40 protein-coding genes, 1 tRNA gene and 10 pseudogenes (1 of these 51 only partly in view) are annotated in these 53,728 nt (G+C 67.3%); 29 read left to right on the top strand and 22 right to left on the bottom strand.

The annotated features are described in order from the left end of the window. From opcA to KVT44_RS58770, 8 genes and pseudogenes are all read left to right on the top strand, one after another. A partial coding sequence (gene opcA, locus KVT44_RS39100; RefSeq protein ID WP_217572385.1) for a glucose-6-phosphate dehydrogenase assembly protein OpcA occupies window positions 1-798 on the top strand: 798 nt, incomplete at its 5' end. Then, window positions 791-2,449, top strand: a complete 1,659-nt coding sequence (pgi, locus tag KVT44_RS39095; RefSeq protein WP_217572423.1) for a glucose-6-phosphate isomerase — start codon at window positions 791-793, stop codon at window positions 2,447-2,449. The genes opcA and pgi, both read left to right, overlap by 8 nt. A gap of 2 nt (window positions 2,450-2,451) precedes the next feature. After that, on the top strand, window positions 2,452-3,339 hold the full coding sequence (gene gnd, locus KVT44_RS39090; protein ID WP_217572421.1) for a phosphogluconate dehydrogenase (NAD(+)-dependent, decarboxylating): 888 nt from the start codon (window positions 2,452-2,454) through the stop codon (window positions 3,337-3,339). Continuing rightward, entirely contained in the window at window positions 3,336-4,295 is a 960-nt protein-coding gene (locus tag KVT44_RS39085) for an ROK family glucokinase (RefSeq protein WP_308314227.1), read from the top strand. The genes gnd and KVT44_RS39085 overlap by 4 nt, the downstream gene beginning before the upstream one ends. Window positions 4,296-4,328: 33 nt before the next feature. Continuing rightward, on the top strand, window positions 4,329-4,979 hold the full coding sequence (locus KVT44_RS39080; RefSeq protein WP_217572383.1) for a histidine phosphatase family protein: 651 nt from the start codon (window positions 4,329-4,331) through the stop codon (window positions 4,977-4,979). Further along, on the top strand, window positions 4,976-6,409 hold the full coding sequence (locus KVT44_RS39075; RefSeq protein WP_217572381.1) for a sugar porter family MFS transporter: 1,434 nt from the start codon (window positions 4,976-4,978) through the stop codon (window positions 6,407-6,409). Before KVT44_RS39080 ends, KVT44_RS39075 begins: the two co-directional genes overlap by 4 nt. A gap of 105 nt (window positions 6,410-6,514) precedes the next feature. Then, window positions 6,515-6,787 (top strand): annotated as a pseudogene (locus tag KVT44_RS39070) (transposase); the annotation flags it as partial. Between the two features lie 535 nt (window positions 6,788-7,322). After that, window positions 7,323-7,975: pseudogene (locus KVT44_RS58770) on the top strand (transcriptional regulator); the annotation flags it as partial. On the opposite strand, the pseudogene KVT44_RS58765 reads toward KVT44_RS58770, so the two are convergent. The 4 genes and pseudogenes from KVT44_RS58765 to KVT44_RS39055 form a co-directional block, all read right to left on the bottom strand. Then, a pseudogene (locus KVT44_RS58765) lies at window positions 7,972-8,142 on the bottom strand (IS5/IS1182 family transposase); the annotation flags it as partial. The pseudogenes KVT44_RS58770 and KVT44_RS58765 overlap by 4 nt on opposite strands. A 40-nt stretch (window positions 8,143-8,182) precedes the next feature. Then, a complete protein-coding gene (locus KVT44_RS39065; RefSeq protein ID WP_217572377.1) occupies window positions 8,183-9,667 on the bottom strand; it encodes a hypothetical protein in 1,485 nt (494 codons plus the stop codon). Continuing rightward, on the bottom strand, window positions 9,667-10,209 hold the full coding sequence (locus KVT44_RS39060; protein WP_217572375.1) for a hypothetical protein: 543 nt from the start codon (window positions 10,207-10,209) through the stop codon (window positions 9,667-9,669). Before KVT44_RS39060 ends, KVT44_RS39065 begins: the two co-directional genes overlap by 1 nt. A 7-nt stretch (window positions 10,210-10,216) precedes the next feature. Continuing rightward, window positions 10,217-14,662 carry a CHAT domain-containing protein gene (locus KVT44_RS39055; RefSeq protein WP_217572373.1) on the bottom strand — a complete coding sequence of 1,482 codons (4,446 nt, stop codon included), beginning with the start codon at window positions 14,660-14,662 and terminating at the stop codon, window positions 10,217-10,219. A gap of 123 nt (window positions 14,663-14,785) precedes the next feature. Here KVT44_RS39055 and KVT44_RS58760 point away from each other — a divergent pair. The 3 genes and pseudogenes from KVT44_RS58760 to KVT44_RS39045 all read left to right on the top strand — a co-directional run. Next, window positions 14,786-14,875: pseudogene (locus KVT44_RS58760) on the top strand (IS5/IS1182 family transposase); the annotation flags it as partial. A 332-nt stretch (window positions 14,876-15,207) separates the two neighbouring features. Next, the gene (locus KVT44_RS39050; RefSeq protein ID WP_217572371.1) at window positions 15,208-15,957 is read left to right on the top strand and encodes a hypothetical protein; all 750 of its coding nucleotides are present in this window, start codon (window positions 15,208-15,210) and stop codon (window positions 15,955-15,957) included. Between the two features lie 28 nt (window positions 15,958-15,985). Continuing rightward, window positions 15,986-20,332 (top strand): helix-turn-helix domain-containing protein, encoded by a 4,347-nt coding sequence (locus tag KVT44_RS39045; protein WP_217572369.1) that lies wholly within the window; start codon window positions 15,986-15,988, stop codon window positions 20,330-20,332. A gap of 20 nt (window positions 20,333-20,352) precedes the next feature. Here KVT44_RS39045 and KVT44_RS39040 read toward each other — a convergent pair whose 3' ends face one another. Next, window positions 20,353-20,538: a terminal protein Tpg-like protein gene (locus tag KVT44_RS39040; RefSeq protein WP_308314226.1), complete on the bottom strand. Its 186-nt coding sequence runs from the start codon at window positions 20,536-20,538 to the stop codon at window positions 20,353-20,355. A 205-nt stretch (window positions 20,539-20,743) separates the two neighbouring features. Then, on the bottom strand, window positions 20,744-21,610 hold the full coding sequence (locus KVT44_RS58755) for a hypothetical protein (protein WP_254650510.1): 867 nt from the start codon (window positions 21,608-21,610) through the stop codon (window positions 20,744-20,746). 278 nt (window positions 21,611-21,888) lie between these two features. Between KVT44_RS58755 and KVT44_RS61165 the strand changes: the two are divergent. Beyond that, a pseudogene (locus KVT44_RS61165) lies at window positions 21,889-22,110 on the top strand (hypothetical protein); the annotation flags it as partial. Between the two features lie 265 nt (window positions 22,111-22,375). Then, entirely contained in the window at window positions 22,376-22,756 is a 381-nt protein-coding gene (locus tag KVT44_RS39030; RefSeq protein WP_217572367.1) for a VOC family protein, read from the top strand. 690 nt (window positions 22,757-23,446) lie between these two features. Here the strand turns inward: KVT44_RS39030 and KVT44_RS61160 are convergent. Then, a complete protein-coding gene (locus KVT44_RS61160) occupies window positions 23,447-23,569 on the bottom strand; it encodes a DUF2283 domain-containing protein (RefSeq protein ID WP_368857600.1) in 123 nt (40 codons plus the stop codon). An 82-nt stretch (window positions 23,570-23,651) separates the two neighbouring features. Between KVT44_RS61160 and KVT44_RS58740 the strand changes: the two genes are divergently transcribed. Together KVT44_RS58740 and KVT44_RS39015 are read left to right on the top strand one after the other, a co-directional pair. Then, a complete protein-coding gene (locus KVT44_RS58740) occupies window positions 23,652-23,981 on the top strand; it encodes a helix-turn-helix domain-containing protein (protein ID WP_308314225.1) in 330 nt (109 codons plus the stop codon). 234 nt (window positions 23,982-24,215) lie between these two features. Beyond that, window positions 24,216-24,661, top strand: a pseudogene (locus KVT44_RS39015) (transposase). A 202-nt stretch (window positions 24,662-24,863) separates the two neighbouring features. Here KVT44_RS39015 and KVT44_RS39005 read toward each other — a convergent pair. Next, window positions 24,864-25,224: pseudogene (locus tag KVT44_RS39005) on the bottom strand (carboxyl transferase domain-containing protein); the annotation flags it as partial. Between the two features lie 797 nt (window positions 25,225-26,021). Between KVT44_RS39005 and KVT44_RS39000 the strand changes: the two are divergent. The 6 genes and pseudogenes from KVT44_RS39000 to KVT44_RS38975 all read left to right on the top strand — a co-directional run bounded on the left by KVT44_RS39000 (window position 26,022) and on the right by KVT44_RS38975 (window position 31,598). Continuing rightward, entirely contained in the window at window positions 26,022-26,351 is a 330-nt protein-coding gene (locus KVT44_RS39000; protein ID WP_217572363.1) for a DUF485 domain-containing protein, read from the top strand. 73 nt (window positions 26,352-26,424) lie between these two features. Next, window positions 26,425-27,996, top strand: a complete 1,572-nt coding sequence (locus tag KVT44_RS38995; protein WP_254650530.1) for a transporter — start codon at window positions 26,425-26,427, stop codon at window positions 27,994-27,996. 181 nt (window positions 27,997-28,177) lie between these two features. Next, window positions 28,178-28,570, top strand: a complete 393-nt coding sequence (locus KVT44_RS38990; RefSeq protein WP_308314223.1) for a hypothetical protein — start codon at window positions 28,178-28,180, stop codon at window positions 28,568-28,570. After that, window positions 28,540-28,782, top strand: a pseudogene (locus KVT44_RS38985) (histidine kinase); the annotation flags it as partial. The gene KVT44_RS38990 and the pseudogene KVT44_RS38985, both read left to right, overlap by 31 nt. Window positions 28,783-28,847: 65 nt before the next feature. Continuing rightward, window positions 28,848-29,633 (top strand): SDR family NAD(P)-dependent oxidoreductase, encoded by a 786-nt coding sequence (locus KVT44_RS38980; protein ID WP_217572359.1) that lies wholly within the window; start codon window positions 28,848-28,850, stop codon window positions 29,631-29,633. A gap of 1,257 nt (window positions 29,634-30,890) precedes the next feature. Then, window positions 30,891-31,598 (top strand): GntR family transcriptional regulator, encoded by a 708-nt coding sequence (locus KVT44_RS38975; RefSeq protein WP_217572357.1) that lies wholly within the window; start codon window positions 30,891-30,893, stop codon window positions 31,596-31,598. Between the two features lie 975 nt (window positions 31,599-32,573). Here KVT44_RS38975 and KVT44_RS38970 read toward each other — a convergent pair. Continuing rightward, a complete protein-coding gene (locus tag KVT44_RS38970) occupies window positions 32,574-32,993 on the bottom strand; it encodes a hypothetical protein (protein WP_217572355.1) in 420 nt (139 codons plus the stop codon). Window positions 32,994-33,171: 178 nt separating this feature from the next. Here KVT44_RS38970 and KVT44_RS38965 point away from each other — a divergent pair, with 178 nt between their 5' ends. After that, window positions 33,172-34,104: an SDR family NAD(P)-dependent oxidoreductase gene (locus KVT44_RS38965; protein ID WP_308314221.1), complete on the top strand. Its 933-nt coding sequence runs from the start codon at window positions 33,172-33,174 to the stop codon at window positions 34,102-34,104. Window positions 34,105-34,218: 114 nt separating this feature from the next. Further along, window positions 34,219-34,972, top strand: a pseudogene (gene tal, locus KVT44_RS38960) (transaldolase); the annotation flags it as partial. Between the two features lie 231 nt (window positions 34,973-35,203). On the opposite strand, the gene KVT44_RS38955 reads toward tal, so the two are convergent. Both KVT44_RS38955 and KVT44_RS38950 read right to left on the bottom strand, forming a co-directional pair. After that, entirely contained in the window at window positions 35,204-35,371 is a 168-nt protein-coding gene (locus tag KVT44_RS38955; protein WP_217572353.1) for a hypothetical protein, read from the bottom strand. Window positions 35,372-35,487: 116 nt separating this feature from the next. Beyond that, window positions 35,488-36,333: a YceI family protein gene (locus KVT44_RS38950; RefSeq protein WP_217572351.1), complete on the bottom strand. Its 846-nt coding sequence runs from the start codon at window positions 36,331-36,333 to the stop codon at window positions 35,488-35,490. A gap of 396 nt (window positions 36,334-36,729) precedes the next feature. Here KVT44_RS38950 and KVT44_RS60205 point away from each other — a divergent pair, with 396 nt between their 5' ends. Further along, entirely contained in the window at window positions 36,730-36,864 is a 135-nt protein-coding gene (locus tag KVT44_RS60205; protein ID WP_302832159.1) for a hypothetical protein, read from the top strand. A 1,979-nt stretch (window positions 36,865-38,843) separates the two neighbouring features. Here the strand turns inward: KVT44_RS60205 and KVT44_RS60200 are convergent. Beyond that, a complete protein-coding gene (locus tag KVT44_RS60200) occupies window positions 38,844-38,978 on the bottom strand; it encodes a hypothetical protein (RefSeq protein WP_302832158.1) in 135 nt (44 codons plus the stop codon). Between the two features lie 191 nt (window positions 38,979-39,169). Beyond that, window positions 39,170-39,592 carry a helix-turn-helix domain-containing protein gene (locus tag KVT44_RS38945; RefSeq protein ID WP_217572349.1) on the bottom strand — a complete coding sequence of 141 codons (423 nt, stop codon included), beginning with the start codon at window positions 39,590-39,592 and terminating at the stop codon, window positions 39,170-39,172. A gap of 87 nt (window positions 39,593-39,679) precedes the next feature. Here KVT44_RS38945 and KVT44_RS38940 point away from each other — a divergent pair, with 87 nt between their 5' ends. Both KVT44_RS38940 and KVT44_RS38935 read left to right on the top strand, forming a co-directional pair. Further along, window positions 39,680-40,534, top strand: a complete 855-nt coding sequence (locus KVT44_RS38940) for an NAD(P)H-binding protein (RefSeq protein WP_217572347.1) — start codon at window positions 39,680-39,682, stop codon at window positions 40,532-40,534. Between the two features lie 8 nt (window positions 40,535-40,542). Beyond that, complete coding sequence (locus tag KVT44_RS38935) at window positions 40,543-41,940, top strand: MFS transporter (RefSeq protein ID WP_217572345.1); 1,398 nt, start codon at window positions 40,543-40,545, stop codon at window positions 41,938-41,940. A gap of 201 nt (window positions 41,941-42,141) precedes the next feature. On the opposite strand, the gene KVT44_RS38930 is transcribed toward KVT44_RS38935, so the two are convergent. Continuing rightward, window positions 42,142-42,215, bottom strand: a tRNA-Met gene (locus KVT44_RS38930). Window positions 42,216-42,494: 279 nt separating this feature from the next. On the opposite strand from KVT44_RS38930, the gene KVT44_RS38925 reads away from it, so the two are divergent. Then, window positions 42,495-43,151: a DUF6417 family protein gene (locus KVT44_RS38925; RefSeq protein ID WP_254650507.1), complete on the top strand. Its 657-nt coding sequence runs from the start codon at window positions 42,495-42,497 to the stop codon at window positions 43,149-43,151. Here KVT44_RS38925 and KVT44_RS38920 read toward each other — a convergent pair. Further along, entirely contained in the window at window positions 43,135-43,305 is a 171-nt protein-coding gene (locus KVT44_RS38920; RefSeq protein ID WP_217572343.1) for a hypothetical protein, read from the bottom strand. The genes KVT44_RS38925 and KVT44_RS38920 overlap by 17 nt on opposite strands. A 1-nt stretch (window position 43,306) precedes the next feature. Between KVT44_RS38920 and KVT44_RS38915 the strand changes: the two are divergent. Continuing rightward, window positions 43,307-43,704, top strand: a pseudogene (locus KVT44_RS38915) (transposase); the annotation flags it as partial. Between the two features lie 86 nt (window positions 43,705-43,790). Here the strand turns inward: KVT44_RS38915 and KVT44_RS38910 are convergent. From KVT44_RS38910 to KVT44_RS38885, 6 genes are all read right to left on the bottom strand, one after another. Then, window positions 43,791-44,195, bottom strand: coding sequence for a hypothetical protein (locus KVT44_RS38910; protein WP_217572341.1), 405 nt, complete (start codon window positions 44,193-44,195; stop codon window positions 43,791-43,793). Window positions 44,196-46,963: 2,768 nt separating this feature from the next. Continuing rightward, a complete protein-coding gene (locus KVT44_RS38905; RefSeq protein WP_308314220.1) occupies window positions 46,964-47,683 on the bottom strand; it encodes a type I-E CRISPR-associated protein Cas6/Cse3/CasE in 720 nt (239 codons plus the stop codon). Continuing rightward, a complete protein-coding gene (gene cas5e, locus KVT44_RS38900; protein ID WP_217572337.1) occupies window positions 47,680-48,528 on the bottom strand; it encodes a type I-E CRISPR-associated protein Cas5/CasD in 849 nt (282 codons plus the stop codon). The genes KVT44_RS38905 and cas5e overlap by 4 nt, the downstream gene beginning before the upstream one ends. After that, window positions 48,525-49,871 carry a type I-E CRISPR-associated protein Cas7/Cse4/CasC gene (locus tag KVT44_RS38895; protein ID WP_217572335.1) on the bottom strand — a complete coding sequence of 449 codons (1,347 nt, stop codon included), beginning with the start codon at window positions 49,869-49,871 and terminating at the stop codon, window positions 48,525-48,527. Before KVT44_RS38895 ends, cas5e begins: the two co-directional genes overlap by 4 nt. After that, window positions 49,868-50,473, bottom strand: coding sequence for a type I-E CRISPR-associated protein Cse2/CasB (casB, locus tag KVT44_RS38890; RefSeq protein ID WP_217572333.1), 606 nt, complete (start codon window positions 50,471-50,473; stop codon window positions 49,868-49,870). The genes KVT44_RS38895 and casB overlap by 4 nt, the downstream gene beginning before the upstream one ends. Next, window positions 50,470-52,056: a type I-E CRISPR-associated protein Cse1/CasA gene (locus KVT44_RS38885; RefSeq protein WP_217572332.1), complete on the bottom strand. Its 1,587-nt coding sequence runs from the start codon at window positions 52,054-52,056 to the stop codon at window positions 50,470-50,472. Before KVT44_RS38885 ends, casB begins: the two co-directional genes overlap by 4 nt. Before the next feature lie 25 nt (window positions 52,057-52,081). Between KVT44_RS38885 and KVT44_RS38880 the strand changes: the two genes are divergently transcribed. Continuing rightward, window positions 52,082-52,981, top strand: a complete 900-nt coding sequence (locus KVT44_RS38880) for an HD domain-containing protein (protein ID WP_254650505.1) — start codon at window positions 52,082-52,084, stop codon at window positions 52,979-52,981. Between the two features lie 149 nt (window positions 52,982-53,130). On the opposite strand, the gene KVT44_RS38875 is transcribed toward KVT44_RS38880, so the two are convergent. Next, window positions 53,131-53,728 carry the end of an AAA family ATPase gene (locus KVT44_RS38875; protein WP_217572331.1) on the bottom strand. The gene runs 3,779 nt beyond the window's last position, so the window shows 598 of its 4,377 coding nt (coding positions 3,780-4,377); the start codon falls outside the window, past its right edge — the gene reads right to left on this strand; its stop codon occupies window positions 53,131-53,133.

Raw genomic sequence — 53,728 nt, 5'->3', positions numbered from 1 at the left:
GCCCTGAAGGCCGCCAACGAGGCGTCCCGCGAGCACCCCTCGCGCACCCTCGTGGTCATCAAGCGCGTCTCCCGCTCACCGAGAGCTCATCAGGACACACGTCTCGACGCAGAGGTCCGCGTAGGAGTCGATGCCGGCACCGGTGACACAGTCGTACTGCGAACCTACGGCGAGGTCGCCGACCACGCCGACTCGGTCGTCCTGCCGCTGCTGCTGCCGGACGCGCCGGTCGTCGTGTGGTGGCCGGTGAGCGCGCCGCTCGACCCGGCCAACGACCCGCTGGGCGCGCTGGCCCAGCGCCGCGTCACCGACACCTACGCCGCCGAACAACCGATCCGCGAGCTAGCGGGGCGAGCTGCCGGCTACACCGCGGGTGACACCGACCTCGCCTGGACCCGCATCACGCCCTGGCGCTCGACGCTCGCCGCGGCGCTCGACCAGGCCCGGGCGGAGGTGACCTCGGCGGTGGTGGAGAGCGAGGCCGAGAACCCGAGCGCCGAGCTGTTGGCCCGCTGGCTGGGAGTCCGTCTGGGCGTTCCGGTCGAACGGGTCGTCACCGCAGGCCCCGTCGTGACGGCCGTGCGCCTGGGCACCGCGACGGGTGAGATCGCCGTCGAACGGACCGAGGGCCCGCTGGCCACACTGACCCTGCCGGGTCAGCCGCCTCGCAGGCTTGCCCTCAAGGCCCGTCCCACCTCCGAACTCATAGCTGAGGAGCTGCGACGCCTCGACGCCGACGAGATGTACGCCATCGCCCTGCGTGGTGAGGCCGGCAAGGAGAACACACATGATGTCTGACACTCCCCGGCTCACCAGCCGCGCGGAGTGGAGAGCCCTGGAGGTCCAAAGCGCGGTGGCGAAGTCTTACCCGACCTTGCGGGAACTGTTCGACCGAGAACCGGAGCGGGCCTCGCGCTGCACCGTAAAGGTGGGCGACCTGTTCATCGACTATTCCAAGAACCTGCTGACGGACGAGACCCTGGTCCTGCTGCAGGACCTGGCCGCCGTCATCGGTGTGTTGGAGCTGCGCGACGCGATGTTCCGTGGCGAGAAGATCAACGTCACCGAGGACAGGGCGGTGCTGCACACCGCGCTGCGGGCCCCGCGTGACGCGGTGATCGAGGTCGACGGGGAGAACGTCGTCCCGGCCGTGCACGCCGTGCTCGACAAGATGGCCGACTTCGCCGAGCGGGTCCGCTCCGGCGAGTGGACCGGCCACACCGGCCAGCGGATCAAGAACGTCGTGAACATCGGTATCGGCGGCTCCGATCTCGGTCCGGCGATGGCATACGAGGCTCTGCGCGCCTACGCGGCACGGGAGTTGACGTTCCGGTTCGTGTCGAACGTGGACGGCGCCGACCTGCACGAGGCCATCCGCGACCTGGACCCGGCGGAGACGCTGTTCATCATCGCCTCGAAGACGTTCACCACGATCGAGACCATCACCAACTCCACCTCGGCCCGCTCCTGGCTGCTGGGGGGCCTGGACGGCGAAGTGAAGGCCGTGGCACAGCACTTCGTGGCCCTATCCACGAACGCTGAGGAGGTCACCGGGTTTGGCATCGACCCGGACAACATGTTCGGGTTCTGGGACTGGGTCGGCGGACGCTACTCCTTCGACTCGGCCATCGGCCTGTCGTTGATGATCGCGATCGGCCCGGACCGGTTCCGGGAGCTGCTCGACGGGTTCAGGATCGTTGACGAGCACTTCCGCACCGCGCCCGCCGAGGTCAACGCCCCGCTGATCCTCGGCTTGATCGGTGTCTGGTACGACTCATTCCTCGATGCCCAGTCGCATGCGGTGCTGCCGTACTCGCACTACCTGTCGAAGTTCACCGCCTACCTGCAGCAGTTGGACATGGAGTCCAACGGCAAGTCGGTGGACCGCGACGGCAGGCAGGTCGACTGGCAGACCGGTCCGGTCGTGTGGGGCACACCCGGCACCAACGGGCAGCACGCGTACTACCAGTTGATCAACCAGGGAACCAAGCTGATCCCGGCCGACTTCATCGGCTTCGCCCGGCCGATCGCCGAGCTGAGCGATGGACTCAAGGGACAGCACGATCTGTTGATGGCCAACTTCTTCGCCCAGACCCAGGCCCTCGCCTTCGGTAACACGGCCGAGGAGGTCCGTGCGGAGGGCGTGCCCGAGGAGCAGGTACCGCACCGTACCTTCCGCGGTAACCATCCCACCACCACGATCCTCGCCGCCGAGCTGACCCCGTCCGTGCTCGGCCAGCTGGTCGCGCTCTACGAGCACAAGGTGTTCGTGCAGGGCGCGGTCTGGAATATCGACTCCTTCGACCAGTGGGGGGTGGAGCTCGGCAAGGTCCTCGCCAAGCGCATCGTGCCCGCCCTCACCACGGGCGCCGATGTGCCCGGTCTCGACCCGTCCACCACGGCCCTCGTCGCTGCCTACCGCACCCTCAAGAACGCTCAGGAGAAATGACCATGCAGCTCGGTCTCATCGGTCTCGGCAAGATGGGCGGCAACATGCGCGAGCGGATCCGCCGCGCGGGCCACACCGTCGTCGGATACGACCGCAACCCCGAAGTCTCCGACGCCAAGAGCCTCGCCGAACTGGTTGAGAAGCTGGACGCGCCGCGCACGGTCTGGGTGATGGTCCCGGCCGGCACCGCCACCCAGACGGTCATCGACGAGCTCAAGGACCTGCTGTCCCCGGGTGACATGCTGATCGACGGTGGCAACTCCCCCTGGACGGACGACGAGAAGCACGCGGAGGAGCTGGCCGCCAAGGGCATCGGGTTCGTCGACGCGGGCGTCTCCGGCGGCGTCTGGGGCCTGAAGAACGGCTACGCGCTGATGGTCGGCGGCGACGCCGAGAACATCGCCAAGGTGCAGCCGATCTTCGACGCCCTCAAGCCCGAGGGTGACGCCGGCTTCGTGCACGCCGGCAAGGTCGGCGCGGGCCACTTCTCCAAGATGGTCCACAACGGCATCGAGTACGCCATGATGCAGGCCTACGCCGAGGGCTGGGAGCTCCTGGAGAAGGTCCACTCCGTCACCGACGTGCGCGAGGTCTTCCGCTCCTGGCAGGAAGGCACCGTCATCCGCTCCTGGCTGCTCGACCTCGCCGTCAACGCGCTGGACGACGACGAGCACCTGGAGAAGCTGCGCGGCTACGCGGACGACTCCGGCGAGGGCCGCTGGACCGTCGAGGCGGCCATCGACAACGCCGTCCCGCTGCCCGCCATCACCGCCTCCCTCTTCGCCCGGTTCGCCTCCCGCCAGGACGACTCCCCGCAGATGAAGATGATCGCGGCACTGCGCAACCAGTTCGGCGGCCACGCCGTCGCGACCTCGGACGGCAGCGCGTGAGTCTCCATGTCAGGGATCTGACGATCGGGGTCGACCTCGGCGGCACCAAGATAGCCGCCGGGATCGTGGACCCCGACGGCAAGGTGCTGTCCCATATGCGTATCCCCACCCCACATCAGCCGGAGGCCGTCGGTGAAGCCGTGGCGTGGGCGGTCGACCTGGTCCGCGAGGACTGGGACGGCGTCTGTGCCGTGGGGATCGGCGCCGCCGGCTATGTGGACGAAGAGCGCTCGAACGTTCCTTTCGCCCCCAACCTCGGCTGGCACGACAAGCCGTTGCGGGACCTCGTGCAGAAGCAGTCCGGTCTGCCGACCGCGGTGGAGAACGACGCGAACGCAGTGGCCTGGGGCGAGTTCCTCTACGGAGCGGCGGCGGACCACGACGACATGGTCATGGTCACCGTCGGTACCGGGCTCGGAGGCGGCGTCGTCATCGCAGGCGAGCTCTTTCGCGGCCGGTTCGGAATGGGCGGCGAGATCGGCCACTACAGGGCCGTCCCTGACGGGCGGCCGTGCGGATGTGGACAGCGCGGTTGTATCGAGCAGTACGCCAGCGGCACCGCCCACACCCGCCGCGCCCGCGAGGCGGCCAAGGCAGACCCGAGGCGTGCGGCCAGGATCCTCGCGCTCGGCGACGGAACGCCGGACGGCATCGAGGGACGGCACGTCACCCAGGCCGCCGAAGACGGGGACCCTCTCGCCTTGGAGCTGTTCGAGCAGACCGGCCATTGGGTCGGTCAGGCACTCGCCGATCTAGCCTCGATCCTCGACCCGGCCGTGTTCGTGCTCGGCGGCGGTGTCGGAGACACCGGTGAGCTGCTCCGTCGACCGGCGGAAGCTGCGTACCACGCCCGCCTCGGCGGGGGAGAGAACCGCATCCACTCCGAGGTGGTCACCGCCACTGTCGGACCGGACGCCGGTCTCATCGGAGCCGCGGCGCTCGCCCGTCTCCTTTAGCGCGTCATCACTCTCACGCAAGGAAGACCCACCATGGGTGAGCTGCTTCTCCTCCGCCACGGCGAGACCGAGTGGAGCCTGTCAGGCCGCCACACCAGCTACACCGACCTACCGCTCACCGGCCACGGGGAGCGTCAGGCCGCTGCCCTCGCCCCCGTGTTGGCCAACCGCGACATCGCCCTCGTCCTGACCAGCCCGCTGCACCGCGCTGTACGTACCGCCCGACTGGCGGGCCTTGCCGATACCCACCCCGACTACGACCTGCACGAATGGGACTACGGCGGCTACGAGGGGATCACCACGGCGGAGATCCACCGAGACCGGCCCGACTGGAACCTGTGGATCGACGGAGTGGCCCCAGGGTCTGTTGAGCACCCGGGAGAGAGCCCTGACCAGGTCGGGGCCCGCGCGGACCGCGTGCTCGCCCACATCGACCCCTTCCTGACCGCCGAGGCCACTGGAGACGTGATCCTTGTGGCCCACGCGCACTTCCTTCGCGTCCTCACCGCCCGCCGCCTCGGCCTGCCGCCCGCGGCGGGCTCGCTGTTCGCCCTGGACACCGGCGCGCTCAGCCGGCTGGGCACCGAACACGGTCGCCCGGTGATCCGTGCCTGGAACGCCTCGGCCGCCCCGCTGCCCTCTCTCATTCCCACCCCCCACCTTGATCGGAACAACGCGCCATGACCACCAGCAGAGTTCCCGGCCGAGCGACCGCACAGGCCCCTTCCACTACCGACGGCAAGTTGGGACGCAGCGTCTTCGTCGCAGCGGTCGCCGCGCTCGGCGGCTTCCTGTTCGGCTACGACAGTGCCGTCATCAACGGTGCCGTGATCGGAATCCAGCGGCACTTTCACGTCTCCTCCGGCGAGACGGGTACGGTCGTCGCTGCGGCACTGCTCGGCTCTGCTGTGGGCGCCGCGGCGGCCGGGCGGCTCGCCGACACCTTCGGCCGCCTGCGCGTGATGCACCTGGCGGCGGCTCTCTTCGCGGTCAGCGCCATCGGCTCCGGGTTCTCAGGGGCGGTATGGGAATTGGCGGTATGGCGAATTCTGGGCGGCATCGCGATCGGGCTGTCCTCCCTCATCGGGCCCACGTACATCGCCGAGATCGCCCCGGCCGCGTACCGGGGCCGCCTCGCGTCGTTCCAGCAAGCGGCGATCGTCCTCGGCATCACGGCCTCTCAGTTGGTGAACTGGGCGATCGCGCAGGGTGCGGGAGGAAGGAGCGAGAACACATTGGGTTCGCTGGAGGCCTGGCAGTGGATGTTGTTGGCGGCCGTCGTGCCAGCGGTGCTCTACTTCGTCCTCACCTCGCGGATTCCGGAGTCGCCGCACTATCTGGTGGCTGTCGGCCGGATCGAGGACGCCAAGCGGGCAGTTATTGAGGTCGAAGGCCCGGACGCCGAGGCGGACACCCGCGTAACCGAGATCGAGAACGCTGTGCGAACCGCCCACAAGCCCCGGATGCGGGACCTGTTCGGCGGCACTTTCGGTCTTCTCCCGATCGTTTGGGCCGGTATCGGACTCGCCGTCTTCCAGCAACTCGTCGGCATCAACGTGATCTTCTACTACTCGTCTATCCTCTGGCAGTCGGTCGGCATCGACCAGTCCGGCTCGCTGCTGATCAGCCTTTCCACGTCGGTCGTCAACATCATCGGCACCATCGTGGCGATGATGTTCATCGACCGCATCGGCCGCAAGCCGCTCGCCCTGATCGGCTCTGTCGGCATGGCCGTCTCGCTGGCCCTGGCCGCCTGGGCCTTCTCGTACAAGACCGGCACGGGCACGGACATCTCCATCCCACACAGCCAGGGCCTGGTGGCATTGATCGCCGCTCACGCCTTCGTCCTGTTCTTCGCCGTCTCCTGGGGGGTGATCCTCTGGGTGGTGGTTGGCGAGATGTTCCCCTTCCGGATACGTGCCGCTGCGATGTCCGTGGCAACCGCCTTCAACTGGATTGCCAACTGGGTGGTGACGGAGAGCTTCCCGAGCATGGCGAAGTGGAACCTGTCGGCGACCTACGCCATCTACGCTGGCTGCGCAGTGCTCTCCGGGGTGTTCGTCGCCACACTCGTAAGGGAGACAAAGGGCAGGCGCCTGGAATCCGCGAATTGAGCGAGACGCCACGGCCAGCCTGCATGCTGCGGGCTGACCACCGCCGAGCTGATACGGCGCCTGGCCGCCAGCCGACTCGGCTCCGATCTGACCACCCCGGCCGCAGCCGCCAAACTCGCGCTCAAGCGCTTGTCCAAGCGATACCAGCACCTGAGCGAGGAGATCGCGGAAGCGGACGCCGAACTGCGCGCCCTGATCACCCACACCGCGCCCGGACCGCTCGCGCTACCGGGCGTCGGGACCCAAACCGCCGGGCAGTTGCTGGTCACCGCCGGGGGCAACCCCGACAGGCTCGTCTCGGAGGCGTCCTTCGCTCACCTGTGTGCGGCTGTACCCGCGCCAGCTTCCTCGGGCCGCACTGATCGCCATCGGCTCAACCTTCGACCTTATTCAACTGCGCCTTGCTGTAGTGCACGACGGCGGATAGCGCTGTGAGACTCAAATCGGCGCCCAAGCGCCGCTTCCTCAGCTCTTCGCCGAACTCGCTGGACGGCTGCAGCACGGAAACCTCCAGGACCGTCCATCCAGGTGCAAGAGGGTTGCTGCACGAAAGAGTGTGGCCCCCCTGACTGGACGGACAAGGCAAATGGCACTGTTTCCCGTTTCCTCTCCGCAGACGGGAGGCGCTACTCACGACGAGAGGGACCCGACAGGTCGGCTGCCGCCCGACCTGGCGCGAAGCGGATAACCGTGAGCTGATGGCGCAGCTCAACCGCGGACGCGACGCACCCATCCATCCAGATTGGAATGGCAGGTCGTAGCTCTCACGAAGCGCAACCCTACGCCGCGCTCCCCGGCGCACGCAGCACAGAGCTTGCGGCTCCTGTCTGTCGTGGCCAAGTACCAAGCGCTGTCGGGCCTGGTCGGTGGGAGAGTGCAGACCGGAGCTGTTGGCGGACCGGATGTAGGCAACTGGGAGACCGGCCGCAGTGAACCACGGCCACCGAAGCGGGCCGCCTACGCCCGGCTCCTGGACGGGCTGGCGGCGCGCTTCCCCTTTATCTCCAACGCGGCGGCGCCCGTGCAGGACACGGCGGTGCGCGAGACGTTCACCGGCGTCCCCGCCCCGGCGGAGACGCGGACTGTGTCCACAGGTCCGGCGTCCGAGGCTGCGGCCACGACGACGGAAGACAACACCCAGCCCAGCCCAGCCCCGCCAAGGCCGCGACTCCGGCTGCCGCGTCCCCTCCGGTGCGCGCCGTCAGGCCGTCAGCGACATCGCGGCGCCTGGGCGCGAAGAAGGCGGCCCCGGCGAACACCCCGGCAGGCGCCGACCCGCGCTTCGAGAACGGACCGTTGGCCGTCGTCGACGTCGAAGACGGCAACGTCCTCGCGTACTGCGTCGACGGTCTGGTCCTGGACGTGCCCGCCAAGTCGATCCCGGCGCTGGTCGACTGGACGCTGCAGGAGGCGAAGTTGGGGCAGCCGAAGCTGTCCGGGCCGGGGAAGGACGCCAACCTGCTGCTCGTAGTCACCGAGCCCGCGTGCGAGCGCTACGGCCTGCCCGTTGCCCTCACCGAGCAAGAGCGGCTCGCCGGGCGACTTCCCGAGGGACACAAGGTCGTAGCTACCACCAGCACCCGGTCCGCAAGCGGCAGACACCACGGCCGCCCGATGCGCGGCCCGTCACCACCCCGCTCCCGCACCACCTTCAGCAACCGCTCGAACTGCCTCATCCGCAGCCCGGTGAACGTCTCCACCCACAACGGATCAGCCCTCAACACCCCAGCCATACAAGGGAAATGCGCTGAGCGCGGCCTTCTGCAACACGCTTTAGGGCGAAGGCCGGGGCGGCGGATGCACGGGGCAGCTGCACGATCCGGTCGGCGGCGGGGGATCCGCGTATCCGAGGGCCCCCGGCGGGGGCGGGCTGCCGCGGTACAGGAAGGCGCACAACGAGGCCCAGACGGCTTGCTCTTGGTCGAGGTCGCCGGGCCGCTGAAGGCCCATCGCGTCCAGCACCCGGCTCCGGTGCAGGTCGAACGCGGAGCGGAGTCTGTCGGCGAAGACGATGCCGGCCTGCACGGCCCCGCGGTAGGCCGCCAGTGACAGGGCGAGAACTGCCAGGCAGAGCAGCACCGCCAGCCCGGCGCGGAGCGCGGTCCCCCGCCAGCCGTGCGGCTCCGGGGAGTGGGCCGGCAGGGCTGCTACGAGGGGCGTGGCGGCGATGGTGGCGACTGCGAGCCACACCGCGCACCACAGTCGGCGGCGGGAGACGGCGGCACACAGGGCTACGGTGGTCGGGACCCCGCTCACCAGGGCGGACCAGACCAGGAGCGGCTCGCCCGGATCGGAGACGCGGGCCGCTACCCAGACGACCAGGGGCAGCCCGAAGAGGCACATGTACGCGGCGAGCGTGCACAGCAGATCGACCCCGGCCTTGGCGGTGCGCATGCTGTCCGCGTACTCGGCGGGAAGGACCGGCTGGAGCCGTGGCCAGATGACCACGGGGTCCAGTCCGTAACGGATCCGTGGGTACTGTTCGGCCGCGCGGATGACGTTCCCCAGGCGGGTGGGCAGCGGCTGTACCGGAGGCTGGGGGTAGCGGAGGAACAGCTGCTGGTGGATGGTGGACCGCTGCTCCCGCAGCGCGAGTTCGGCCTCCTCCAGAGCGAGTGCCAGCCCTTCGGCCGCGCGGCTGAAACGGCTGAGACGTTCACCCCAGCGCGGGTCCTGGGTCTCGGAGTGCGGCGCGAGCTGCTCGGCGAGGACGCGGCATCGCCCGGACCATCCGGTCAACGGGTCAGCCGGTCCGCGCCGGTCCAGCAGCGCCTCCAGGGCGTCGAGTTCGCGGTCGACGGTGTCCTCGGACAGGGGCGACACGGCTGGGACGACCGACTCGGGAGCGGGGAACGCCGCCCGTTCGGCGGCGGCCGCCGCTTCGGCGTGTTCCAGCCGCAGATCCAGTTCGATCAGCCGCAGCCGCGCGCGGAGGTGGCGCGACGCGGCCCTGCGCGTCGGCCGGACGGTGGGCCCCGTCTTCGGCCAGTGACCCTGGTAGAGCCGGTCGAGAGCTTCCCCCGCGTTCTGCCACAGCAGGGACCAGAAGGTGATCACCGCGAGATAGCCGACCACGACGCCGGCCTGTACGAGGCCCGGTTGGCGTTGCCACAGCTGCACCACCCGGGCGGTTCGGTGTTCGACCAGGCCCACGGTCAGCAGGGCGCCGGTCCAGAAGACCAGGCTGGGGAAGAACACCGAGAGCAGCGCCCGCTGGTCGAAGTACGCGGTGATCTGCTTGAGGACGGTGGCGAACATCAGGGGGCGACCCGTTCCATGGAGCCATGGAAGAAGTTGCGGGTGCAGCGGGGGGCTTCCGCGCGGGACTGCGCCGCCCGCAGGAGCCGGACACTGGGCGGCGCGCACTTGCGGCACTCGTAACGCAACGACGGTACGTCGGGGGCGCCTAGTCGCTGTCGGCCCGCCGCCAGCAGCTCCAGTGGAAGCGCCTGAACCAGGGTTGCCAGGGCGATCACCCCCACAGGCGTGTCGTCCCGGAGCACGACGGCACCAGGGGCCCCGGCGTGTGCCAGCTCAAGAGCCAGGTCCAGGAGCACTGCGGGCTCCAGGCGGTCGGGGTCGGCGTCGACGGTGATGAGCGCTGTGGGGCCGGTGGCCCGGCCTGTCTCCTCAAGGGCCACAAGTGCTGTGACCGGAAGGGGAGGGTGCGGAGCGGTCCCCCGCAGCAAGGCGAAACGACGGCCGCACGTCTCCAGTGCGCGGCGCAGCTCCTCGCTGTCCGTGCCCTGCACCGCGTCCACGTACGGCTCGAGGAGATCCGGGATTTCGGGTTGCGTCATGTCAGCTCTACCGGCAGTCTCCGACGAGAATGAACGGTGCCCAGTGGTACGGGTCGGAGAACGGCCTGACCGTGTAGTCGACGGGCGACGCAAGGTGCGACCGCAGCTCCAGCAGGGGGAGTGCCCGGGCCGCTTTGGCGACGATGCGCTGTGCCGCCGACGAGGCGGAACCGGTCGCCTGCTCGATGAGCATGCGGTACGTGGCGACAGCGGCTCCCAGGTCGCCCGCGAGGACCTGCGCGTCCGCCCGGTCGAGGCGGAGCAGCAGTTCCTCCGTCCCCGTGGCCGTGGCGAGCCGCGCGTCGCAGTACGCCACCACCGCCTCGGCGGTCACGTCCGCGACGTCCAGCTGGGCCTGCTGAAGGGCGTCGGCCAGGGCCGCCGTCCCTTGCCGTCGTCGCGCTGCACGGCGGTAGAAGCCCTCCATCAGCAGACTCGTGGACAGGTCGTCCACCGGCCACAGGCTCACCAGAACGGTGGGCGCCCCGGCCTGCAACAGCGCGCGGGCGAGGCCGATCAGCTCGTCGCCGGGGCGCCGTTCGCTGCGGCCGCTGCTGCAGGCGCTCAGCACCACCAGATCGGCGTCGACGGACATCCGCATGATCTCCTCGGCGGTGAGCACGGCCTCCTCGGCGGGCTGACCGGCCTCGGGCGCCAGCATGATGCCGGAGCTGAGGGCCCGGTCGCTGTCGAACAGTCCGTGACAGGCCAGGTGCAGCACATCCGGCCCCGCGCCCTCGGCGAGGCGTTCACGCAGCACGGAGAGCTTCGCCTCCGTGCCGACCACAGCCTGTGCGCCGAAGGTCTGGGCCACCGTCGCGGCCTCGTAACGCGAGTGGGGCAGGTCCCCGCGGGAGTCGCCGAGCACGAGTGCGGAGGACCACCGGTCGTGGCCCTTTCGGGCGGCGCCGCGTCGCTCCCTGGCTTCCCCGCAGCGCTGCAGCACGGAAGCGCTCGGGGTGTAGCACGAGGGGTGCCTGCGCAGCAGGGGAACACCGTCGACCGGAATGGCGTGCAGGGGGATGCCGTGCAGGATGCTGTGCGGCACGAGCAACAGGATGTCTTCCGGGCGGGCGTACCGCAGGATCGGCTCTACCAGGGGGGAGAGGCGCTTGAGGACGTCTGCAGCGACGGGGCGCGCTGCTCCCGCGCTAGGCTCGACCGTGAGCGCGTCGGTCAGTTCACGCAGTTCCGGCACTGTGATCTCCGCGACTTCACCACCGAGGAAGTGGTTGTCGGACCGCAGGAAGAGGACCGCGACGGCTCCGCGGATGACGAGGTACTCGACCAACAGGACGCGCTCTCCGCCCAGGCGCCGCAGGTGGCCTACGACCTCCTCCAGCCGCAGAACCCGGCCTGTTGCGGCTTCGTGCGTCACCACTACGGCGTCTTCGTAACGGCGCTCCAGCCGCAGAACCGCGGCCTCCGATTCCTCGAGCGCACGAGCGATCGCATCCGTTGTCACCGCCGCTTCCCTCTCGCGTCCCGCTCCCGCGGTGCGGCCGTCGGAGAAACGGCCGTCGAGATCGGCGTAGGCACGCAGCAGCTCCACCTCCGCGACCGGGTCGGCGGCGGAGGTGAGCCGCCGGAGGACGGTTGTGCGGGCGCGTGCCCGGTCGAGGTGCTTCCGCTGACGTTCGGACTGGTCGTCGACCGTCACCCGGCCGGATTCCAACTGGTCGACGAACGCCCTCGCCTTGGACTGTTCCAGGAGTGCGAAGACGGCCCCTGCGTCGCCGACTCCGAGGGCTGACAAGAGTGCCTCCTCGTACAGATCGAGATGCTGGCCCTGCCAGGGGATACGTGCTTCAAGCGTCCGCAGGCTCTTGCGGATGGTCTCCACGAGGGCGAGCGCCGTGCGGAACTCGACGAGCGCCGCGGCGTGATCGCCCGTTGCCGCAAGGGCTTGTCCCAGCACGGTGTGCCACTGCTGCCGCTGCCCTGGGGCGACGTCCTCCGTGAGCTGCGTTGCCTGCATCAGTTCCAGCGCCTCGGCCGGCTCGTTCCGGCGAATGAGGATCGACGCCAGATTCACCCGTATCACCGAGCGTTCGTAGCCGAACGCCTCCGGCAGCTGCGCCAGTGCGGCGCGAGCCACCGTCTCCGCTTCGCTGAGACGTTCGGCCCGCAACAGTGTGGTCACCTTGAGGTTCGTCTGCCGGGCCCATGGACGCGTGGGCGTCGGCAGGTCAGGCAGGGAGTCCAGGAGCTCCAGCGCCTCGTCGGTCCGCCCCGCGTCGCGCAGGAACGTGGCTTTCCGGAACTGTGAGTTGATCGCCTGCGCGGGGTCGTTGTGCTGGAACGACGGGGTCTTCTCCAGGGCTTCGGCGGTATTGCCGAGCCGCGCGTCGGCGTCCGCGCGCAAGGAGTGCACCATGTCAAGCAGGCCAGCCAGTGCCGCAGTGCCCAGTTGAAGATGCTCAAGCGGAAGAGACCCGGACCAACGCCCCTCCTTGCCGTCTTCATCGGCTATGCGCTCCAATCGGACGTCGTCGGTCTGAAAGGGTGACAGACCGATGAGCGGTGCCTGACGCTCGACCTCCGTCAGCAGGTCCAGCGCCTCCTGAACCCGGTACAAGCGGATCAGGTAGTCGGCCTGCAGGGCATCGGTGAACGCTTCGAGAAGCGGCAGTCGCAGACCGTCCAGCTGGCCACGCACTCGCCTGAGCCTGGCGATGCCGTCGCCCCACCGACGTGCTGGGCCCATCTTCAGATAGGACTCACGAATGTCCTCGAAGGGAGCCTCCAGCCCGGGACAGGCTGCCAGGACGAGGCGCGCCGTCTCCGGGTCGCCAAAGGTGTTGTCCAGCAGCGTGTCCCGCGCCAGAGGGATCCACATCGCACGTTCGAGCAGCCAGCCGAGTGACTGCTGGGCCCGCTCCCGGTGCTCTCCCGGAAGAAGTGCCGCCTGCGCCAGATCCGTCAGAGCGTCCCACACTCGTGCGAGGGTGAACTGGTCGTTCACGCCCTCTTCCGCGGTGTCCTCCTCGTCGCTTCGCGTGACCAGGGCGATGCCACGCCACAGCAGGGCCCATGCGTCACCGGGCACCCGATCGAGGACTTGGGTCAAGGTGGCCACGGACCGTGCCGGCGCGCCGGATTCGCACTGGGCGTGGCCCAGCGCACGCAGTGCGCCGATGTGGTCGGGAAAGCGCTCGACGATTCTTTGCAGCATCTCCCGGGCGCGCCAGGGTGAGTGCTGCCGGTCGGCGAGGTCGGCGAGCCGGTCTAGGTGTGCCACGGCCTCGTCGATCCGGCCTGCCTCCACCAGGATGTCGCACAGAGTCAGTCGGGTCTGGTCCTTGTCGTCCCCGGCGGCGACGGCCTTCCCGTATTCGTCGGCGGCCTCCTGCACGCCGCCCAGCTCACGCAGGGCATCCCCCAGGATGCGGTGGACGGCCTGGGTGGTCGGCGGGTCGGCTGAGGGAAGTATGGCCCGGCCGTCCGCCAGCAGGCGGTCCACGGCCCCTGTCTCCTTCAGGCTGAGCAGGCGTTTCAGAGCAGCGAAGTCCGCGAGATCCCGGGGCGGCATGTCCCGCTCATAGCGAGCCGGAGTGGTCGGTCGGGGAGATACGGCCAGTTGTTCCGAAGAGCTGTCCACCGCCTCCAGGACATGGTCGAAGTCGGCGATGGCGGCGGTGTGGTCGCCCATCACCTGGTGCAGCTGACCTCGGGTGAACCGGTACAACAAGTTGGCCGGTACCAGTTCGATCGCCTTGTTCTCCGAGTCCAGAGCTTCCTGAAACCGCCCCAGTTCGATGAGACAGAGGGCTTGGTTGTGGTGCAGGCCCGGCCATTGCGGGTTGAGGTGGATGGCGAGCGGAAAGACCTCGGTCGCTGCTTCGTGCTCCTTCTCGCGGGCCAGCGACAGCGCAAGGAGCGCCGCTGCCGTGGCGTTGTCCGGCGACAGTGGTAACAGCGCTCGGCTGACCTCGATGCAGCCTTTGTACTGCTCTTCCTCGTAATAGAGCCAGACGACAGCGTGTGTCAGAAGGTCCAGGACGTAGTCCGGGTGCAGCGGGTCCAGTTGTGCCCCGTGGCCCGTCTCCGGCGGTGCTGCGGACACCTGGTCCAGAGCCTTGGGCAACGCGGTCGCATGGTGCATCGCGGCTGTGCTGTCGCCGGTGCGCATGTGCGCTGCCAGCAGCATGGCGGATGCGTTCAGCATGCCGATCGCCGAGCCGTAGCGGCGGGCGAATCCCCACCACTCCCTAGCTGCCGGCAGGGGCGGGTCGTAGCCCAGCTGCTGGTGAGCGGACCACAGCCTGAAGGCGAAGTGGCCGTACCAGGCGAACGCAGCCCGGTCGCCGTCCTCGAGCCGGGCCTTGGCGAGGTCCAGACCCTGTTGTAGCAGCCTCATGAGGGGATCGTGCCGCCCCTGGACCCGGGCGGTCTCCAGTTCTCGGTTCAGCGCCCGCGCCTGCTCGCCGAACCCGTCCGTTCCCTGCGCCATCGCCCCACCCCGTTCCCGACTGTAGCCGCCGGGGGATCGACGGGCAGGCTCACTCAGGGGCGCACTGACAGGCGCTGGGGGCGCACGCGAGGGGATCACTACCGGCTGGGATAGGAGCCGTGGGTGACGGCCCGCATCCGCGTGTCCCGAAGCGGCCCGGGCAGACCCCGGACCCGGCCATTGGCCGTTCTTGCGGACCAGGCCGGCTCCTCCCGCATCACTGCGGCGACCTGCGGCGGCCCGGCAGCGTCCAGGCGGCGGAAGACCTTCCGGCCCCGGTGATCGAGCCCCGTGACACTCAGGCCTTGGCGAATCCATGAAACCAACCGTCCCGTCGGCCGGCATCAACGCGCTACGGCCCCGGAACTACAGCTGCCGTGACAGAGCCGTTCGATTGAGACCCGATCTGCACCCGATCCGTTTGTGCTCGGTCTCTGCATGATGAGCCCGCTTGGGGCAAGCAGCGCTTGTCAGAAGGAGGCACGAGCGACCGCGTATGAATGGGGTGATGAGTGGGTGACGGCGGGTGTCTAGCGTTCGCGGGCATGGACACCGCCGATCGGGTGATGGTCGCGCTGGGGGATCCCGGGGCAAGGGGAGCGCTGCTGGATTCCGCGGCGCTGCTGGGAGTCGCGCGGACTTGCTATGAGGTGGAACCCGCCTGGGTGGTGGGGGGTGTGACTGCCGTGTTCGAGCGGTTCGATCTGGCCGTCCCGGTCGACGGACCGGTGACGGTCTTGGCACGGTGGGCGCAGGCCGTCGACCCGGTGCCGGGCGAGGCCAGCGCCACCCTAACCGGGCTGGCCGCGCCGGTGGCGGGGGCCGACGCCGTGTGGGCCGGGAGCGTGGTGCTCCGGCTCGCGGCCGGTGAGGGGATCGTCGAGGCAGCCACCGTGACGGCCGGCGCTTCGCGGACCGAGGGCGACTATCCGCTGGACCTGCGGCTGGCGTTCAGCGCCCCGCCCGTGACCGGGGCCGACACCCCGCCGATCACACTGCCTGTGGTCGTGGCCTTTCTCGTTGCCGAGGCCGACGAGGGGCCGCGCTCGCTGCTTCGGCGCGGGGCGGCCGCCCGCCGGGCCGCCGCCGGGTACTCGGTGCCGCCCCCGCCGCAGGCGAGCCCGCCGCGGCTTCGGCGCAGCTGCGTGTGCTGGCTCCTTCAGGCCGCCACGTTCGACGACGACGGCTGGCCGGGCGGCGGTGCGGGGCCTCCCGATCAGCGCAGAGCCGACCGGCTCGCCGCCGCCCGCGCGTGGCTGGGGGACCAGGGCATCGCCGTCGTGACGACCGACTGACCGTGGACCGACCGATCCAGGAGGACGTGTGGCCAACCTTGTTGAGGCGGCGTACCCGTACGTCTCCGTCACCATCGACACCAGCGGGCTGCGGCCCGTCGGCCAGCGCGCGCCCGGGGTGGTCGCGGTGGTCGGGAACGCGAGCGGCAAAGCCAAGGCCCCCGCGAACACCCCGGTGGCCGTCACCGACCACGCCTCGGTGATGGGGAACTTCGCCGACGGGACCACTGCCAACACCCTCACCGACAGCCTCGATCTGGTGCTCGCCCAGGACCCGAGGCCGAGCCGGATCTACGGGGTCCGCACTGACATCATTGAATATCACGTAGGCCATACGTATGTTTCTCTCGTGGAGGATTTTCCGGCGTGGCTGAAAGCCGCGCGTGCGTCGCGCGGTTGGTCACAACGAGATCTGGCGCTGCGCGTGAGCGTGGGACAGCAGACTGTCAGTAGTTGGGAGCGAGGGCGGACAGTTCCTGACCCTGACCTTCTTCAGCTCGTGCAGAGGACTGTCGGAGCCGCGCCGGGTAAGTCGTCGGTAACAGCGACTGCTGTGGGGTTGCCCCGTCTGTCAGGTCTGCCGTTCAAGATCCTTGACGAATACGTCTTCGAGGCCTTCTGCGCGGAGCTTGCTTCAGAGGTGTTCCCCGGCGCGCAGGTGCAGCGGTTCGGCGGCCGGGGTGAGGAGCAGCACGGGATCGACGTGCGCGTGGTGACACAAACCGGTGAACGCATCGGCATCCAGGCCAAGCGCTATGACAAATACCATCCCGCCACGTTCCTAGCCGCAGTTGACGCGCTGGACATGGCCGAGGCGCGGGTGGACCGGTGTTTGCTGTGGGTGACCGCTACCGTAACGGTCCGGGTGCGCCAAGAGGTCGACAAGCAACCGGACTGGGAGCTGTGGGACGCCGAGGATCTGGCACGCGAGGTGGCCGGACTCGACAAGGACGTGGCGGTCCGCCTTGTCGACAGGTACTTTCCGGGACTTCGTGAGCCGTTTCTTGGGGTCAGCGCTCCCACCCCGTGGGAGACACCCGATGAGGCCTTTGACCAGTTCCGGCAGGGGGACCGGTACTCGCACCGCTGGACGCTCGTGGGACGTGCCGACGAGCTCGAGAGACTCGCCGACTTCGTCAGCGACGACACGGCCGACGCATCGATGCTGGGTTTGCTCATCGGTGCCGCAGGCGCCGGTAAGAGCCGCCTGCTGAAGGCCATGTGTCAGCGACTGGAAGAGAACACGCCGGCGTTCGCCGTCAGGGTGGCTCCCCGGGAGATGCCCTCGCCGGAGGCATTCGAGCTGCTACCCGCCACTGGCGACCTTCTCGTGGTCATCGACGATGCGCAGGAGTACGGTGCGGGGCTGCGCTCCTTCATCAGCCACGTGCGACGTCAACGGCCCGAGGCGAAGATCCTCATGGCCACCCGCCCCTATGGCCTGCCTGCGGTCCGTGATGCTCTGCGCGGCCTGGGCATGGACCCGACGACCGTCCCGACTTGGTCGTTGAAGGAGCTCTCAACCAGCGAGGCCACAGCACTTGCCGCCGAGGCTCTGGGCCCCGGCAAGCAGCAGCTCGCCTCCCGCCTGGCCCATGCAGCCAAGGACTGCCCGCTGCTTCTGATCGCCGGCGCCGTACAGATTCGAGAAGGCCGCCTGACCACAACGGTGTTGCAGACGGACGGCCAGATCCGCCAGCAGCTCGCCGACGCTTTCCTGCGTGCGGCAATTCCCGACCACGGAGCGGACAGTGATCGCCTCAGAGAAGTCCTGAACGCGATCTGTCTCCTCCAGCCATTCAGGGAGAACGTCCCCGTATACCAGCAGGCTCTGGCAGAGCTCACAGGCCGGCCCTTCTATGAACTGGTGCCCCGCATCAGAGCCCTGGAGGAGTCGGGCGTACTGCTGCGACGCGGATCCTCGCTGCGTGTTGTGCCCGACCTGCTGGGCGACGTCGTCCTGGCTGACGCCGCCCTACTGCCGGCGTCAGCCGCATCGAGCGGCTATCTCGAGCGCGCTCACTCCGTGCTCCAGGCGGATGAGCCGCTCTTGCACGCTCTGGTCAACACCAGCCGCGTGGAGTGGCAGTGGAGCCAGAACACCTCCAACGCCGTCGTGCTTGCCGAGCCCTTGTGGGCCGAGGTCGCACACGTCATCCGGGAGGCAGTACCGCAGCAGCAGGTGGCTCACCTGCCCTTCCTGCGCCAGATCGGTGTCTTCCAGCCGGCCCGTACTCTCGGCCTCGTGCGATGGCTGTACGAGCACCAGACCGACCCTGCAGTGCGCCGGGCCCTTCCCTCGGTACTTGATGCCGTCGCCCACGACCTGCGGCACATCGACGAGGCCTGCGATCTGCTGTGGGAACTAGGCAGGGACGATCCGCGCACGCTGAATGCGCACCCCGACCACGCCTTGCGGATTCTCACCCAACTGGCCGCCTACGAGCTGGGCAAGCCGTTCGCTTACCAACAGGCCGTCATCCGCGGCGTCAGGCGGTGGGCTGCGGCAGACGCCCCGTCCGCACACCCGGCCATGCCCCTTGCCCTCCTCGACCCCGTCTTCGCCGCCGAAGCAGAAAGCACGACCCAGCAGGGGTGGACGCTGACGATTCAGCGTGCCCGCATATCTATAGAGCAGGTCCAAGTCGTCCGCCGCCAAGCACTCGATGTGCTGTTTGCGGAGTATGCCCAGCAAGACCAGCGCCGCTCGACGCGAGCCGCCGTCTGCTTTGAAGCAGCCCTGCGCAGCACCCAACAGGCTGGTGACACACACGTCACCAGCCTGTTGCAGGAGCTGCGCGACCACACACGCCAAATCGCACCGAGTCCCTTGGCCGCGCTCGGCATTCGGCGCGCAGTGGACTGGAACCTCACCTACGGCTGCGATGATAATCGGCAGGCAGCGGGGGAAGTTCTCGATGCCCTGCCCGCCTCGATGGCCCATGACTTGGCCATCGCACTTCACACCAGCTGGTGGACCCCTATGCGTAGCCTCCGTGAAGGTGAGGATCACCAGGCGGCCGCCTCTGCATGGGACGCTCAGCTACGCAATACCGCGGAAGCAACCCGAGCCCAGCAGCCGCGCGAGGTCTGGGACCAGATGCAGGCCCTTCTCGCCGACGGATACGCCATCTTCGGGTACGCGCCCGAGCACGCCCACCCCTTCTTGGGCCACCTTTTCGCAGTTCGCCCGGAATTGGCCGAGCTGATCTGCGCCGACGCAGCCCGCTGCAGTGAGCAGGTGCAGCAGGCAGTGGTGCCGGCAGCAGTCAACGCACTGCTGCGTCTGACCCCTGAAGTGGGGATCGAACGAGGCAAGGAACTCATCGCCTACGGCCAGGCGTCGCTGAAACGCGCGGTGGCCATGGCACTCGCAGACCGGCAGTCGGTCCATCGGTTGCCCACGGCGACGTTGGCCAGCCTGGGCCAGATCCTTGCCAGCGACCGCGATCCCGTCGTGCGGCGCCTGACCATCCAAGCAGCCGGTGCCCTGTCCGCGGCTGACCGCGCAGCGGCCCTGGAGCTGGTGGCTGCCGTGCCCCTGGCGGGGGACGCCGGCGTTGCACAGGAGGTTGCCCGGGCGGTCACAGTCTATGAATGGCTGTCGTGGACCGATCTGTCACGCGCGCAGAAAACCTCGCTACTCGACCAGCTCCTGACCGTCGAAAGGCTGGACAGCTACGAGATCCACAAGTTGTTGTCAATCGTCTCCGCGACCCATGGTGACGATGTCCTGAGCCTACTAACGGCCCGGGTCGAGCACTGGGAACAAAAGCTAGAACATAACCCCCGATATGACCCTCTCCCGTACCAGTGGCTCGTCCCGCTGCGCTTGTCAGAAGCCCCTCACCGTATGACTCACCTGCGGCGAATCCTCCTCTGGACGGCAGCGGCAGAGCCCGGATCCCGCATTGCCTCGCGCCGGGAGCACCACGCCCCGGATCTGTTCCGTGCGACAGCCCAGCACGTCGACCACGAAGCGCAGGCGCTGCTCGCCGACGCCCTGCGCGCAGGATCGCCCCAGCAACGCCGGGCGGCCGCGGTCCTGCTCGGGGCGGTCGACAGCGACCTCATCTGGACGGTCCCAACGTTCGTGGGCGAAGTACTCCACGCAGCAGCAGCACACTCGCAGGAGTTGCTGCAGGTCGTCGGCGCCAGTTTGCACAGTGCAGCCAGCGCAGGGGACCTGGTCACAGCCCCGGGTACGCCATACCCCGAGGACAGCGAGATCAGAGACAACGCCGTACGCGTCATAGCCACCCTTGAGCAGGGGTCGCTTGAGGACCGCTTCTACTGCTCTTTGAAGGAATCAGCCGAACGCAGGATCGAGTGGTCCGTACGGGAAGACACCGAACCCGACCATCGCGCCTGGTGACGGACTGGCCAGGGATGTGGTCAGGCGATAGAGAAAGAGAAGAAGAAGTCGGCGAACTCGACGTCGGTGAAAGCGATGTGGACCCCGTGGGCGCGTCGGCCGCCGTGGCGGAAGTAGGCATGTCCCAGCGCGCGGGCCAGGATCACCAACTGCTGGGGCTCGCCCGCGCCCGTGTCTCGGGCGGCGAACAGGTACTGGTGATGCACCGCACCCGTGGGGCGTCCGAGGATGCCGCCGGCGCAGCGAATCCGAACCGCGCCCGGCTGTGGAAGACGAAGCCCTCCGCTTACGTCGCACGACGCCCCCTCGGAGGGCTCAAGACGAAGGACATCTTCAGATGCCTCAAGCGCTTCGTTGCGCGAGAGGTCTACCACCATCTCACCAGCGCCTTCAGTAGCGCACCATCGACATCTACAGCCGCTTGACGATCTGTAGGAGTCGACCGTTCACCTGCGGTGACGCCCCGCAGCGGTGAAAATCGGTACAGGGGCTGTCCGCCGACGCCGCTTGATGTTTGGGCTGTGAGCCCGCATAGGAGTCTGGTGAGGGAGCCGTCCGGGGGGGCCGCACACTGTCGCCTTGAGCACGCCGATCAGCTTCTCCGTTACCCCTTTGGCTTCCCGGGCAGCCCCTGCCTGCACCAGCACAACAAGGGGGTACGTCATGGAGGAGTTGAGAGAAGACCACGACGACGGCACCGTCGCCAGGGTCGCGGCGATCGACATCGCGAAGGCGTCCGGGATGGTCTGCCTGCGCGTCCCGCACGACACCATCGAGGGCCGTCGCGTTCAGAAGGTCTGGACTGTCGCCTCGACTACGAACACGATCCTCGAACTCGGTGACCGGCTGCTCTGCCAGGGCGTCGAGCGGGTGGTCATGGAAGCCACGGGCTCGTACTGGCGCCCGTTCTTCTACCTGTTGGAGGCTCGCGGCCTGGACTGCTGGCTGGCCAAGCTTGCCGAACGCGGCATGGTCCGCGCCTCGTTCGTCCCGCCGAAGCCGGTGAGGCAGCTGCGGGACTACACCCGAACCCGCACCGTGTTCGTCCAGGAACGCACCCGGCACAAGCACCGCGTGGACAAGGCTCTGCAGGACGCACAGATCAAACTGTCCGACGTCGTCTCGGACCTGTTCGGCATGTCTGGGCGAGCCATGCTCGATGCCCTGGTCGCCGGAGAACGCAATCCGCGCACCCTGGCCGACCTCGCCAAAAGCAACTTGGTCAAGAAGAAGCCGGCCCTCATCGAAGCCCCTGACCGGCAGTTCGAAGACCACCACGCCCGGCTCCTGAGGCTGCTGCTGGGCACCGGCGACCACCTCACCGCACAGTTAGGCGAACTCGATCGGCTGATCGCCCGGACGCTGGAGGAGATCGCCACCCCGCCAGACCGCTCGGGCACCGGGAGCGAGCCCGCCACGACAGTCAGTCCACGGGTTCTGGCTGAGAGGCTGGACGCCGTCCCCGGGACCGGACCGGCCACCGCACAGATCATCCTCGCCGAGATCGGCGCGGACTTGAGCGGTTCCCCACGCCCGAACACCTCGTCTCCTGGGCAAAGTTGTGCCCCCGAACCATCCAGTCCGGCGCGAAGAACAGACGGGTCCGGCCGGGCGGGGCAACCCCTGGCTCAAGGGCGCCCTCGGCGAGGCCGCCAACTCCGCCGCCCGCACCGACACCTTCCTCGGCGCCCGCTACCGCCGCATCGTCAAACGCCGCGGCCACGCCAAAGCCCTGGTCGCCGTCGCCCGCTCGATACTCGTCATCGCCTGGCACCTGATCAACGACCCAGACGCCTCCTACCAGGAGCTCGGCGCCGACTGGCCCCGACGCCACCTCGACCCCGCCCGCAAGACCCGCGTCCGCCAGCTCCAGGCCCTCGGCCACCAAGCCGTCATCACCCCGGCATCAGCCTGACCGGCCCGTCTCACCGTCATCCGGTCCGCTCGCGGCCCGGATGCTGCCGCCTGCCCTCCTGAACATCGATTTTCCGATCAGCTGCAGAGTCAAGCTGAGCGAGGCTCCACAGCTTTAGGATCGTGTGCATGAGCGATGTCTATCCGTTCTTGGCGGTCAGCGACGTTGACGCCGCAGTCGTGTTCTACGCGCAGGCGTTTGGCGCCATCGAGGATGGCGAGCGAGTGCGTGCTCCTGACGGACCGCAAGTGGCAGTCCTCTCAATCGCAGGTCATCGCCTCGGCGTGGCGACCGAGGCGCCCGAACTCGGCACGCCGAGTCCGCAGACGCTGGGTGCGACGACGGTGCGGATCTCCCTCGACGTCGATGATCCCGACGCGGTTGCCGCACGGGCAGTCGCGGCCGGCGCGCGCGAGATGTTCGCGGTCGCTGACCAGCCGTACGGGATGCGCCAAGGCCGCGTGGTCGACCCGTTCGGCCACCACTGGCTCATCGGCCGCCACCTCTGAGCGCCCGTGAAACAAGATCGCAGAGCAGTTGGGGGCAGAACCGGCAAAATGACCTGCCAGGCCAGAATCTCTCGGTAGCAACAGCGGTGTCGACCTGCCGTACTAGGAGGTTGTGATGCCGTTGTACGCGCCTGTTCCTGCCGCTGTCACCCGCGCTGAAGAAACCCGCTGCTCCTGCGTGGCCTGTCGCTTCGGCCACGGTGCCCGGCATCCAGTGCGGCCGCGTCGCTACTCCTCGGACACCACCGACAAGGAATGACAGGTCATCGAGGCGGTGATGCCCTGGCCCACATGGCTGGACGGCAACGGCGGGCGCCCAGAGAAGCACTGCCGACGGCAGGTCCAATTTTCCGAACGAGAGGGTGACCGTATCGGTCCTGAACAGGAGAGACGCGTCACGTAGGTGTCCGGGACGTCATCTCACTCGCGGGAGGCGGACGCGGTTGGGTGACCTGTTCAACCTCGTCTACGACCCAGCGTTTTTGGTCGACGCGTGGGAACGCGGGGCCACCAACACCAGGGCGAGGACCCCAGGGATCGACCGGGCCACGGTGGCCATGATCGAGACCTGGATCGGGGCCGAGGCCCTGGACCACCCGGTCGGCGATTCGTGGCTTCCCGGCCTAAGGAGGCCTTTCCAACCTGCTGCAAGGCGTACCGCGGTCGCAGCGAGCGCGGTGCTCGACTGATTCATGCACCTTCGGTATCCAGCCGCTCCGCGGACTGGAGCAGGTACTCGGGCAGTTTTGAACTGGCCGCCAACACCTCGATGCCGATGAGGAGGCCCTGCTCGTCGAAGTCGAGGTTGATCACGGCGTTACTGATCTCGGCTCGGCAGGGTGATTTTTGCTGAACTTCCTGAGGTGGGTGTGGTGCCGGCGGTAGTCCGTGGTGCATGAGGTATGTGGATGGGGGCGGGCTGACGCCGGTAGCACGGTGGCGCCGGGAAGCGGTGCGGATGCTGGCGGCGGAGTTGTTCGCTCAGCAGGTCAAACCACCCGAGGTCGCCCGGCGGCTGCGCGTGAGTGTGAAGTTCGCTCACCGGTGGCGGCAGTTGTGGCGTCAGGGCGGTGCCGACGCGCTGCTTTCGCGAGGGCCGGGCGGAAGCCGTTGTCGCCTGGCGCCGCGCTGTCTGGAGAAGCTCGCCGGGTATCTCGAGCAGGGGCCGCCGCGCACGGCTGGACGGAGGACCAGGTGTGGACGGCCGGGAGGATGGCGACGCTGATCGGCAGGAAGTTCCTCGTCAATTACATCGTCTCGTGCGCGACGAGCAGGCCGTGACCGCCTGGAAGGAGGAGACCTGGGCGGAGGTAAAGGAACCCGGGCGGCCTGCGGGGGCTACATCTGCTTCGAGGATGAGGCGGGCTTCACCCGACGGCCGTCCAAAGGACGCACCTGGGGCCGGCGAGGGGTCACCCCGGTCGTAACCGCCAGCGGACGGCGCTCGGGACGCCTGTCGGTGGCTGGGCTGATCGCCTGGCGCCCGGGCTCCCGCACCCGGCTGTGCCACCGCTCACCCACCCCGTGGGCAAGGCACGCGACGCAGCATGAGCGAGCGCGACTACGTTGCCCTCCTGGACGGCGTCCACCAGCTGGTCAAGGCGCCCATCGTGTTGGTGTGGGACCGACTCAACACCCACGTCTCCAAGGCGATGCAGTAGCGGATTGCCGAACGCGAGTGGCTGACGGTGTTCCTGCTGCCGGCCTACTCGCCACAGCTCAACCCGGTCGAGGGGGCTTGGGCACACATCAAACGCAGCCTCGCCAAACCTCGCTGTCGTCGCCCTCGACCGCCTCGAGACGTTCGTACGCAATCGGCTCAAACGCCTCCAGTACCGACCCAGCGTCCTCGACGGGTTCATAGCCGGAACCGACCTGCCCCAGGACACCCCAACATCACCCTGACGAGCCGAGATCACTAACGCCCACTGGATCGCAGGGACACATGCGCGCGGACTTCACGCGGGCCTGCGATTCGCTGAGGTATACGTATGCTGCGTCCACAGTCTTGTCGTAGGTGACTCTCACGTCTGTCACGGTGAGCGGGCTCCCTCACTGTCGTTGATGGCGGTGCTGTCCTTGTCCATGCCTCCAGCCGAGGCAACCTCATCTCGCCGTAGGCACCGAGGGAGGCGGCCGCCTCCTGGATCCGGGCCCCGCCCGAGTCGTTGATGCCGATGACCGGGCAGCCGGTCTTCAGGGCGAAGTCAATGACATTGACGACCTTATGGCCGTAGACCTCGCCGAGCGCGCCGCCGGGCGAGTTTGGCCAGCTCGACGAACGAGCCCTCGTCGAGAAGCAGCTCGCCGCGCTAACGGGCCGTCAACTTGCCCTCGGTGTGCCGCTTTCCGGTGGTGTGTGCCGAGCTGGCGTGCATGGCCTCCTCGATACGGCGCTGAAGATCCGCGAGCTTCCCCGCAGTCGTGTGAATGTCGATCTCTTCCGGTTCGGCGGAGGCGGTACTCACCGAATGATTCCCTTCGGAACGGTACGGCCGGCGGACCGGTCCGCCACGGGTGTCGGAGGAGGGACCGCGGTGATCCGCCGGGTGAACGGGCATCGCCGCCGTCTGTCCATGGGGATGATCGGCCTGTTGGCGTGTTTCGCAAGGCCTCCTGCGTGGCCCTGACCAGGAGGGAGTCGAATGTCAGAGAAAGATTCGAATCTTTTCTTGACAATCGACAATGGCTGGAGCACCCTCTGAGCGACACGTGGTGAGGCGCACAACCAGTCCACCAAGTCGGCCTGCACAGAAAGGAGTTCTGGACAGGTCGCACGGGCGGCGTCGTGATGCCTTCGGACTCAGGAGGTGGGGCTGTTCGGTGCGGGGATGGCCGCTCGCCCGGGGCACGTCCGAGCCGTGGTTGGCGCGACCCGGTTATGCGCGCGACCGCAGCGCGCTTTGCAGAGCAGCCAAGAAGTTCCGGAATTTGGAATTCCCGAAAGCTGAGTCGCAGCGGCCGAGACGCAGGCACGTTCTGGATGCGTGGTCAGAGCGCGCGCGGCTACGGCCATACCCTATCGCCTGCCCCTACGTAGTGGCCGGTGACTCCTCCTGAGCAAGGACTGCGTACTTTGCAAGCGAGCCCGTGGTCGAGCCCGCAGTGACCCGGTGTCCGTTTCTGGCGACGCCCGCGGAGGCACTGTATTGGCGAAATCCGTCTTCCGCGCTGGACTTCTCGCCGGTCTGCTACTCCTGTCCCGTAAAAGTGTTCTGTAAAAGCCGGGACTTCACTACATTCCAGTACTAGCCCAAGGTTTCAGATGCACGAGTATTTCACTCAAGCCGATCCCTTTCCGGTGTCTTTCTCGCCGGATGATGGAAAGACGCTGCAACGTGGCGCAGATCTTGTAAAGGCTGTACACCGAGCGGAATTCGTTTTTGTCGTCGTCAACGGAGTTCCTTTCGTTTTCGGTATTGCGGCGGCCTTCACGGATATCTTCTCGACTCATGTGTACGGGCAGTTCACCCTGGGCTTGCTGTGGGGAATTACGCAGTGCGTTCTCTTCGTCGCCACGGCTTTGCGATATGAGAGTCGCTGCACTCGGTCATGTGACCCCATAGAGCAATCAATCGACGAGTCGGGGCGGTAATTCGGTGACTGTGCATGCGTTGAGTGCGGGTGCAATCGACTCGCTGGGTGCGAATGCCAGAGGCCCCGTGATCATGGCCTATCTGGGTTTCATCGCAGTGTCACTCCTGTGGCTTCTCATGAATGCCGCGAATGAAAAGGAGAGCCCGGAGAGCTTCTATGTCGCCGGACGGTCGCTCTCACCGTCTCTTAACGGGTTCGCCATCGCCGGAGAAAACATCTCGGTCCTCACTCTGTTGGGGATCTCCGGGAATGTCACCCTGTTCGGCTATGACGCGTTCTCCGTCGCCATCGACACTCTGCTGGCGATCGGAGTGCTGCTGTTCCTTGCACAAAGGATGCGCAACAGTGGTCGTTACACTCTTGGAGACCTTTTTTCGTTGCGGGCGGCAGGGCCGGAGTCGCGTACCGCGGGGAACCTCGTGACGCTGGCCATCACGATCCCTCTTCTCATGGTCCAACTGCATGCGGCCGGCGTCAGCACGGCACTCCTGGTCGGTCTGTCGAGCACGCAGTCCCAGATAGCGTGCACCGTGCTGATGGGCGTCTTTGTTACGGGCGTAGCCTCCCTGGGAGGCTTGAGGGGCATGAGCCTCATGCACATCGTGAAGGTGGTCTTCGCCTTTACGGTACTCATCGTGATCGCGTTTCTCAGCCTCAAGAGCTTCGGGTGGGATCCCGGACGGCTGCTCTCGGCCGCAGTGGAGAAAAGCGCGACACCGGACAAATACCTGAGCCCGGGATCCTGGAAGTACTCAAAGGCTTTTGCACTCGATCCCGTAAACGTCATCAGCAACCACGCGGTCCTCATTCTTGGCACGGCGATGCTGCCTCACCTGATTCTGCGAGTTAACGCGTCGCGGAATGGACGCTCGGCGCGGCGTTCCGTGACCATCGCCACGGTTCCGCTCGGCGTGTTCGTTCTTCTCCTCATTACGGTAGGCTTTGCGGCGGCGGCTGTCGTGGGCGGCAAGACCACGGGTATGGTCGACCTCTTCGGGCCGTCGTTCCTGGTCTCGCTGGCATCGGGTGTGGTCTCCAACGGTTCCGCGGCGAGCATCGCACTTGTCACAGGCGTTGCGTGTGCCGTCTTCCTGGCTGTCCTCACCACCGTGGCCAGCATGACGTTTGCGGCTGCGGTCTCACTGGTGCGCGATGTGCATATGTGGAGCAAATACCGCAGCGACCCCGGCACGGAAGTGCGAGTTGTGCGCGTGGTCGCCGTGGCGGTGGGCACCGTCAGTGTCTTGCTGACGGCGGCCACACACAAGTATCCGCTCGAGTTTCTGTACTCTTTTTCGTTGTGCGTTTCCGCGTCGTGCATTTTTCCCGCGCTGATGTACTCGTTTTTCTGGAGCGGATTCAACCGCAGAGGACTGTTGTGGTCGGTTTATGGAGGGCTACTGCTCTGTGTGATTCTCACGGTGTTCTCGCCTATCGTCTCCGGGATGCCCTTCGCGCTATTTCCGGAAGCGCATTTCGACTGGTATCCGCTGCAGAGTCCGGCGTCGGTTTCCATACCGGCAGCGTTCCTCCTGGGATGGCTCGGCAGCAGGGGATCGATGAGAAGTCCAAAGCCCGACTTCCGATACATTGAATACAAAACTCTTACCGGGAAAGAGATCGGAATGCGGGCCGATAGCTGATCCGGCGCCGACCATGAGGGCCTGCCGCCCGTCGATGGCGTCACAAGTCATCAACGGCGGCAGGCCTGAGGGCATCGATATGTGTGCTCGTACAGCGTGCCGTCGATGCAGAGACTGGGCTGGAGGTGGTACTTGCCCGTGAAGCTTGTATGAGTTCGGTGGGGTCGAGCGTCAACGTTGGGTGTTGCTTGCCCAGTTCGGTAGTGACAGCGGTGCGACGGTGACTTGGGGTGATGCAGGTACGCCCTACTGGCTCATCCGTTCCGTAGGCCTCGCCGGTCACTGCCTCGATCAGGCTCAGGTCACCGTGCAACGCTTGCCCTTTCTCCGCGGCTTGTGGCGGTTCGTCTGCTCTTCTGTCAGTCCGTCTCGGTACAGGTACAACCAGGCGCACCGTTCACCCGAAAAGTGCTGCCTTCCTGACAGTGACAACGTCTTTGGGCAGATCGTCAGCAGGGTTCCTCGGCGTCGGCTGGGCAGTTGGCGTCGCCGCTCGCACCCGGGGCCAGATTCTGCTCAAGCCGTTCCAGTTCCGCGAGGATCTGGCTCGAGTGCACCATGGAGACCGAGCTGACGCTGAACGAGATCGAGGATTCCACCAACCGGATCTCGCACCTGGTCGGCGTGGCGGAGCAGCATTCTCACCTCGCCCGCGCCCCGTTCGAGGTCGCCGACGTGCACGACCTGCTCGACAGCACGCTCGTGATGCTCGCCGGGAAGATCGGTTCCGGAATCCAGGTGGTCAAGGAGTACGACGGGGCGCTGCCGAAGATACCTGCGTACCCAGGGGGCTGGACGCCCATAACTGTATGCAGTTACATTGCCGATTTTGGCCTGTGGAAGGAGCTTGAATGCCTGACACGAGTGGGGGTACTTCCCGTCGGCTGGCGGGCAAGGTGACACTCATCACCGGAACCGGGAGCGGTCAAGGCAGGGCGGCAGCCCTTCGTTTCGCTGCAGAGGGCGCACGCGTCGTCGGTTGCGACATCAGCCCCGAGGGTGCCGCAGTTACGGTGACGCTGGTACGCGAGGCCGGCGGCGAGATGATCTCGCTCCACCCTTGCGATCTCACCGACCCTGAACAAGCCGCTGCGGCTGTGCGGCTCGCGATCGACACTTACGGCGGCATCGACGTTCTCTACAACAATGCGGGTACCGCCCGGGCCGCCTCGATCGGCGAGATGACCTGGGATGACTTCTCGTTCACGATTGACCATGAGGTCGGGTTGATCTTCCACACCGTGACGGCCGCCTGGTCGCACCTCATCGAGCGCGGCGGTGCTTCGATCATCAACACGGGGTCGGTATCGGGCAGCCGGGTCTACAAGGCCCTGCCGGGATTCGCGCACTCGGCCGCCAAAGGCGCGGTCATCGCGATGACCCGTCAGATGGCGCTCGAGGGCGGCCCGTACAACGTACGCGCGAACAGTCTGTCGCCAGGACTCATCGAAGTGCCGGCGACATCGGAATATCTCAAGCAGGACTGGTTCCGGCAGCCGATGGTCGACAAACTCATGCTTCCGCGCTGGGGCCAGCCCGATGACGTCGCCGGGGCGGCGCTGTTCCTCGCTTCGGACGACTCGTCATGGGTCACCGGCATCGATCTCCTGGTCGACGGCGGTACCACCGCTTGGTGACGTGAGCGTGACCGCGACCGGAGATCTCGCGGCGAGGGAGACCCCGGGCGCTGCAGCGAGCCCCGCGACGTCGGGAGCGATCCGCGCCAGCTCATCCCGACACCAACGCAAGGAAGTGGCGGGCGTGTTGTGTTGCAGACCCGACGAGTCCGGCGGGGGGCGATACGCGAAGCAGGTTCGCACTGCTTTGGCGCATGGACGGCGGTCTCACGCGGGCTTCGGCGAGTTGCGGTCAGTGCCGTCGCAATGCTGGGGCTCGTGGGGGTGATGGGCAACTCTGCTAGTGCAGCTCCGGAGCCAGTGCGGTGGCGGATCCTGTCGAGACGTTTGAGAACGGTGCCACCACGCTGTGCCTGATGTACTTTCCCGGCGATGCCTGGACCATCGTGGGTGGCCCTTCCCGCCGTGATGGTTCGATGCAGCGGCGCGCACACAAGCCGGCAGACGCGACTGTGAGGTTGCAGAACGTCGGCACGGGTGTCTGCGCCCCTCAACCGCGAGACGGTCGTGTTTCTAATTGAGCGTTTGGTCCTTTGATTCATGTTTGGTCCCGGCAGGTGAGGTACCGCGCCAGTTCAGTGGCGGCCGCCGTGGTCACCGCTCGGCCCGCCAGGTCGTGAGCGTCGGGTCGATCAGCTTCCCGGCGGGCTCGGAGAGGTCGCTGGGGCACCTCCCGTGCGGGGGCATGTTTCCGATGTCCCGCGCGGCGCCACTGCGGTCAGAGCCCAAAGGGCAGGAGGTGGGCGCGCGTTGGGATGAGACAGGAGGAGCCGGGGTGAAACAAGCCTCTGCTTTCACAGGGCAGACGGATGTCTCATCGGTGTCCTCCAGCTTCCGGATGTCGGGGCGGGAAGACCGTAACGCAGCACCCGAAACCAGAAGTAAACGCTCAAACAGAGTTCGTTTTCTCCCGCTGTTTCATCCCGGAATCTTCTGGCGCGGCCCCGCAAATCGGCATCAACCGCTGATTCCGGAATGGTACAGCGGGAGGAGGTGACCTCTCACTGCCACAGCGGCTCGGCTATGCGGACCACGAACAGAGGGTGGCGACGGGTTCGGTCGCCGATGTCTGCCGAGAGTCGTCCGAGGTGTGCCTCCTGAACCCGCCTCGCGCTGGCCGACGTACGCGATCCTTCCCTTGTGCTGGTTGGTGGACGTATTTCTGTCGGGCTCTCTGTCCGTGTAGGCATAAAGACTCGATAAATGGATCAAGTTTCGAAAATTCTTCATCCAGTCGCGAGTTGCTAAGGTAATTGCATGGCGAGGACAGACGGGACTACTCGAACGGACGGCGTCTACCAATTGCTGCGTGCCGACATCCTCGGCGGGAGGCTGGAACCGGGACAACGGCTGAAGTTCCCCGAGCTGTGCGTGCACTACGGCACCAGCGTCGGTGCCGCGCGGGAAGCGTTGACCAAGCTGGCCGCCGAGGGCTTCGTGGTAACCAGGCCTCGCCAGGGCTACATCGTTCGGCCGCTGTCCTATGAAGATCTCGCCGACCTCACGCAGGCCCGGGTCGAGGTCGAGTCAGTGGTGTTGAGGCTGGCCCTGCAAGGCGGCGACATGCAATGGGAGGCCGGAGTGGTCGCAGCGCACCATGTCCTGCAACGGACGGCCTTCCGTAAACTGGACGATCCAGACCACCCCACTGACGAGTGGTCGGCCGCTCACACCGCGTTCCACGAGGCACTGCTGTCGGGGTGTCGAAATCATCACCTGCTGGCCACGGCCCGTGCCCTCCGCCAAGAAGCCGAGCTGTATCTGCAGTGGTCCGTTTCCATCGGTGACGATTCCCATCGTGATCTGGCGAGCGAGCACGGCGCCATCCTGGACGCTGTCGTCGCGCGGGACGCCGAGCGCGCCGTCGAGCTGATTCGGGACCACATTGCTCACTCGGCACAGCTGCTGATCAGTTGCGCCTCCGACGAGCCCAACCGGGCGGGGGGCGTCGGCGTCGCGGAGTGATGCGGAGTCTGTCCCCCTGTACCACGGTGTGATGCTGCCGATCTGGCCCGTATGCAGAAGACAGGCTGCACAACCGGCAGCCCAGACCATGCCTTTCCAGGAGCTGGGCGTGGTCCAGACGATCACGTGCCGGCCACCATTGTGCAGTTCGGCCATGGCCGGAAGGTCGGCGGATGAGAGACCGGATCTGCATTCGCTACGACTTCCAAGGGCCGGCGGGCGACGATGATGCATCAGACGTACTGCTGTATCTGAATCAGGCCAGAGGGCCACGCACTCCACATAGTTGTGGGACAGGCAGAGCTGACCCGTGTGGAGCTCGGAGGATAGGCACCCGCACATGTGTGCCGCGACTTGTCTTCGGCGGCGGCCCGTCGATAGCTCCAACGTAGGTTGTTGCTTGGTATGCGCTGTGGCGGCTGGAGTTATGGTGGGGACGCCATAGTTGGGGTGGCGGCCAGCGTGTGTACTCGCCAGCGTCGTCTGCGGCCCACAAGCTGCATTCCATCCAGGCGCATACCCCGTCTAAGTTAGTTGCTCCGGACGGGCCTTCGGGCCACTGGAGATCGTCTAACTCGTACGCTCAAGCGGCGTGGGTGGCATGCATCCGGGGTCAGTTCGACGAGGTCCGGGCGGTCTGCGCCAGCCGCACGGCCTCTCGCCACGATGTCGCCGCACCTTGTCGGGGTGGGCGGCTAGGTTGTAGTACAAAGCAGGCTTCTTTGCGGTACCGGCCACCACGGCCACGACCTACCAGCTGCCGTCGTCGCTGGGGAACTATGCCACCGATGTCGAGCGTGGTTTGCCGCTCCTGCGGTTGACGGTCGTCAGCACCAGAGCGTCCATGCCCATCAGCTTGGCGTTCCTTTTGCGGCGGAGCGCGGCCGGGCTCGCGGGTAGAAAACGGGTGCCCGAAGGCGTGTCGAACCTCATATGAGCTCGCGCCACGCAGAATATTTGCCAGCCAAGCATCGGTCAATCAGTATGGGACCCGTGAGTCTCATCCGGTCGGTGAGCGACCCCGGTTCGGCAGGCGCGCTCGACGAGCGTTTTCCGGCTGTTGGTCAACCGCTTGAGATGCCAGCCGGTGTCGGTCTCCTTCGATGTCGACAGGTAGGGCAGCAGGGGGGCTTCGAGGGCGGCGGCCAGCTGGATGGTCAGGGCGTCGAGGTCTCGGACGTCAGGCCGCGCCTGGTGCAGCAGCACGTGGATGTGGACCTGGGAGAGGGTTGCCTCGCCCATCGGGACTGGCTGACTGCGGCGGAGCGCGGCCCGTCCATGGTCACCTTGTCCACCCCGACCCGTGATCATCTCGCGGGCCGTGCTTGGCAGGCGCAGGCGCAGGCGCAGGCGATTGCGCAGAGCGTCAGCGCGCGGCTTGCCCAGGGCGATCAAGACTCCCTCCACGTAATACAGCGTACGGCACAAACCGCTAAGCGGGGTAAAGTCCGCTTCTCTGCTATCGTCGAGAACGACATCGACGGCTCCCCGGCGCGCCCTGGCGGGTCGCACGGGCCACAGCGCAGGTCATGGCCAGCAGCGGCCCGCACTCACACACAGAACGGATCCCCTCGTGAACGCATCGGCGCACGCCGCCCCGAAGAAGTCCAAGCAGCGGCTGAACGGCATCGTGGACAAGAGCCTGGTCATCCCGACGACTCCGCTCGACCGGCTGCGCCTGTCCGGCAAGCGACTGCTCGTCGTCGGCGGGACGAACGGCCTCGGCCAGGCCGTCGCCCAGCAGGCCCTGGCGCAGGGTGCTGAGGTCACCGTCGTCGGCCGTACGTTCCGGGACAGGCCGACGAATGGGCTCATTTTCGTGCAGGCCGACCTGTCCTCGATGCGCGAGGCCGTTCGGCTCGGTGAGGAGCTCCCGGCCGAGACCTACGACGTGGCCTACTTCTCTCTCGGTATCATGGCGGCCAAGACCCGGGAAGTGACCCGTGAGGGCGTCGAGCGTGACATCGCCATCAGTTACCTGAGCCGCCTCGCGGTCCTTCAGGGGCTGAGTTCCAGGCTGGGAACCGGGCGTCCCGACGGGGCGCCGCAGGCGCGAGTGTTCATCATGGGTGCTCCCGGCACGGGCACTGTGGGCACCCCCGATGACATGAACTCGGAGAACGGCTACAAGGCCATGGTGGCCCACATGAACACCGTGGCCGGCAACGAGATGCTCGTGCTCGCCGGCGCTGACCTGCTGCCCGGCCCGGCGTACTTCGGCCTGAACCCCGGCTTCATCTCGACCGGTATCCGGTCCAATTTCCTCGGTGAGGGCAGCGTTACCCACCGGATGGCCGAGTTCTTCACCGGCATGGCGGGCCCCTCGCCGGAGACCTACGGGGAGCGCATGGTGCCCCTGGTGTTCGCCGACGGACTCAATGGCCGGACCGGGCTAATGTTCGACAACAAGGCTCGGGTCATTCGGGCGACCGACGGTCTCGACAAGGAATACGTGAGCCGTTACATGTCGGCGTCGCAGGCTCTCCTGCAGCGCGCTCTGGGCTGACCCTGTCACCGGCCTGGCCCGGACCTAGGCATGCCGCCGAGGTCCGGGCCAGACGGAGCCTTGTCGAAGGCGACGGGTCGGGAAGGTCCTGTTCGCCACCGGTTTACCCCTAGTTACGAGCAACAGGTCACCGACCTCGCCGTCCGCAAGGTCACCGTCGACGAGGCCATCCGCATGATCACCACGGCCGACGTACGGGATGCCGCCGACATTTTGCGTCCGGTGTTCGACGCGACCGGCGGTCAGGACGGCCGGGTCTCCATCGAGGTCGACCCGCGCCTCGCCCACAAGACCGATGCCACCGTCGCCGAGGCGGAGCAACTTTCTTGGCTGGTGGATCGCGAAAACGTGCTGATCAAGATTCCGGCCACGCCGGCCGGACTGCCCGCGATCACCGAGGTGATCGCGAAGAGCATCAGCGTCAACGTCACGCTGATCTTCTCGCTCGAGCGCTACCGCGAGGTCATGGACGCCTACCTGGCGGGTCTGGAGAAGGCGAAGGCCGCGGGCCTGGACCTCTTCGAGGTCCACTCGGTGGCGTCCTTCTTCGTGTCCCGTATGGACACCGCGATCGACAAGCGCCTGAACGCCCTGGGCACCGACGAGGCCAAGGCGCTGCTCGGCAAGGCCGCCGTCGCCCATGCCCGGCTTGCCTACCAGGCGTACGAGGAGATGTTCTCGACCGCTCGCTGGAGCGCGCTGGAGAGCGCAAGCAGCGTCCGCTGTGGGTGTCGACCGGCGTGAAGGACCCGGCGTACCGGGACACCATGTACGTCGACGATGTGGGGTGCCGGGCACGGTGAACACCATGCCGGAGGCCACACGGGACGCCGTCGCTGACCATGGTGAGATCCGTGGCGACGTGATCGCTGTTCGCTCTTGGCTCCTGGTGCCGCCGACGGATGTTGCCACAGCTCGTGCGGAGCCGGAGCGAGGATGTGGTGGATGCGCTGGCCGTTCATCGGCTGCGACTTGGGCATGGCAACGACGTAGGAGAGCTGGGCTTCTGCCAGGAACCGTCAGAAGCGGGAGTCCTGTCTGTAGGCGGCATCCGCGGTCACCCAGGCGACGGTGAGCGGCGAGGCCAGGGTGCGAAGGATCATGCCTCGGGCGAGGTTGCCCTGCTGTGTCTCGGCAGCACCGCGCTGAGGCTGCGCAGGAGTTCCTCGCTCCCTTCAGTATCGACATTCTCACCGCCGCCGGTGGCGAACGCTTCCAGCTCGGCGTAAATGAAGCGGACGATGGCCTGGGCGGATCTGCTCAGCAAGCGCCTCCACCCTCATCCTCCGCGGCATCCCGATCGGCAGCACCAGCACGCGTCTCACATGCCTCCCCTCGCTCACGGAGCCATTTCCGGCACACCCGCCGAGCCCGGACCGCGCGTCAGCCCTTCGGCACGATCTGAACATCCAGTTCGACCCCGATGGTCTGTCCCACCACCGCGATACCCCGCGCCAGCATCTTCTGCCAGCTCACGGTGAAGTCGTCCCGGTGCAACTCGGTCCGTGCCAGACAGGCGGCCCGCACCTCTCCCTGCAGGCCATTGCCGATCCCTAGGTACTCAGCGTCCAGAGTCACCGTCCGCGTCACACCGTGCAGTGACAGCGCGCCCGTTACGGCCCACCTGCTCCCGCCTTTGTGCACGAACCGCTCGCTGTAGAACTCCAGCGTGGGAAACCGCTCGACGTCCAGAAATTCCGCCGACCGAACATAGTCGTCCCGCATCCTGAAGTTGGTGTCGACGGAGGCCGCGTCGATCACGACGTGCATCGCCGACCGCTCCACCGGATCCGTAATCCGCACCACCCCCGCGAACGAGTTGAACCGCCCGTGGATCCTTGCGAGCCCGATGTGCCGCACGGTGAACGCGATCGACGAATGCGTCGGCTCGATCTCCCAGTCCCCTGGCTTGGGTAGTTTCGGCAGCCGCGCCACCTGGAGCGTCACCTCCCCGAGCGAGGTCAGAACGTTCTCCTCGACCGTCACGGTCGCCCGGTGCGGGATGTATCCCTCGGCGGACAATGCGAGCTGGTACCGCCCCGCAGGCATCGTCGTCACGAACGCCCCGAACGGGTCTGTCCCGCCGCTCACCACCTTGCGTCCCATCGCGTCGCTCACCACGAACTCCGCTTGGGAAACAGGCTCTTTGACCGGGTCCAGCATCCGGCAGCTCAACACCCCGGCGTTCTTGGGGGTCTGTACCGCAGCGAGGGGACTTGTCCGCTGCATTCGGTTAACATTGGCCAACCAACTACTGATCACGTGCGCCACCCCTGTGTGACGCGACTCCATCTGTCGTCGAAGATGTATTCGATCACTGATATGGCATTCAAGGCAACATAGTGTCACATCACGAGAAACAAAGGCATATGCCGGTATTGCGGCTGAGTGGTCCTGCCTGATTGGAATGCACCATTGGCCATGAGTACTCGGCCCCAGTTCTCACCCTCCCTGTGGCGGGACATCGAAACTCCCCTCTCCACATTCGGCCCGCACATGGCCGAGTAGCTCGTCTGGCGCGAAGAGGAAACCGTTCGTCCCCTGGGGCCGGCGGCGTACGAAGAGGCCCTCGCGGAAGGCGGCAGCCACCGTGGCCCCGACCAGGCTTTTGCGTACCCCCTGTACATGGCATCCGAGCCAGTCGCCGCGGCCCCCGTACCCGCCCCAAGCTTGCTGACGTCCCGGGAACGGGAAGTGGCCGTGCTGGTGAACATCCTGGCCGAGCTCGGCCTCAGCTCTCGCGCCCGGACCGCGTCCTGATGGACAGCCAACCAGGCAGCCACCCTGTGGGGCAACCCGTAGAAATACCCGAGCCCCGTGGCGGGACTCCACCCGTAGATCCCCCCTACCCTCGGGCGGACCTCTCGCCGATCCTTTCGCCATGACGTGCAGCAGGGCGCGTCCTCCAGCGCCGAGGGCTGCGGCTCCGTGCTCAGAGGTGCACCCCACACCGATAGCAATCGGCCCAACCGTCCGTGACGGGAACGCGCATGACCGATGGCAGTCACCGTTTCCGGCCGTCCCGTCCCACCCGGCCTCCGGAGGCGACAGCGGGCCGTAACCCGCCAGCGGTTCATGAGTGGCCCGTGCCTGAATGAAGGTCACAGTCCCAATGAGGCACCGTGGTTGAACACGCCATCCTGGTAACCGCGTGGTGGCGGTAGTGGCGCCCGCAGTTGCACGTCGGGGTCCCGCACGAAGAAGCTGCCCCAAGTCACTTCGTCGGCACCGTCCTCGACACTCTGCCGCCATCCCATGACGTAGGAGTCCGAGCGGCACATGAACACGCGGATGAACTCGGACCTACCTGGTCCGCCACTGTATGCCGTTGATCAACTGCCGCCGGGTCTACACCGGTGGACGGCCCGGCTTTTTGCCCAGCGGCAGCAACGGCTCAAGCCGTCCGGCATAGTTGTGCCTTTGCGGTGCCCCGAGCACGCACGCTCGGGGCACGCAGCCAAGTCAGAAATGGTCGATCAAAGCGACTGCGAGGCCCGTGATTGCTGTGATCAGAGCAGCGAGGGCCGAGATCCAGGCCGCTGCCTGGGCGCTCCTGGATGACTTGCCGATTCCCCTCGGTGTACTATTCTGCGCACTGGACAGTGCGTTAGGTTGGTGGCCCGTCAGATCTGGGACGGGATCATGTTGCTGCATGAACTACTCCTAAATGTCCCGGTATCGAGGAACCCGTACGGCGAAAGTTGTCAGAGGCAGACGCCATACGGGTTTTCGGTGTGCGGATTTCAGCAGGCGTCGCGATGCAACTGGCTGGAGTGCTGCGGGGGTTGCCATTGACGGGCGGTCGATCTGTTCGGAGACCGTAGCAGCGCCTTGCCCGGCGCCCTATCCAGTCGCCGAGCAGGCGCCCACTTCCAGCAACGAAGCGCTTGGTCTCGCAGCGACTCCGTGTCGCGGGGTTTTTCGGCGTCAGTGCTGGATGCATGGTCGGCGTGTAGCTACAAAGCGTTGCGAGCCTGTAGCTACACCGTAGCCGCTGATGTTGGCCGAAAAGATGCCATGTGTGCAGAGCTGGGTGGCCAATTGACGATGTGTCGCCAACCGCCTTCGCCCACCACTTAGCTCCCATCCCGTCTGCCGTCGGCCCACACACCGTGGAGCGGGCGTGGTTCAGGGCGTCAAGGTGGAGCGCGCCACTGTACGAACGTCCTTGACGCCCTGGGCCGCGGCTGCTCGGCTCTGCCTGGGTCGATGGCGGACGGGATGGGAGCAACCCGCGCACGCCACCACGGGCCGGCACTCGCGAACGGCGCCCCGTCCATCCTGGAGCCTGAGCGCCCCTGCCGGAGGCATGTCGTTGACCTCCCGTGCAACCGCACGACGTGGCACGGCAGTGGCACGGGGACTGAGTCCCGAAGCAACTGAGCGGGGGCCGCTGCCTTGGGTTGGTGTGGCCCCTCACCTGAGGCGATCGTCCATGGGCGTCCGCGCTCGTCCGCCTCTGTTCGTCGGCGTTGTCACGCAGTTAGACACACAGCGGGGGCCAACCTCTCCGTTCGCGCTGTAGATCAACCTCGCCCTTCGAGCTGGGCCATCCAAGCGAAGGCGCCCGCAGTGAGAGCGGCCCGTGATCCGGTCCGCCAGCGGTCAGTGATATCGGTCCAGCCGTGAAGCACCGCGCTCTGGGCGCCGTCCTCGGATGCCTGGTCGTAGAAGAGACTGAACTTGAAGACCCTGCCGTCGGCGGAGATGACCTGCCCGTCCTCGTGGAATGGGCCCTCTTACAGGAGATCGACGACAACCGCCCGGTCTGGGTCGAGCCCCTGGCCCTTCAACAGCTCTCGCAACCTGCGCCAGAGGTCGTACTGGCTGGTCCGTAGGAGATCGGTGTACTGAACGACGATGCTTGACACCATGAACCTCATGATCGGTCCCGGCGTCGATGAAGGGAAGTAACGGGCGGCATCGGTGACTGCTGGCGCCCACCTGGCCCCCGCTTCTGGTCGCAGGCGGGCCAACGGCCGTGACGGCTAGATGTTGCGGGCCATGAGGTTGTTTACAGGCATCACTGGCAACACGCTCGGTGTGAGGCCAACAGTGGTCCCCGCTACCGGATGTCGTGGTCGGGGTGGGTCTGGTCGTACTGGTGCCGTGCCTCAGCAATGACGGCGCGATGCGTGAGAGACCAGTCGGTGAGTGCTTTGACCAGGTGAGTCAGGCTGGCCCCGGTCTCAGTCAGGCGGTAGTCGACCTGAGCCGGGACGGTCGGGTACACGGTGCGGTGGACGAGTCCGTCGCGTTCCAGCCTGCGCACGGTGAGGGTGAGCATGCGCTGGGAGATGCCGTCGATGGCGCGTTGCAGCTCCCGGAAGCGACGCGGCCCGCCGGCGAGTTCGACGATCACGAGTACCGACCACTTGTCGCCGATGCGGTCCAGGACATCGCGGATCCCGCAGTCCGGGTGATCTTCGTGTCCGCAGGGATCGAGGTCGGCGGGCTGGGCGGTTACCTCAGTGTGCGCGGGTGACATCGAACTGCCTCCTCGTGGCCGGTATCTGGGCGGATCAGGATCAAGCCTAGTTACCGAAGAGAACCACAACGGAAGACTGTGACTGACATGATCTTGGTGACCGGAGTGAACGGGAAACTCGGCTCGGCCACTTTGGCGGCGCTGCATGCCCGCGGTGCGATCGCGACAGGCGGTAGCCGCACCCCGAGTGACGGGATGCGGCGGCTGGATTTCGACGACCACTCCGGCATTGACCTTGCCGGTGTATCGACCTTGGCGCTGATTTCCGCCGGCTACGGCGAGGACGACCAGGTCGTCGGGCGGCACGCGGCCGTCTTGGACGCTGCCGCCCGAGACGGCGTCCGACATGTCATCTACACGAGCCTGACCGGTGCCGGCGACCACCTCGGTTTCGCACTGGCGCACCGTGCGACCGAACGGCTTGTGCGCGCTTGCGGCCTGCCGTGGACGATCCTGCGCAACGGCCTGTATGCCGAACTCTTCGGCGGTCTGCTGATGTGGGCCGACGACGGGGTGGAGTCCGCATTCGGCGACGGAGCCCTGGCCGCGGTCGCCCGTGCGGACCTCGCCGAAGCCGCGGCAATCATCGCAGCAGATCCGGCCCAACACAGCGGGCACACCTACGACCTGACCGGCGCGCCGATCACGACAGCGGACGTAGCCGACCGGCTCGGAGTCCCGCACCGGACCATCGGCCTGGGCGAGTACCGGCGCAGGCTCCTCAATGAGATGCCGGACTTGTTGCCGTTCCAGCCGCCCATGCTCGCCTCGATTGCGACCGGCATCCGGCACGGTTTCCTGGACGGCACCAGCTCCGACCTCGCTGACATACTCGTCCACCCAGTCAGCGACCCACTGGCTACGGCTGTCGCAGCCGCCTCTGCCACGAGACCGGGCCGCAGCCAGGAAACGGCGGGCAGCGCGCGGCCTGCAACGTCATGAGTGCTTCCATGGCTGTCGAACACCGTCGGGGTGTCGTGGTGCTCGCGCTGATCGCGGCCTTCATGGTCTTCGTCGACGGCACGATCGTGAACCTCACTCTCGCCCAACTCGCCTCGCACCTGGACGCCTCCCGTTCCGAGCTCGAATGGGCGGTCAACGCCTACACCCTCTCCTTCGCCGCGGTGATGCTCGGTGCCGGCGCGATCACGGACACCTTCGGCGCGAAGTGGGCCTTCGTGGCCGGCCTGCTGGTCTTCACCGCGTCCTCTGCAGTCTGCGCGTCCGCCACCTCGATGCTGGTGCTCAACTTCGCCCGGTTGGTGCAGGGTGCGGGCTCCGCTCTATTGCTGCCAAGCGCGCTCGTCCTGGCCACGGCATCCGCAACCGATGAGCAAGCGCGGAACCGACTCGTCGGCTGGTGGGCCGCCGCCGGGGGCGTCGGAATGGCCGCCGGACCGCTGATGGGCGGAGCGCTCGTCGCGCTCGCGAACTGGCGTGCGGTGTTCGCCGTCAACGTGGTCATCGGGATCCCCGCCGCCTTGTGGAGCATCCGCTCGATGCCTACCACCGCGCGCGGCAGTCGGCGCCTCGACATCGTCGGCATGGGCTGTGCGACCGCACTGATCGGCGGGCTGGTCTTCGCGCTCATCCAAGCCCCCGCGCAGGGCTGGCTGAGCCCCGCAGCCATCACCGCCGCCGCGCTGACGGTCACCGGGCTCGTCGGCTTCGTCTGGGTCGAACGGTCCTCCCGGGCACCTCTCCTGCCGCCAGGCGTCTACTCTGACCGCAGGTTCGTCGCCACAGCCGCACAAGGCGCATTGTTCAACTTCGCCTTCTACGGGCTGTTGTTCGCGATGAGCCTGATGCTCCAGCAAGGCCGCGGGCTCAGCGCGCTTGTCAGCGGTTTTCTGTTCCTGCCTCTGACCGGCCTCATCTCGATCGGCAGCATCTGCGCCGCCCCACTCGCGCGACGGATCGGACGTACCGCTGTCCTGGGCATCGGCCAGGCCGTCCTGACCACCACGTTCCTCGCGGTGGCGTGGGCCAGCACCTCATCCGCGCTCTGGCTACTGGTGCTTGCCCTTGTTCCCGTCGGGTTCAGCTCGGGACTGCTGGTGCCGACCATGACCTCGCAGTCCATCGCCGCCGTCGAACCCGCCCTGCACGGGGCCGCGTCCGCAGTCTTCAACACCTCCCGCCAGACCGGTGCAGCCATCGGCGTCGCCGCCTTCGGCCCACTCCTCGGGCCCACGCACAACCTCAGAGAGGGGTTCATCACCTGCGTGGTCGTCGGCGCAGCCGCCACCGCGGTCGCCCTGCTACTGACCACGCTTGCACTTTCCCGGCGAGCCGCCTTGACCACCATCACCAGTCCTGCTGATGGCAGCAACATCGACTCTGCGTGAGACGTGCCTTCGACCGGGGCGGACCTATTGGCGGTCTCGCGAGGTCGGGGCCGGTCGAGCTTTGGCGCCGCGCTCCGCGCGGCGCCCGGTCGTGTCCACGGCGCAGTTCGGCCTGTCCGGCGCGCGTGCTGCAACGCCACGTGCCCCGGGGCTGGACACGCCTGAGGGGCCAGTACATTGTGCTGGCCCCTCAGGCTTCAGTAGCGGGGACAGGATTTGAACCTGCGACCTCTGGGTTATGAGCCCAGCGAGCTACCGAGCTGCTCCACCCCGCGTTGGATTCCTGCAGCTTACGCCAACTATTCCGCCCCCGAGACCATGAGCGCCTGCTGGCCGCGAGGGGTGCCGGCGGTCACGGCTGCCCCTTGCTCCTTTCCTCTGATCTCCTCGTTGGCAGCCAGGCCGTGAATCCGCTGGCTTTCCGAGAGTGCGCTGACCGTCGGACGGATTCCCTCGATGGGCTGTCCTTCCCCGCCTTGGCGCTGCCTGGACCGGCATCGGCGTCTACGGTCGGCGAACGGGTACGGGCGCGGTGCACAAGGCGGGGGAGTGGGATGAGGAGTTGGGAGAGGGCGCTGTCGGTGCTGGAGGCGCTGCGTGAGCGCGGGCAGGCGGCCGGACATGGCTGGACGCTGGACACTGAGCTTCTCCTGTCGCACCAGCAGCAGGTGAACGCCCTGGAGAGTCAGGGTCTGGTGAAGCTTGCCTGCCGAGAGGACCGCGCGGAGCTGTCGGCGCTGGAGGGGCGGCCCGTGCGGTGGGCGGCCCGACTGACGCCACACGGCCATGACACCCTTACCTATGGCTGCTCGCGTCCCCGCGCCGAGCCCTCGCCCGGCGGGGAGGAAGCAGACCGGCAGGTGGTGGAGCTGATCCCGTCGCAGATGGCGGCGCTGCGCGTGTTCGTCGGCCTCACCGGCCGGCTCCGGGTGCCGCCGGCTGATGGGCTGGGGGAGCAGGTCCGTACGGCCTCGTGTGATCACGGGATCAAGCGGTGGCGGCTGTATCTGACGACGGAGCAGATCGCTTCGGTGGCGTACGGGTTGTGGCTGCACCGGATGACGGGCTCCGCCGCAGAAGCCAACCGCTTCGGCCGCGAGTACGGCGTCGTACACGACCCGGTCCGAGCCTCGGACGAGGGAGCCGCGGCCGCCGACGGCAGATCATCGGCGGCCGCGGGGGCTGGTGCGGGGGTCAGCGGGCGAGGGTGACGGTGATGGGCTGGTCGGGGCAGTTGCTGAGGGCCTCGGACAGCGCGGCGTGTTCGGTGGGGTCGATGGTCAGGCCCCAGCGGGTCTTGTCGGCGACTCCAGTCCCGGGCACCGAGCCAATTGACGAAGTGGACAGCTTGGCGAAGACGTCCATGTCAATGTCCGCGATCAGCACCCGCGGCCGGATGCACTTCATGGTCTTCACCGAGACCTTCGACGCGCAGGTCATGTGCCGCTTCCTCGCCCGGCTCACCGGGCACTTCGACCGGAAGGTCCAGCTGATCGTCGACCGGCACTCCGCCCACCGCGCGAAGGCCGTCCGGACCTGGCTCGCCGACCACAAGGACCAGATCGAGCTGCACTTCCTGCTTCGTACTCACCCGAGCTGAACCCGGACGAGCTGGTCAACGCCGACCTCAAACGCAGCCTGCCCCACACCCACCGGGTCAGAGACCAGGCCGAACTCGCCGCCGAGACATGCCGGTTCTTCCACCGCCGACAACGCCAACCCCACATCGTGCGCGGATACTTCGGCGGCCGACACGTCCACTAGGTCCTCGACGAGTGAACGCCATGAGTTTCTGATCAATATGTTGGACGTCAGCGACCCGGAACGCCCCACCGTTTCGCATCATTACGTCAGGTCGGCGAAGGCCCGGACGGCGGTGCGTTCCGGTACGGATTGAGAGCCGCGGCCCTGTCGTCGTACGGGAGTCGGGACAGCTTGCCGACGAAGGTCCACATCCTGCGCTCGTCCGCGATGTCCGCGGGCAGGACCAGCCCGAGGCTCTCGGCGAGGGGCTTGCGCCCCGTGTTGACCAGGGCGCGGACCGCCGCGGCCCATTCGTCGGTGGCGGACACGGCGCAGCGGTACCACACGGGGGTCAGGCAGCCGAGCACGACAGCGGTGGCGGTGAGCGTGGCGGGCCGGGCATCGGCCGAAACGGGTGCGGGGAGCAGGGCAAGACCCTCGGGCCGCTCTTCGGCGAGACGGGAACATCCCCGCGGGTGCGGGGAGCAGTTGAGCCCGGTCTTCAGGTACAACCCGTACCAGGGAACACCCCCGCTGGTGCGGGGAGCAGGCCGTGGCCATGGCCTCGCCCTGCAGGAGGTCGGGAACATCCCCGCGGGTGCGGGGAGCAGGGCACCGCGCAGGCCTTCTACGCCAGCCAGATGGGAACATCCCCGCGGGTGCGGAAGCAGCACAGCGACATCCTCGTCCATCACAGCGCGCCGGGAACATCCCCGCGGGTGCGCGGAGCAGGTGGTGGTCTGTAGTAGTACCAGGTCGTGCCGGGAACATCCCCGCGCAGAGTGGTGTCACTGCGGCTACCCGGGAACATCCCCGCGGGTGGGAGCAGCACAACATCTTCCACGAACTCATGCATGAGTGGGGAACATCCCTGCGGGTGCAGGGAGCAGGAGGAACTCCCCGGCTCGATGGCGGGACAGTCTGGAACATCCCCGCGGGTGCGGGGGAGTAGCCCGAGGCCCTCGCCTGGTTCGAGGACGTCGCGGGAACATCCCCGCGGGTGCGGGGAGCAGGCTGCCCAGTTCACGCCGAACGGCGTCGCCCAGGGAACATCCCCGCGGGTGCGGGGAGCAGGACGCTGGCACGGCGGTGACGATGCCGACGTGGGGAACATCCCCGCGGGTGCGGGGAGCAGACGGCGGCCGCTGTGCCCGGGGAGATCGTGGCGGGAACATCCCCGCGGGTGCGGGGAGCAGTACGGGATCGTCCAGCCCACCGCAGTCGACACTGGAACATCCCCGCGGGCACGGGGAGCAGCTCCTCCTCCGCATCCGCGCTGGAGGCCAGATGGGAACATCCCCGCATGTGCAGGGAGCAGTCGACCTTCAGGTAGCAGCCGATCAGCGTTCCGGGACCATCCCTGAGGGTGCGGGGAGCAGGGCCAGATCGGCGTCGCGAAGCTCCCTGTCGCCGGACCATCCCCGCGCGCGGGGAGCAGACAAGTGCCACATCGCGGACCTTCTTGAGGAAGGGACCATCCCCGCGCTTGCGGGGAGCAGTTGTCCGCGAGGCCCTTAGCCTGCTCCCAGACGGGACCATCCCCTCGCGTACAGGGAGCAGCTGACATCCGTCTCGATGGGCAACTTGCTGCCAAGCCCATCCCCGCGGGTGCGGGGAACAGTGGATCACGGCGCGATGCTGTCCGAGCAGGGCGGGACCATCCTCGCGCGTGTGGGGAGCAGGACGGGGACGGGACCAGGGTGAACCGGTTCGAGGGACCATCCCCGCGCGTGCGGGGAGCAGGGGCTCATCGCGACTGGTGATTCCCTGGCCTCGGGACCATCCCCGCGCGCGCGGGGAGCAAATCGTCTGGCCGTTCGGTTGTTTCATGGCCATGGGACCATACCCGCGCGTGCGGGGAGCAAAGCGTCTTGGAGGTGGCATGGACGCCGCCCTCGGGACCATTCCCGCGCGTGCGGGGAGCAGGGCCGGGGTTGCCCGCTTTCCGGGCCTATTCGGGGACCATCCCCGCGCGTACCGGGAGCAGGGCCGCATCGACCAGGACGGCAACCTGATCATGGGACCATCCCCGCGGGTGCGGGGAGCAGAACGTGTCCTGGGCGAACTTCTCCACGTGCAGGGGACCATCCCCGCGTGTACAGGGAGCAGCCCGGGGTGCCGGTGTCGTCCCAGACCATGTTGGGATCATCCCCGCACGTGCGGTGGAGCAGTACGTCTTCTCGCGGTCGTACGGCACGTCGTTGGGACCATCCCCGAGCGCACGGGGAGCACCCGGTCGCGACCCTCATGACGACCACGGACACGGGACCATCCCCGCCCGGGCGCGAAGCAGCCGGGCGGTACCACCGTCATCATCGACGGCCTTGGAGCATCCCCACGAGTGTGGGGAGCAGCTGACCCACCCGGTGATGCCCGTCGGAAGGCCGGGACCAGCCCCGCGTGCGCGGGGAGCAAGTCTCGATCTGGATGCAGTACCGGCCGGTCCGGGGGCCATCCCCGCGGGTGCAGGGAGCAGGACGTCCGGTCCCGGTTGAGCCAATAGTCCGTGGGACCGTTCCCGCGGGTGCGGGGAGCAGGGGAACACCACCACGATCACGGGTGACACCGCGGGACCATCCCTGCGCGTGCGGGGAGCAGATCCTCACGCTTCCCTTACCGGTCATGGTGCTGGGACCATCCCCGCGCGTGTGTGGGGAGCAGTGCAGGGAGGCGGGTGTCGTCGATGCCGTGGTTGGGACCATCCCCGCGCGTGCAGGGAGCAGGCCAAGGTCTGCAAGTCCGTGGCGAACTGCTGGGGGCCATCCCCGCGCGTGCGGGGGCAGATCGTCATGGCCCCGTGGGGGACTTCCATGTCGGGACCATCCCCGCGCGCGGGGAGCAGCGGGCTATCACTGCGCGGACGGATTCCTCCATGGGACCATCCTCGCGCGCGGGCAGCAGTGAGCCTTTCTCAGCTCACCGCAGAGTGTGACGGGACCATCCCCGCGCGGGGAGCAGCGAAACGTCGGCCGGGAGCTCATCCGCGAAGCGGGACCATCCCCCCGCGCATGCAGGGAGCAGGTACATCTTCCTGCGGTCGCACTGGAGTTGGAACCATCCCCACGCGTGCGGGGAGCAGTGCTTGGTCTCGTCCTGCACCTGCTCGACGGCGGGACCATCCCCGCGCGTGCGGGGAACAGATCTTGCCTTCACCGGCCGCAGTTTTGAGCCCGGGGCCATCCCCGCGCGTGCAGGGGTTCGGGAGCATGCGTATATACCGCAGGGGACGGTGACCAGCGAGAAGATCGGCAAGACGTAGGCTCGCCCCGACCCAGGGTGCTCATCGGGTCAGCAGCAGTCCGCAGCCGTACGCCCGCCCGTGGCCGATGCCCTGGGTCATCGCGTCAACCAGGGCGGCGGGGTCGGTCACCGTGAGTGCGCCTCGGATTTCGGCGCGGACTATGCGCAGTCCTGTGTGGGGGCCGGGACTTGTGACGGTGGGCAGCATTCGGACGGCCAGGGTCTCCTCATCGGCGGTGGCGCCGACACGGGTCACGCCATCAGGCCCCTTGCACGGCTCGCCGGGAGGCTGGAGACGGCGTACGAACCAGTTCTTGACGTGGTCGGGGCGAGTATGCGCGGTGCGTCGGCCGCGGGGGCGGTCCGGACCCGGCGTCCCGGATGGACGATTGTGAGTGGGGTTGACGACTGTGCGGAAGGTCATGGAATCGCCAGCGCGGAAGGTGCGGTCGACGGTGATCACGTGCGGTTTGTCGGTGAGCGCGCCGCGGGGCATACCCGCCCAGTCCCCTGGCACCCTGGACTGCACGACCAGGACGAGCGCGCCGGCCTTCAGGTCTACGGACCAGGTCGATAGCACTCCCATCTGGGCGCGGGCATCAGGGTCGCCGTCGGCGACCCAGCCACGAAAGCCGCTCATGACCGTGCGGTGCATGTCCTGGGCGTCGACGAGGGACTTGGCGGTGTACGGGTGTCGCGCGTCCATGGTCAGGATGCTGTGTGTGGCGACGAAGCGGGCTGCAGCGGGGGGCGTGGTCACGGGATAATGTCCCATTCAGTGGCGTTCTCAGCGATGGTGACGCGGGTCCGTGTCTCCCATCGGGTTGTGTGTGCGCGACGGTCCGCGTCGAACGTGACGGGCTGGTCCTGTACGGGGGCTGCTGCTGGGGCGCCCGGTGCCGCTTCGATCCAGGCCCAGGGCCGGGGCGACGGCCGTGCCCCGACGCTCTGCGTTGGCAACAGTGCGGTGGACTGGAAGACGTCTTCGACGGTCCCGTTGTTCAGGGGTCCGGCCAGCGTTCCGGACGGTGGGCATGACTTGCGCCCCAGCCACAGCAGTCGCTGGGGGCTCTCAAGCGCCGCAGCGACCGTCTCGAGGAAGGCTCGGTCCGGGTGTTGCAAGGCGACGACGAACGCGGCATCGGCCAGATACCAGCGTTCGGTCACGAGCGCGCCCCGGGAGAGCTGTTTCGAGACCAGGGCGCCCGAATCCGGTTCGGTGACAATGTATTTCGGCGCTCCGTACCAGTCGGCGAGCTCGTGATGCCCGAACGCGGTGCCCTCGGTGTTTGCCATGCCAACGGCTAGCGCGGCCGCCCTGCGGTGGTCGGTGATGATGTCACGTGGGCGGACAGGGTATCTCCCGGCCCCGACGACGTGGTAGTCACGCACCGGGGTCCCGGGGTGGTCGGCGCGGACTCCGAAGCGGACTGCGGCGAGTTCGCCGAGTTCCTCGGCCCGGTCGTGTCCGAGGGCAGCGGCGCACAGACCGATCACCCCGGACTTCGTGGGACGGCTGTGGGTGTCACGTCGGGAGAACCTGGAGACCGTCCCCCACGACTGCAGCGGGGCGGCGAGCCTTATAAGCAGGACGTGTGCGGTCACGCCGTGAGCTCCTCGGCGGATTCCACGTCTTTGACTCCCAGTTCCTGGAGGATGGCATGGATGGTGGGTTCGTAGGTAAGGACGCGGCCTGCCGTGATGTCGTCGCGCCGCCGGCAGACGAAGTCGTGGTGGGCGAGGAGTCGGCGTACGGCGAGCTCTCCTGCAGGGCCCCCGTCGGCGACCTCATCGATAGGCCTTTGGAAAGCGGCGGCGTAGTTGAACGGGCGGCCTCCGTCGAAGGCGAGGACCAGGGCGGGCAGCGCCCCGGTCGAGGCGGTCGAGTTCTTCTTGGCTTGCGGGAAGGCGTTGACGAAGGCGCTGACGAACTCTGCCTCGGCGGCGACGGCGGCGGACTCGGCGTCCGGTTCGGGCATGCCCGCTGCACGCAGGTTCTGCCGCAGTTTGAGTCGGTCGAGGACGGCGTGCCGGTAGAAGGTGCCGGAGATGAGGGACTGGTATCCGGTCATGCCGGCTCCGGAGTCGTCGGCTGCGTCGAGGAAGTCGAGGGCGTTGCTCTTGCGGGTGAGTTTGGCGTCGTCTGCAGCGGCGTAGAAGTCGTCCGTGTGCTCGGCCTCGTGGACGGTAAAGGCGTGGCCGCTCTGAATCGCTCCATCGACGTTCGGTGAGTCCGCGATCTCGGCGAGGAAGCGGCCATAGAGCGCGATGTCGATTGCGTCGCGAGGCGCCAGCGCGGTCAGGACCGCGTCCCGTGTCGCCTTCCGCAAGGACGGCAGCTTGGCGGCGTCGGTCTCTGTTGCCGTGTCCGCATCTTCGATGCTCGCCTCAGGCTCCTCCTGGGGACTGCTCTTGCGCCGTCCCTTCGCCTTCTTTCCGGCCGCGGCTGCTTCGGCAAGGGGGATATAATGTTCTGCCCACGCGCCGATCATTTCCTGTTCGGCGTTGATGTGGTCAGCGATGCGGTCGCCCGCGTCCGCCGGTGCGAAGAGCAGCACCTTGGTCAGGTTGGCGACGGTGGGCTTGGCCGGGTCGCCGAATTTGAGGCCGATGGCCTGCAGAACGGCGCGTGCCGTCGGCAGGGCCCGTTCCTTGGGCCAGCCGTGCCTGGATTCCAAGGCGCGGGCGGTCACCAGCGCCCATTCTCGGGTACGGACGCCCATGGTGTGTCCGGCAAGCGGCCCCTTCTGGGTGTTTGCCCGGTCCCGCGAGTACACCCTCTCGGCGCGTCGGCGCGCCTGGCTGGTGATCATGTGGCGTTCCACGCCGCCGTAGACGATGGACTTGGGGGCACCGTTCTCGTCCCGGACGGGGAGGACCGCGACGAGCGTCTCCAGCAGGTGGAGGGAGAGGAACTGGTGCCCGGTCAGGGCAACGTGGGTGCTCACGTCAGCGTGTCCTTCGTTCTGGTTGTCGTGGTGGTCCTGTTGTTCCTGGCGGTGGTTCTCTGTGGCGGTGCGTGGAAGTCCACAGCCCATCGGTAACGAATGCGGGCCTGACGGTCGGTCCAGCGGGCGAGGTCGTCTGCGAGCCGTGACCAGGAGGGCGGCGGCTCGCCACATGAGCGCACTCGCGTAATGGCGTGCTGAAGGTGTCGCAGGGGAGGTCGACGGCTGGCGACGATGCGGTCCATCAGCCGACTGGCGCCGGCGTCGTCGGGCCCGCGCCCGAGGTTGGTGCCGATCCGGCGGGCGGCGGCCCCGAGACTTCCGTAGCCCCTCGACGGCTCGACGGCTCCCCGGTGGTAGATGGCGAACAGAAAGGCGACCTGCTCGAACACCTCGCGGCGTCCCGGGTCGAACCAGCCCGCTTCGATGTGGGCGTTTTGGCTGATGCTTGGCCGGCGCAGCTCGGCGAGTTTGCCGTAGTTGCGGCTGTTCACCAGGCCGAGGAGCCACTGCGTGAGCTGTTCGCTGCGCGCGAGCTCGCGCAATTCGGTGCCGTCAGCGGCTGTGTTCCGGTTCGCGATGCCTGATACGTCGGCGATCACTTTCGGTCCCCCTTCAGTTCGTCAGGGGCTTTGGGCCCGGTGAGATCGCTCTCGAGGCGGCGAACCGCCTGCGCTTGTGCCTGGTAGCCGCGAGAGTTGGCGGGCAGCGAGTCGAGCCGGTTGCGCAGGAAACGCCCTGCGGCTTCCGCGAGCACGGCCGCGTACCCGACGAGCGCCGCGTCGACCTGGCCGTCGTCCTCGGCCGCCGCCGTGTCGTCCAGCAGCACGTGGAAGGGCTCCGTGGTGTGGGCCCAGTGCTCCGGCTGCGCGTCGAATCGGGCGATCTGGCTGCTCTTGTCTGCGGGTTTCGGGTTGGGGTACGTCACGGTCCAGGCGACGTATGCCGCTCTGGATAGACAGGAGGCCACGTACTCGGCGATGAGGGATCCGCGCTCGGCCACATACCGCAGCTCACGCTCCCGGCCCGGCACGAAGGGGAACGTGTCCGACACCCAGGTGACGACTGTGGTCTGCTTGGCGATCAGTCCGACGGTCCAGAGGTTGAGCCGACGGCCACGGAGCCTGGCGAGGCGGTCGTAGAGGTCGGGTCCGTGGTCCCGTTCCGCGACAGCGGCGTACAGGGCATGCGCCTCGCGCCACAGGGCCCGGGAGGCCGAGGGCCGCAGCGGCTTTGCCGTACCGTTCGCCGCGTTCTCGTAAACGGCGTCCTGCATGTGGTGAGCGGCCAGTGGTTCGAGGAGCTCACCGGCCGCCAACAGGATGCGGTCGACGGCAGGCTGCCCGTCCTCGGTGACGGCCGGCCGCATGAGGATCGAGCGTCCGAGGACGGTGTGCAGGTCGGCCGGTCCGTCCACCCGCCGCCCCGACGGCTTGGCCAGGAATCCCCGGCGGGGCTGGGGGGCCACCGTCCAGGTGCGGTTGAAGCGGCCGGGGACTCCGTCGGCCGGCATCAGGTTGAGCCTCAGGGTGTCACCGAGCGTCTCTCCCACCGCGATGACGCGAATCCGTGTGCCGAGGCGTCCGGCGGCCAAGTTGGTGAGCGTCGGGCCAAGGGTCTCCTTGCCGGAGATCCGAGCGCGGCCGCCGGGTCCGTAGGCGTGCTGGGTGAGCATCGCCCGGAAGGCGACATCTGCGGGCAGCGGAGCCGGGTGCTCGAGGTGGTGATGGTCGAAGAACTGGTTGTAGTCCCCGGCGTGCTCGATCACGAGCTGGGCGGGCCCCGCTCCGTGTTCGTCGAGGTAGGGAGCGAGGAGAGCGTTCTGCCCCAGTGGCTCCACAGGATGGAAGAGGTTCCAGTGCTCGTCGGGGCGGCTGTCCAGCCAGTCGGCGGCGTCGGTCAGCGGGCTGCCGCTGTATACCTGGTCGAGCCAGTCGTCGACCGTCGCCGGACAGGTCCGGGAGGCGTAGCAGACAGCGAGGAGGTACTCCAGTAGTGCGACGGTCTCGCCTGCGGTCGTTCCCGAGATGCCGAGCAGCTCGTCCGCGTACCGCAGAGCATCGACCAGGGTGACTGAGGTGCCTTGTCCGGCGGTTGTCAGTGCCGGGACGCATGCTTGTCGTCGCGGGTCCCAGCGGGGACATAACTCCGCGGACAGAGAGGGCTGTATTTCGGACAATGGCACCGGATCCGTACTCCAGTTTCCACAGTTGTCTGATGAGATGCGGCAGGACCGTAGCACGCCGGATGAGGGCAATGTGAGTGAATCAGAAGAACTCAACAGCATTGCGCATAAATGGTGTTGGGGCACGATCGATCTCTCCGACAGACTCGTGTGGAATCCGCTCATTGCTGAGATGGCCACCGCTGGTTCCGTGATGCTCGAACTGTGGGAGCGGGTGTTGAGCCCGCGGCAACAGGCAGACCTCACGAGCGGTTTTGCGGCTGAGGATGAGCAAAGTGCCCGCGTGGCGGCTGCTTTCCTGGCAGGGGTGAGCCGCCTCGGTCACGCCAGCCCGGCGCACATGGTTGCGTTCGGTGTGGGGCAGCAGTCCTCCCCCGCACTCGATGGGGCACGCGCGACGTGGCGGGAGCAGGCGTTGCGAGCCGGGCTTCCGTTGCCGCAAGCCGGGGATCGGGTCCGTCACGCGGATCCGGAGCACATTACAGCGGCGGTGCTGCCACGGCTGACGGGTTGCGGCTGTGCGGGGTACGTCGACGGTGAGCGGTGCCGCGATCGGGACCATCAAGGCCTATATGTGGCTGCCTATGGGCTCAACCGGCACGGCGCTGACGTCCTGCACGCCGACACTGTCGCCAAGGCCTACCGGGCGACCGGCGGGCCCGCCTGGGATGCGGTCCGGGCCACGTTGGTGAACGTCGTTGCCCACCACGTTGGCATCGACGTACGGAGGCTTCCGCGCCTGATCCGGCCAACGGATCCCGCACGTCTGACGGCGTTCGGCCGCCTGGTGTCTCAGAGCAACGGGCTTTCCCGCGGGGACGTCTTTCGCGGCTTCGCGTCGCCTCACGACACCTGGGAGGCGAGGTCCCTTCGAGCGCGGCTGCACGCCCGGGAAGCGGTCTCACGTATGCGCGTGGCCGGGTGACAGACACGATCCCCGCTCTGCGGGGCTGATGTGATGCCTCTTCAGTCGCCACAGGGGCCATCTCCGCGGTGCGAAGCAGATGAACCCGTCCGTGCCGAAAGCCGATCGTAGTGGGCCTGAGCGGCGTGTGACTAGCGGCGTCTGCCCGGCTACACGGGCTGCCCCTCGGGGTGTGGCAGGCGTAGCGTCACTGCGGCGATCCCGGCCGGGCCACCGAAGGCGATCAAGGGATGTGGGTAAGCCGGGATCCTGCGGGGCGGCAAGACGCTGATGGATGTCAAGGACGTGGCGGTGACCAGTCGCAGCACCTCTTGTCCTGTGCAGGAGTCCCACAGTCGCACCGTCGTGTCCCTGAGTCCGGTGCTCACGATGAGGGGGCGAGAAGCGGGTGGCTGCACGATGCCGAGGGCGGATACGGCTCCGTCGTGCCGGGTCGGCATCGTGAACGGCTCTTTCTCCGGCGCATCCGGCTCCCACAGGCGTACTGTGCCGTCGGCTCCTCCAATTGCCAGGAGCCACTGGCCCTCTTCGTCTCCCGGGCAGACGGCCAGGCACTCCACGGGGCCGATGTGGCCCGGCCACTCGTCGTGCGGTTCGTGAAACGGGCGACACAGCAGTACGCCTTGATCAGAGGCGACAGCGAGAACATCGCCCGACGACAGGGGTAGGCGCGCCAGCGCGCGGACGGGTCGGCCGGTGCTCCTGTGAGCGTGAAGCCACCCCAGCACTTCGCCGGTCGCCAGGTCG

It is taken from the genome of Streptomyces sp. GbtcB7 (assembly GCF_019091445.1).
Lineage (GTDB): Bacteria > Actinomycetota > Actinomycetes > Streptomycetales > Streptomycetaceae > Streptomyces > Streptomyces mirabilis.
The sequence above is the reverse complement of the archived record's forward strand: the minus strand, read 5'-3'. Positions and strand labels throughout refer to the sequence as shown.

Excerpts from the sequence above, each read along its gene's own strand:
- pgi (WP_217572423.1), top strand. The coding sequence starts at position 791 with ATGTCTGACACTCCCCGGCTCACCAGCCGCGCGGAGTGGAGAGCCCTG.
- gnd (WP_217572421.1), top strand. The coding sequence starts at position 2,452 with ATGCAGCTCGGTCTCATCGGTCTCGGCAAGATGGGCGGCAACATGCGC.
- KVT44_RS39080 (WP_217572383.1), top strand. The coding sequence starts at position 4,329 with ATGGGTGAGCTGCTTCTCCTCCGCCACGGCGAGACCGAGTGGAGCCTG.
- KVT44_RS39075 (WP_217572381.1), top strand. The coding sequence starts at position 4,976 with ATGACCACCAGCAGAGTTCCCGGCCGAGCGACCGCACAGGCCCCTTCC.
- KVT44_RS39065 (WP_217572377.1), bottom strand. The coding sequence starts at position 9,667 with ATGTTCGCCACCGTCCTCAAGCAGATCACCGCGTACTTCGACCAGCGG.
- KVT44_RS39060 (WP_217572375.1), bottom strand. The coding sequence starts at position 10,209 with ATGACGCAACCCGAAATCCCGGATCTCCTCGAGCCGTACGTGGACGCG.
- KVT44_RS39055 (WP_217572373.1), bottom strand. The coding sequence starts at position 14,662 with ATGGCGCAGGGAACGGACGGGTTCGGCGAGCAGGCGCGGGCGCTGAAC.
- KVT44_RS39050 (WP_217572371.1), top strand. The coding sequence starts at position 15,208 with ATGGACACCGCCGATCGGGTGATGGTCGCGCTGGGGGATCCCGGGGCA.
- KVT44_RS39030 (WP_217572367.1), top strand. The coding sequence starts at position 22,376 with ATGAGCGATGTCTATCCGTTCTTGGCGGTCAGCGACGTTGACGCCGCA.
- KVT44_RS58740 (WP_308314225.1), top strand. The coding sequence starts at position 23,652 with ATGAGGTATGTGGATGGGGGCGGGCTGACGCCGGTAGCACGGTGGCGC.
- KVT44_RS39000 (WP_217572363.1), top strand. The coding sequence starts at position 26,022 with ATGCACGAGTATTTCACTCAAGCCGATCCCTTTCCGGTGTCTTTCTCG.
- KVT44_RS38995 (WP_254650530.1), top strand. The coding sequence starts at position 26,425 with ATGGCCTATCTGGGTTTCATCGCAGTGTCACTCCTGTGGCTTCTCATG.
- KVT44_RS38980 (WP_217572359.1), top strand. The coding sequence starts at position 28,848 with ATGCCTGACACGAGTGGGGGTACTTCCCGTCGGCTGGCGGGCAAGGTG.
- KVT44_RS38975 (WP_217572357.1), top strand. The coding sequence starts at position 30,891 with ATGGCGAGGACAGACGGGACTACTCGAACGGACGGCGTCTACCAATTG.
- KVT44_RS38950 (WP_217572351.1), bottom strand. The coding sequence starts at position 36,333 with ATGCAGCGGACAAGTCCCCTCGCTGCGGTACAGACCCCCAAGAACGCC.
- KVT44_RS60205 (WP_302832159.1), top strand. The coding sequence starts at position 36,730 with ATGGCATCCGAGCCAGTCGCCGCGGCCCCCGTACCCGCCCCAAGCTTG.
- KVT44_RS60200 (WP_302832158.1), bottom strand. The coding sequence starts at position 38,978 with ATGGTGTCAAGCATCGTCGTTCAGTACACCGATCTCCTACGGACCAGC.
- KVT44_RS38945 (WP_217572349.1), bottom strand. The coding sequence starts at position 39,592 with ATGTCACCCGCGCACACTGAGGTAACCGCCCAGCCCGCCGACCTCGAT.
- KVT44_RS38940 (WP_217572347.1), top strand. The coding sequence starts at position 39,680 with ATGATCTTGGTGACCGGAGTGAACGGGAAACTCGGCTCGGCCACTTTG.
- KVT44_RS38935 (WP_217572345.1), top strand. The coding sequence starts at position 40,543 with ATGGCTGTCGAACACCGTCGGGGTGTCGTGGTGCTCGCGCTGATCGCG.
- KVT44_RS38925 (WP_254650507.1), top strand. The coding sequence starts at position 42,495 with ATGAGGAGTTGGGAGAGGGCGCTGTCGGTGCTGGAGGCGCTGCGTGAG.
- KVT44_RS38920 (WP_217572343.1), bottom strand. The coding sequence starts at position 43,305 with ATGGACGTCTTCGCCAAGCTGTCCACTTCGTCAATTGGCTCGGTGCCC.